The sequence below is a fragment of the Marinoscillum furvescens DSM 4134 genome, from assembly GCF_003386095.1.
GTDB classification, from domain to species: Bacteria; Bacteroidota; Bacteroidia; order Cytophagales; family Cyclobacteriaceae; genus Marinoscillum; species Marinoscillum furvescens.
Genome location: NZ_QREG01000004.1, coordinates 172,728 through 230,398 on the forward strand (window position 1 = coordinate 172,728; position 57,671 = coordinate 230,398).

A 57,671-nucleotide genomic window follows, 5' to 3' on the forward strand; every position below is an offset into this window, starting at 1 on the left:
CAAAAAAAGGAATTGACGATGGAGGTATATCCCAATCCGGCAGGTGATCGACTCATGCTATCTGGATGCTGCATCAGTAAGGACCAGATTAAACTATTTAGGACGGATGGGCGTCAGGTTCTGGATATACGTGTTTACCTGGAAAAAGACATGTCATTCATAGATATTGGCCATCTGAAAAACGGAGTATATTTGGTAGAGGTAAAACGAGCTAGTGGTTCTTCTGAGGTTTTAAAATTCATTAAATCTAGATAATCACTTAAGCCTATTCATTGATCCGATCAATGAATAGGCTTGTTTTTTCTCACCCTAAAACTCCACCCGATAGGCCATCACCCGGTTGTGGAAAAAGGTGGGCACCAGCAGCAGGTTTTGTTCTGATATGTAATCGATATCCGCAGCATTGATAGACTGCTCTCGAGTATCTAGAAGTAACGTGCTTTTGCCGGTTTTACCTTCTATATAAAAGAGCTGGCCACCCCACGCACTGGTGATGAAGTCATTGTTTGGTAGCTGTACGATACCGTCGCCCTGCGTGATGCCAGTGGCTACCGTAGAGGTAGTGCCAGCATCCAGGTCTAGCAGACCAAATGCCCCTCCCTTAAAATCCAGAAAATACATGCCGTTATCGGTAGCCAATAGTCCGTTTAGACGCTGTACGGAATCCAGACCATGAGTAGCTACAATCTCCCCATTCTGAAGTACGTGGATACTGTTGGAGTTAGATCCGGAGGCATACACCGTTCCATCTTTTCCTATAGTCAGGTCGTTGAGTTGAGGGTTGTCAGGGAGGGTGTAGGTGTTGGAGATAGAGCCCGTGGCCAGGTCTATCTCCACAATATCATCTATGTCGTTTACATAAAGTTTACCATCATGGATGCCCATGCCTTTCGGTGCATGGAGCCCTACAGCCCATTTGATCGACAGGATGTTTCCATTCGTGTCGAGTTTGGAAATGAAGCCATTTCCATCTTTCTCCCACGGGCCTTGATTGATATTGGCTACGTAGATGGTGGCGGATTCTCCGTGGTACAATGCCGACTCGCAGGTCGTGAGCAGTGTGTCACTCTCCCAAACTAGCGAGAGCTGAGGTGTCAGGGTTTCTTCTTCGGTGTTTTCGCTGGACTGTTGCTTGCTCTGGCAAGCCACCAAAACCAGCAGTGCGAGTGTTGTAATGTGGTTGATGTATTTCATGCATATGAAGGTAAAACGAATAGTTTGGACTTTCAATACCTCGCTTACTTAGCAGAGAATAATGCAATGAAAAGCGGGTGTAGAAATACGAAAGAAGTAGGGGAGCTGTTCTTGCACTGAAAACATTTTTTGGGCGATATTTTTCTTTTTTGATAATAAGCGTTTAATTTACGTTTATAAACATGACTAGTTTTAGGTTTACTGGTCTTTAAGAAGAATAGAAGATGAACGAAGAACTAATCAAGGCTGTAACCAGCGCATATGAAGCCAACTTCGGAGGGCAACCCTTGCTCGTACGTGCTCCCGGCCGTATCAACCTGATCGGCGAGCATACCGACTATAATAACGGCTTTGTGCTACCTGCGGCAGTGGCCCATGCGACCTATTTTGCTATCGGTAAGTCCGAAGATGCTGGCACCTGCAAGTTTATATCACTGGATATGGACCAGCAATATGAGGTAGCTCTTGCTGATATCAAGCCTTTAGAGCAGGGCGCCTGGCAAAACTACGTAATGGGGGTAGTCTCAGAGCTTCAAAAGCGAGACAAGACAGTTGAGGGATTTAATCTGGTCTTCAGTGGTGATGTGCCACGTGGGTCAGGAATGTCGTCATCAGCTGCACTAGAGTGTGGAGTGTGTTTCGGGCTCAATGAGCTCTTTGGGTTTGGGTTGGAGCGTGTAGCAATGGCTCAGATTTCTCAAAAGGCGGAACACAACTATGCCGGTGTGATGTGTGGCATCATGGATCAGTTTGCCAGTCTCATGGGCAAGCAGGATGAGGCACTACTGCTCGACTGTGAGAGCCTTGAATTCCGTCATTTTCCCATCGTTCTGGAGGACTATACATTGGTGCTCTGCAATTCCAATGTGAGCCATAGCCTGGCTAGCTCAGAGTATAATGTGCGCAGACAGCAATGTGAAGAAGGCGTATCTATTATCAATGAGAAACTCGCTAGAGTAGACAGTCTGAGGGATGTCACTTTGGAGCAGCTCGATGCCTGCAAAGAGGAGATGAGCGAAGTGGTTTTTCGTAGATGCAAGTACATATTAGAAGAAAATAAGCGCGTGGAAACCATGACCAAAGCCATGGAAAACGGCGACCTGGAAGCCATAGGTGGAATCCTGAAGCGTGCTCAGCAAGGAATGCGCGACGAGTACGAGATTTCGTGTCCAGAGATAGATTTTATGGCCGACTTTGCCAACAGCCGTGAAGACGTGCTGGGTGCCCGCATGATGGGAGGAGGATTTGGTGGCTGTACCATCAACCTGGTGAAAGCCGAGAGTGAAGAAGCATTCATTGCCGATCTCAATGCAGCATATCAGCAAAAATTTGATAAATCGATCACGCCAATCTCTGTAAAAATCTCAGATGGTGTGCAGCTCATAAACCAAGTACAACATGCCTAGTACCAACTTCGAAAAGCCGCATAAGCGATACAACATCCTTACAGATGAGTGGGTGCTGGTATCGCCTCACCGTACCAAGCGTCCGTGGCAGGGAAAAGTGGAAGATGTAGATGAAGAGCAGCGACCACAGTATGATCCCAAATGTTACTTGTGTCCGGGAAATGAACGCATGGGAGGAGCTGTGAATCCACAGTATAAGGATACGTTTGTCTTTCAAAATGACTTTGCCGCACTGATGGAAGACCAGGGTACTGCAGAGGTGTCCGAAGGACTCCTTAGAGTACAGGAAGAGCGCGGTACTGCACGAGTGATCTGTTTTTCGCCAGACCATTCGCTTACTATGCCAGAGATGAGTGTAGATGCACTTGCTCAGGTAGTGAAAGTGTGGAAGCGGGAGTTTGCAGACCTGGCCAAAGACCCACAGATCAGCAATGTCCAGATTTTTGAAAACAAAGGACCTATCATGGGGTGTAGCAACCCACACCCTCACGGGCAGATTTGGGCGCAGAGCAGCGTGCCCAATGAAATAGCCAAACGTACAGCTACGCAGGTGAAACATTTTGCCGAAACGGGCAAATCTCTTTTAGGAGAATACCTTTTCCAGGAATTGGAAGCGGGAGAGCGCATCGTGTGTGAAAATGACTACTTCGTTTGTCTGGTGCCATTTTGGGCTGTATGGCCTTACGAGACCATGATCGTTCCTCGCAGGCATTTTCAGGCCGTGACAGACATGACCGAGCAGGAAGAACTCGCTTTCGCAGAGATACTGTCAAAAATCACTATTCGCTACGACAATTTATTCAAGTGTTCCTTTCCGTATTCGGCAGGCATGCAGCAGCGCCCTACCGATGATCAAGATTACAGCGGATGGCACTTTCATTATTCCTTTTACCCTCCACTGTTGCGTTCGGCTACAGTGAAGAAATTCATGGTTGGCTATGAAATGTTTGCCAATCCTCAGCGAGACATTACCGCAGAAATGGCTGCCAAAACGCTTCGTGAGCTTCCTGAAGTGCATTACAAGCAAGCCATGCATGCAGGATAGACAAGAGTTAGTTTGTTAGTGGTAAAAAGGCAGTGTCCATTCGGGTGCTGCCTTTCTTTTTTTGGTGGAATCGCTCATTGGTGGGCTGTTGCTGATCTGGCAATACATGGCATGCAAAGCCTAAGCCAATAAGCTATTTCATTCGGTTCTCTTCGTGAATCAAATAATATATTGCGTCTATTTGCCTGTTTGCAAGAATTGTTCGGGAAGGCCTTTTTCTCCTTTAATGTTTAAAAAATCCACATTTTTGGATATTTTTTGTTTTAAAAGCGCAAAAAAGCGCAAGATTGTTCGTAGTTTAGTCTCGAAAACACGCATAAATAAGCAATACCGACTAAAACCATGCTCAAAGGAGAACGCCAGGCACTCATACTCAGTAAGCTACAAGAAGATAAAAAAGTACTTTCATCGGATTTGAGCATGCAGCTCAACGTATCGGAAGATACAATCAGGCGCGACCTCAAAGAGCTGGCGAGTGAGGGCAAGCTCCTCAAGGTGCATGGAGGTGCGATTATCACTTCGCAAAACCTGTATGCATACAAGGAAAACGAGATTTACGATCATGACAAAAAGCTGTAGGTAGCTAAAAAGGCACTGCAGCTTATCGAAGACAATGATGTGCTGATTATCGGAGGCGGTACTACCAACCTGGAGCTGGTTAGTCTGATGCCGCCAGATCTGGGCGTGACGGTCTTTACTTACAGTTTGCCAATAGCGATGCGTCTTTCTGAGCATCCAAAAATTGATGTCATTCTCTTTGGAGGTAAGCTCATGAAGCGAGCGCAGGTGACGATAGGTCTGGATATGATCCAGTACATCTCAAAAATTCGCGCTGATGCCTGTTTCCTGGGTTCAAGTGGCCTGGATATCGACGCTGGACTGATGGAGATAGACTGGGAAGTTTCTCAGTTGAAACGGGCGATTGTAGGGGTGTCAGATAAGGTGGTAATCATGTCTACTTCAGAAAAAATAGATACTAAACAGCGCTTTTTGGTGTGTCCACTGGAGAAAATCAATACGCTCGTTACGGAGGTAGATCCTGAAAGCAGTTTATTGGCTGCCTACCGCAAACGCGGATTACAAGTATTATAACTTTTTAGAAATGCAAGACATGCTGGTGCGGTTATATGATTTGCCTGACTACCCTGTAGGTAAATGGACAGACGGAGAAGTGTGCATCAAGCGCGCCATAGCTCCTGAGCTGGAAAATGTTTCTTCATGGGTAGGAGAGCATTTTGGTTCGCTATGGGAAAGCGAATGCCGAGCTGCATTTGGTAAAACGCCAGCGACAATTTTTGTAGCATATCATGGACAGCAGCTCGTAGGGTTTGCGTGCTATCATACTACAGCTGTCAATTTTTTTGGGCCTACTGGAGTGCTGGATACTTATCAGGGTAGAGGCATCGGTAAGGCGCTGCTATTAGAAGCACTCTATGCTATGAAAGCCGAAGGCTATTCTTATGCGATCATTGGTGGAGTGGGGCCGGTAGATTTTTACAAACGCGTAGTAGACGCAGTACTTATAGATAAATCCGATCCTGGTATATACCGGGATCTTTTGAAGTAAACAACAATAGAATGGGACCTTTTGCCACCAAAGCAAATCCGTGGCGATGGATACCGAGTCTGTATTTTTCACAGGGCTTGCCCTATGTGATCGTCATGACTGTATCTGTCATCATGTACAAAAACCTCGACATCTCCAATGCCGAAATCGCCTTCTATACCAGCTGGCTGTACCTTCCCTGGGTGATCAAGCCACTGTGGAGCCCGTTTGTGGAGATGTTTTCTACACGTCGCACCTGGGTATTGGTCATGCAGTTTTTGCTGGGTGCAGCGCTGGCGTGTGTGGCTTTGACCATTCCTATGGATAATTTCTTCCAACTTTCACTGGCATTTCTGTGGCTGATGGCCTTTAGTTCGGCTACCCACGATATTGCTTCTGATGGCTTTTACTTGCTGGCGCTTCCGTCTAAAGATCAGGCGTTTTTTATCGGTATACGCAGTACGTTTTATCGGGTGGCCATGATCACCGGGCAGGGAGCTGTAGTGGTAGTGGCTGGGTATCTTGAAGAACGATTGCCTACTATACAGGGTGCGTGGAGTGCCGTGTTTGGTGGAGTGGCGGTGTTATACCTGTTATTCTTTTTCTATCACCGATGGAGTCTTCCGAAGCCCTCGCAAGATGAAAAAGTTACCGTACAAGAGCCCGGGGAAGTCTTCAAACGCTTTTTTCAAACCCTGGCTGCATTCTTCAAAAAGCCACAAATAGGCATAGCCATTACTTTTTTGATGTGTTATAGGCTGGGAGAGTCGCAGCTGGTGAAGCTGGCGTCTCCTTTTTTACTCGACGAACGCTCCGTAGGAGGATTGGGACTCAGTACCCAGCAGGTAGGGGTGGTCTATGGCACTTTTGGTGTGATAGCACTTACCCTTGGTGGTATACTCGGTGGTATTGTGGCATCACGCGATGGGCTCAAGCGCTGGATTTGGTGGATGGTAGCCGCTATCAATTTGCCTAACATTGTGTATATCTACCTGTCTTTTGCGCAGCCTGAGTCATTCTTTTTGGTGACTGCTGCGGTAGTGGTGGAGCAGTTTGGGTATGGTTTTGGTTTTGCAGGATACCTGCTCTACATGATATACATCGCCCGTGGGCAGTTTAGTACGGCGCACTATGCATTGGCTACAGGCTTTATGGCGCTGGGCATGATGGTGCCCGGTATGATAAGTGGCTGGGTTCAGGAGCTTATCGGTTATCAGTACTTTTTTGTATGGGTGGTGATTGCTACCATTCCATCATTTGTGGTTACACGTTTTCTACAGATAGATGCGGATTTTGGTAAAAAAGAGGAGGCATGAAGGAAGTGATGGATATACCCGTAAAAATCGACAACAGCGCACATGACTGGGCTGCAAGTATGCTGTCTTCGCTTTCGCTAAAAGAAAAGATAGGTCAGCTGATACACATGGCTGCATGGTCAAATAGAGGTGCGGCTCATGACGAACAGCTGCTAAAAACAATCCAGGAATATGGAGTAGGAGGCGTGATTTTTTTTCAGGGTGACCCTGAGCGCCAGGCTGTGCTGACCAATGCCTGTCAGGAGGTGTCCAAAGTGCCAGTCATGATCTCGATAGATGGCGAGTGGGGGCTGGGCATGCGGCTCGATGGGGTGGAGGCTTTTCCCTATCAGATGACACTGGGAGCGGTAGCTGACCCTTCGTTGATAGAAGAAATGGGCAGGCTGGTAGGGCGGCAAATGCGTCGCCTGGGTGTAAACCTTAACCATGCCCCAGTGATAGATGTCAATACCAATCCGGCCAACCCGGTGATCAATTTTCGATCTTTTGGACAGCAAGTAGAAGCCGTGCAGGAGCGTGCTACGGCTTATATGAAGGGCATGCAGTCTGAGCAGGTGCTGGCTTGTGCCAAACATTTTCCAGGGCATGGAGACACAGCTGTGGATTCTCACCTGGCCCTACCCGTGCTTGATAAGTCCCTGGCCGAACTGAAAGCTACCGAGCTTCAGCCCTTCGCTCATCTGTTTAGAGAAGGTGTAGGGGCTGTGATGACGGGGCATTTGCAGGTTACAGTACTGCAAAATGATAAGCGTGCCTCATCATTGGCCAAAGAAATTGTGCATACACTGCTGCAGGAGCAGATGGGCTTTAAGGGACTGGTAGTGACTGATGCGCTGGATATGAAAGCGGTAGCTGATCATTTTCCGCCTGGTGGCGCTGAGGTGGAGGCATTCCTCGCGGGAAATGATGTGCTACTCTTTGTGCGTGATGTGGCTGTCACTGTAGAGGCGATGCTTCAGGCCGTAAAAGATGGTCGCATTGCTGAAGAATCAATCGACAAACGAGTCTACAAACAGCTTTTGTTTAAATACTGGATGGGGCTCTCCAGCTATGAGTCGGTGGACCTGGAAAATATCGTTGAGGAGGTAAATACAGGGATTTCGGAGTTGAATGAAAAGCTGTTTGCAGCATCCATTACCTGCCCTAAACGTGAACTGGCTGATGGGCAAGCTTTAGAGGCGCTTTTTTCCTTTTTTGGGGAAGGTGAGCAGGTAGAGCAGGGGGCGTTGGCTCACCATACCACTACCAAAGGCAGTGAGCGTAGCCAGAAGATGCCGGTTTTTGATGCTGGGTGGATGGCAGCCTATCCGCAGTGTCAGCGATTTGAGTGCCGGTTTGCGGGAAGTTCAGCGCCATTCACTATGCCTGAAATCAAGGAAGGTGCAGAGGTAATGCTGGCCATCCATGACGTGCGGCTTAAGGCTCCCGGCAACTTCGGACTCAATGACCAGTTGCTAAATGCAGTTCGTGCCCTGGTGTCAAAATACCGAGTGCATCTCGTGTTTTTCGGTAATGCCTACGCACTGGGAAGCTTGCCAGAGCTGGAGCAATGTGCCTCCATTATGCTGGCCTATCAGGAAAATCACTATACGCAAAAATATATGCTGGAAGCACTACAGGGGCATATTTCCATGCACGGCCGATTGCCGGTGGATGTAGCCTCGTGGAGTGCAGGTTCCGGACTTTCAATCAATCATTAATACGCTTTAATCATGAGACATTTTTTAATCTTTAGTTTACTATTGACGAGTCTGATAGGTGCTGCGCAAAATCCTAAGCGAGAGTTTAGGGCGGTGTGGGTAGCCACTGTTAAAAACATTGACTGGCCGACAAAGCCGGGGCTCACTACTCGCCAACAAAAAGAAGAGTACCGCCGCCTGCTGGATTTTCATCAGATGAACGGCATGAATGCCGTTATCATGCAAGTGCGCCCTTCTGCCGATGCATTTTATGCCGACGGAGTGGAGTCCTGGTCCAGATATTTGACAGGCGAAAGTGGTCTCGCACCTGATCCGTATTATGACCCACTTACCTTCATGGTGGATGAGGCGCATGATCGGGGGATGGAGTTTCATGCGTGGTTCAACCCATACCGTGCTATCGTGGATCTGGAGGAAATGCCAGAAGACAGCACGCATATTTTCTATGAAAAGCCCGAGTGGTTTGTGCAGTATGGCGATCGGATGTATTTCGATCCGGCCATTCCCGAGGTGCAGGATTATACCGTAGGTTTAATAGCTGATGTGGTAGATCGCTACGATATCGATGCGGTACATTTTGATGATTATTTCTACCCTTATCGCATTGCGGGAGTGGAGTTTCCAGACTCCTTGTCATTTGCGAGCTACGGTACTGATTATACCCAGGAGACCAAAGACGACTGGCGCAGAGAAAACGTCAATAAGATTATCAAAAGCCTCAATGACACCATTAAGGCCGTGAAGCCCTGGGTGAAGTTTGGAATCAGTCCTTTCGGGGTGTGGCGCAATATTGCCGATGATCCTCGTGGGTCGGACTCAGAAGCTGGTCAGACCAACTACGACGATTTGTTTGCCGACGTGCTCAAATGGATGGATGAAGGATGGATCGACTACATACTTCCTCAGCTTTATTTGCACCGGGAGCATCCCAAGCTTTCTTACACCAAAGTACTGAAATGGTGGAATGCTCTCGATTATATGGGGCACTTGTATGTAGGCCACGCAGTATATCGTGTGGGTAGCGAGCGCGAGGATGGTGCGTGGATGAACCCCGAAGAACTTCCAGAGCAGATAAAGATTTCCAGAGAGTTGCCCAATGTATTGGGGGGTGCTTACTTCAGTTCCAAGTCATTTTTTAATAACGAGCTGGGCATCACAGATCGGCTTAGGGGTGATTTTTACCGAACACCTGCGTTGGTGCCTACTATGCCGTGGCTGGATAGCAGTGCGCCTGCTACTCCCACGGAGCTGGTGATCAAAAATGATCCTTCGGGCGTATTGCTCAGCTGGAACACTGAAGACTCTACTACCCGAAACTACGTGATCTACCGGTTTGATGGCAAGCGCATCGGGGATTTCAACGATCCGGAGAATATACTGCGGGTAGTTCCTTCTAGTTCGCCGTTTTACCTCGATAAAACTGCACGAAAACGCAAGAGATATACCTATGCAATCACGGCTTTGGATCGTATGAGCAATGAAAGTGAGCCTACGTTCGTAAGATTTATAAAGGTGAAGCCACCGAAATAAATCATTCTTTAATTATAGTAGCAAAAAACGGCACTGTTTGATTTCAAATAGTGCCGTTTTTTTATGGTTTAATCAGTGTAACTGCTGATTCATTGAAAATGTTATCAGTTTCTCCCCCAGGTATTGCTTATTACTAAACAAATAATGGATTTACTTGCAGGTTTAATGCGTGTTTTAGAGATGATATTTCACAAAACCTGCATATAATTGCATGATATTGCTTAATTTACTGCCATTGTTTGACGGTTTATACATGTTAATTGAATGGTACGAATATTTTTTACATGTTGCCTGCTTGTAAATGCCTGGCAGGTGCTGGCACAGAGTGTCACGATCAAAGGGCAGGTTACGGATGGCGAGGCAAATGATGCTTTACCAGGAGTTACAGTTTTAATCAAAGGAACCAGCAACGGAACGGTCACCGACCTGGAAGGAAACTACTCACTTACCGTGGAGGATCCAAAATCCAAAACGTTGGTGTTTTCTTTTATAGGGTATGATGCCAAGGAGGTACCCATCGGGAATGCTACCAATGTAGATGTCACGCTGGAAATGAACCTCACCGAGCTACAAGAAGTAGTAGTGACGGGCCTCAATGGTAGTCAGAATAAACGTGCACTGAACTATGCGGTGCAAGACATCAAGGCCAAAGACGTTACCGCCACCCAGCAACAAAATGTGGTCAATTCCCTGCAAGGAAAAATCGCAGGAGTACAGGTAACATCTTCTAGTGGTTCTCCGGGTTCTTCTTCTTCCATTGTGATCAGGGGAGGGACTTCTATAGGTGAAAACCGCAGCAACGAACCACTTTTCATCATTGATGGGGTGATCGTAGACAATTCTACGTTTCAGGGCAGTGGCAACCGCCTGATGGACATCAACCCGGAAGATATTGCATCCATAAGCGTGCTAAAGGGCCCTACCGCTGCAGCCCTCTATGGAATCGGGGCCGGTAATGGTGCTATAATCATTACTACCAAGACAGGTGAAGAAGGGAAAATTCAAGTAAATGTGGGTTCTACTGTAGCCTTTGATCAGGTGTTTAAAACACACGGCGTGCAGAGCACCTATGGGCGCGGACTCAATGGAGTGGCTGATGACGAATACTCCCTGAGTTGGGGGCCGGCCTTTACCAGTTCGGATGATGTGTATGACAACATGGGCGAGTTTTTCCAGACAGGCGTACAGCAGAAATATGACCTCAGCATCAATGGAGGTAATAAGTCTTCTACTTTTTACCTGTCGGCTTCCAACAACAACCAGACGGGAATCGTACCCGGTGAATCGTACAATCGCTTCAATCTGATGCTCAAAGGCACGATGAAGGTGCATGAAAAACTGGAAGTGACCACTTCGGTAAACAATATTTTCTCCAAGAACACACGCGGAGGCAGTGGTAGTATGTACCAGGTATTTAACTGGCCTCGGGACAACAACATGGCGGACTACATCAAGCCAAATGGCGAGAAAAACTGGTTGATCCCCAGTCTGGATCCTATCTACAACAACCCGGAAAATCCGTATTGGCGTGTTAATAACAATCTGCCTACCTATGATATCAACCGCACTATCGGTCAGGTCTTTTTCGACTGGGACGTGCTGGAATCACTAAAGGTCAACTACCGAATAGGTATGGATAGGTCCAACCAGTACTACAAGCGTGTCACTGTGCCTGAGAGTTCTGGGTCTGAAACCAATTACAACGGACGTATTTATGAGTCTGAAAAGGATGTAAAGCGAATGACTTCTACGCTTACGGCCATTTATGAGAAAACATTTGTGCGGGATTGGGATGTGTTCTTGCTCGCTGGTCATAATGTGGATATGACCAGTGCGCGCTCCACCTCATTTTCAGGAGTAGATTTTTTGCTGCCCAACCTGCACAGTATTAACAATGTAAGTGCACCCTATCTGATTCCTGTCCAAAACACTACACAGCGACGCATCGTGGGGGTGTTTGGTGAGGCACGCTTGAGCTACAAGGGCATTGCCTCTATAGGGGTGACAGGTAGAAATGACTGGGCTTCTACACTACCCAGGCACAGCAGGAGCTTTTTCTATCCATCACTTTCTGCAGGTTTCACTTTCACCGAGCTGTTGACTGGTTCTCATACCAAAGTGCTTTCATTTGGAAAGCTAAGAGCGAGCTGGGCGGCTTCTGGGCAAGATGCCAACCCCGAAAGCCTGGGTGTGGTGCTGGAGCAGTACCCCGGACACGGAGGAGGTTACAAGCATGATTACTATGCGGGCAACCCTTTCTTAAAACCTGAACGAATTGAGTCTACGGAGTTTGGTATGAACCTCTCATTTTTTACCGGAAGGCTCAATCTGGATGTGGCCAAGTACACCATTCAGTCCAAGGATATGATCATTCAAAACCGAATCTCTACAGCTTCAGGTTGGGTGATCCAAACATTCAACACGGGTTCCATGACCAATAAGGGTTGGGAAGTGGTGTTGGATGCCAAAGTGCTCAAAAAAGGTGACCTCACCTGGAATACCTCACTCAACTTTTCTAGCAACAATTCGAAACTATCAGATCTGCCAGCCTACATCTCACGACTTCCTGTGACTTCTGGTCAGATTCTAAACGAAGCACGCCCCATTGCTCTACTAGATCAGCCACTCTATGCCATAGAAGGTGTGCCTTACCTGCGCAATGAAAATGGTGATGTGGTGATCGATGAATATGGTTTTCCACGATGGGGTACTTACAGTAAAGATGAGGAAGGCAACTACATCGTAGATGAGGAAGGCTATCGCAAGGTCTCTCAGGAAAAAGTGTTTCTCGGTGATCGGGAGCCCGATTGGCTGATGGGTATTACCAATACCATCAACTATAAAAACTTTAACCTGTCGTTTCTCTTCGATATCCGAAAAGGAGGCGATGTAATCAACGCGACCTCCAGTGCTATGATGAGTAGAGGCACCCATCAGATGCTCGATGAATGGCGAAACAAAGCCTATACATTCAACGGTGTGGTGGAGACCCCCGAAGGATTTGTGCAAAACGAGGAGCAAGTCATTCTGGACTATAACTACTTCCGATTCGATTACCGTTCGGTAGGTGAAAATTTCGTAGAGGATGGCTCCTGGGTAAAGCTGCGCTATATCGCACTGGGCTATGACTTCAATGATATGGCCGAACGTCTGGGCATGCAGCGCCTCAACTTTACCGTGACGGGCAGAAACCTCTTCATGCTTAGCAAATACTCAGGTGGAGATCCTGAAAACGACTACAACGGCTCGTCTATTGGCGGGGCAGGTACGGTCGGGCTCGACTACTTCAACGTGCCTACTACGCAGGGAATCACTTTCTCACTCAAGGCCACTTTTTAATCACCTATGAAAGCTCAGAAAATCATGATTTTAAAAGTAAAAAACATACTGATCGCAGCCTTGCTTCTGGTAGGCTTTGGTTGTGACGAGTTTTTGGATGTAAACGTAGATGAGGACAAGCCAAGTGCCAGTACACCCAATTACCTGCTCAATCCGGTAACCGGGCTGATGGCCATCAACTGCTACGAACAAGGCGAAACCACAGCTTATTTTGCACAGCAGATTGCGACGCTTTCGGGCTTTAGTGCGGTAAAGGATCGGTGGGATTACCGCTCGGTGACCCGTGTAGGCTTGTTTCGTAGACATTTTCACGATGTAGCAAGCAATGCCAACAACCTGATCTTAACTGCTAAAGCGGAAGAATCGGAAAACTATGAAGGTATTGGGCACACGATGATGGTGCTTACTACGCAGACGGCTACTGACCTGTTTGGCGACATGCCTTACACAGAGGCATTAAAAGGAAATCCTTCTCCTCCATATGATGAGCAGCAGCTTATCTATGAAGGTATGCTGGCCGAAATCGATGAAGCCATTGAGCTGCTAACGATCCGTGATGAGTCAGACCGCTCCATCAAACCGGAGGAAGATTACCTCTATGGAGGCGACCTGGATGCATGGCTGGGACTGGCATACGGCATCAAAGCGCGATTGCTTCTGCACCTCACGCCTAACATCAATCAAAACTTCCAGGCAGTAATCGACGCAGTAGAAGCTGCGCAGGCAACCTGGGTTGATCCGGAGTATCAATACATAGAGTCTCCCTCACCGTGGTTTATGAACCCCTGGGGACCTTCACGTGCTCGTCCTGATTGGGATTACGTGCCAAACATTCTTGGAACCAGCGCACCTACCCCTTATCTGGTGGATGTGGTAATGGGCTATGACCGTGAAAATGACAGCATTCGCGACCCTCGTCAGCCTTTGCTGATGACCCCCAATCCTGATCATGGATACCTGGTGGTGCGCACCAGTGAAGGCAAAGATGCATTGGCTGAAAACGAATTTTACCCGAACCTTTTCGGGAGCTACATGACGCGCGATGATTCTCCGCAGTACTTCATGACCGAGGAGGAGCTCCACTTCATCAAAGCGGAGGCAGCTTTTCAGTCCGGCGACAAGGCTACGGCGCTTGCTGCCTACCAGGCAGGTATCCGTCGGCATATGGCTCGTGTAGGTGTAGAGCAATCAGATATAGACACATTTATGGCGGGTGATATGGTGGCTCAGGACGCGGCTTCCCTGGAGTTGTCCCATATCATGATGCAAAAGTGGCTGGCCCTATACCTCCAGGCTGAGGCATGGGTAGACATGCGCCGCTACCAGTACGACCCTAAGGTGTATGTAGGCCTTACCCGTCCGGAAAATCTGGCGTCTTTCTGGTCAGACGATGATGATACCGAATGGATCCAGCGCCTGGCATACGACAATCAGACCGAAGAGATCTACAACAAGCCAGAGCTAGAGAGACTAGGAGCATATCAAAACCCCGATTGGCTCAAAGTACCACTCTGGTGGACCGGGCAGTGATAGCAATCATTATTTGAAAGAAAAGTACAACTGATGAATACATTACGAAACTTACTTTTTGCAGGCATACTGATGGTGGCAGCGGCATGCGAGACCAACAATATCTTCAATGAGCTGGGCACTACTGACGGCAGCATAGTGGCCAACGTATACCTGGAAACTTTTGCGCCGAGCCTGCAGGCTGGCATTACCAAAGACCTGGAGGTGCAGTACTGGTCGCTGGATGATCGATTTGATTACCTCGGGCTATGGGACTATGTGACTGTCACTCGAGAGTATATAGTGACCGTAGAAGGTGTGGAGTTCAGCACCAGCGAAAATGAGGATTTTCAGGACTGGACAGAAGTCTCCACCTACAACTTTGACTTTGCAGATTGGGACCCGGAGCTTTCTGCCTACAAACGCTCAATCTCTTACGACATCAAGGAAGCATATGACAATGCAACAGCTGGTAGTGACGAGCTCACTGCAGATCAGTATCTGGCAGCTGCGCCTGAAAATTACCTGGCAGATATGTACAGTCATTATACCTCCAACCTCAGCCGTGCTACCCTCAATGAGCTGATGCTCGAATATGAGGTCATGACTCAGGCCGAGTTTGATGGGCACTATGCAGAGAGTGGATTTCTTACTACAGACGGACGAGCAGCCATGGAGGCTGGTCTGGCTCAGATTGGAGCCAAAGAACTGGTAGGAGATAGCTACTCCATTACATCTGAATATGCAATTACCCTCGCTTTTAGGGCTACCAACTCCACTGGGGAGTACAATGAGTCCAGGCGATCATTTTTAGTCTTCTAATTTTCAACTAATCCTACATTTTTATGAAACGTGTTATTACTCATTTAAGAAAGCTGGGCACTCTTTGCCTCGCACTTTCGCTAGCACTAGTGATGTCATGTAAGGAAGATGGCGAGACCATTCCTGACATTCGTGTAGCTTTCTCATTTGCTCCTGAAAATCCCGAAGCAGGGCAGGAGGTGACCTTTACCAACGCTTCTACAGGCGGTACCGAATTTGCCTGGGAGTTTGGTGATGGTGGTACATCTACAGACAAAAATCCTACGTATACTTTTGAAGCAGCTGGACAGTACAGCATCACCCTGATGGTGGATGGGTACGAAGAGCTAATGGCTACCAAAACCATCACGGTAGGTGATCCTGTGCCTGTGATCAGTTACAGCCCGGAAACAGTGGAAGCTGGATCTGAAGTGACGTTTACAGCTGAGGTTTACAATCCAAACGGTGAGACCGTATCTCTCGCGTGGGATTTTGGTGCTGCGGCAGAAGGTGACGACCTCACCGATGGTAAAAGTACGGTGCAGAGCCCTGTGGTGACTTTCACTGCTGAGGGCAAAGTCACCGTGTCATTGACTGCTACGGTAGGTTCTACTGAGCTTACAAGTTCTACCGAGGTGGACGTAAAAGGGCAATTGGCTAAAACGCTGATCTTCTCAGTGGTAGATTTCAGCGGTGCCAAAGGTGCTTTGTATACCAAAAAGCTTTACTCTGGTTTTGATAAAGCTGAGGAAGAAATGAACGTGCCTACCGGCGCTCACCCATTGACCGTACGTGTAGCTAACGAGCGTGTTTATGTATTTGAAGCAGGATTAGGAATCAAATTCTCTAGTGATGAGGCAGCAAAAGCGGATGGTAAAATCTTCAGTGCTGGTTTGGACGATCCTACTGACTACAAAACACACCTCGACTTTGCAGGGGGCTCAGGAGATTACACCACAGATCCATTCTTTGGAGACGTAACTTCTTCTAAGATCTACTTCGGTGACAGACGAAACGGTGTGACAGCTATCGATGTAACCCTCGAAGACGCCGTTTACACTACTGCAGACTACCCATACTTTGTGAAAAACGCTGACCTTGGTTACTATTCTGCATGGAGAACTGACGGAGGTCCTACCTACGGATGGGGTGCGCTCAATGGTACGTTCCACGTACGGGACAACAACGGATCAGAAGAATTCTGGTGGGCCAAAAACTCTAACCACAAAGGTCTTTGGAGATTCCAGGCTGGTGACATAGGGCAAACTGAAACTGTGCCTGCGCTAGGTGGTGTACTTACTACTGAGGCAGTGAGAGCCTTCGCAATCGATGAGACTAATCAGAAAATATATTTCTCTATCAATAAAGTAAATTCTGAGCTGGCTATCGGTATGTACCGTTCTGATCTGGATGGCTCCAACATAGAGCTGATCGACGACTCTAAGCTGCACTCTGAAGGGGGAGACAATGAGCTTACAGGTATCACAGGTATCGCTGTAGATGCAGAGGGTGGTTATGTATACTGGGGCTACCGTGCACCTGATAATGCAGACCCTGAAACCAATCCACTAGAAGTTACTGGCGTGAAACGATGGAAAATCGATGGCTCTGGTGACGTAGAAATCTTCGTGAAAGATGTGTGGGTTTACGGACTAGCTATTGATCACCGAAAGCAATAGGTAGGTTCGAATAGGGCGGTCTTTGAAGAGTCTCTTCTAAGATCTCCCTTTTCATCGATTCAATGATTTTCCCTGACACCATGGGTGCATTTTTTGGGTACGGCAACACCTTTTTAGGGTACCTCATCCATGGTTGTCTTTTTTTCTATCAGCAGAACATTTTTTAAGACTTTCACCTTGATGACACTACAGAAAATGATGGGCGCCGCTTACTGTAAAATGCTTGTGCTAGTGGTAATTCTTGCTTTGGGATATCAGCTCCGGGCACAGCCACTCACCGAACTGCGCGCTGTATGGGTGGCATCTGTCAGCAACCTGGACTGGCCCTCTGGAAATGGCCGCTTTACCAAAGAACAACAGCAGCGCACTCTGCGCGAGTTGCTAGACTCTGCAGCTGCGCTCAACCTCAACGCTATTTTCTTGCAAATACGCCCATCGGCAGATGCTTTTTATCCTTCTGAGCTTGCGCCCTGGTCTGAATACCTTACCGGCCAGCGGGGCAAAGATCCCGGCTATGATCCTTTGCAGTTTGCCATAGATGAGGCTCACCAGCGAGGCCTGGAGCTCCATGGCTGGCTCAATCCCTATCGCTTCGAAAGCTACGTGGGCAAAAACTCTGGAAAACCCGGCGATTACAATGCGGATCATCCTGACTGGATGCTTACCTATAGCGACCACCGCATATTTGACCCGGGAGTGCCTGCCGTGATGCAGCACCTCAAAGAAATTGTGGGTGAGATCGTTAATAATTATGACATTGACGGCATCCACTTCGACGACTACTTTTACTCCTACAGCGGTACCAGCAGCCAGGACCAAAATACCTTTGATACCTACGGCACCGGCTATACCGACAAGGGCGACTGGCGCCGCGACAATATCAACAAGATGGTGGCCATGGTGTACGACACCATAGTGGCCGTAAAACCCCACGTACGCTTTGGTATCAGCCCCTTTGGCATCTATGGCAATGGCCAAAACCCGGACGGTGTGGTAGGGCTGGATGCTTACAACACCATTTATATAGATCCACTGCACTGGCTCAATTCTGGCACTATAGACTATGTAAACCCTCAGCTCTACTGGCCTACAGGCGGTTCACAAGATTTTGGCAAGCTGCTGCCCTGGTGGGCAGGCCATGCACATGATGCTGGCAGACATGTAGTGGCAGGCCACGGTATCTACCGGCTCAATGCCGACGCAGCTACCTCCCGGCAGGCAAACTCCCTGCACGAGCACAAAGCGTATTTTGACCAGCAGTCAGCCAATGCCCGTGTAATGGCTGATCCCTGGACTCTGGAGCAGATCACCCGGCAAGTGGGTATCACACGGAACTATGCACATCAAAACTCCGTGGGAGGTGTGTTTTTTCGCTACCAGGATTTCAACCGCGTGAATGGCTTGCGAGATTACCTGAGAGACAATGTATACCAGGCACCAGCTCTCATGCCACCCATGACGTGGCGACAAGATGTATTGCCTGAAGCACCACAAAATGTGCGCTGGGAACAAGATACAGAAGGTGCCTACTACCTTACCTGGGATGAGTCTGAGGCAGGCCTGCGCTATGTGATCTATGCCTCGGCCAGTGCCGATGTGCCAGACACTTATTTTGATGACCCTGCCAATATTCATAAAGTATTGTTCTCTAATAAGTTTACCGCAGAGGAAACGGAGGAAGGTAGCATGCCTTACCTGTTTATCAAAGCTTATGACCGATTCGGAAACCTGAGTTCTACTACTACTTCGTTTTCCGTGGAAGCTCCCACAGCCGTAGGCGCTTTGGCATTACCACAAGACGGTGCCGAAAATCAATCCTCGTTTTTTGATTTTCGATGGAGCAGTGTGGCCAATGCGCAGTATTATGAAATAGAAGTTTCTACAGATCAGACTTTTGCTACAATAGACTTCTCAGCTACCGTAAAGGACACCACGATCAATGCTACGTCGTTTGCGCTGGTGGGTGAGCAGACCTATTACTGGAGGGTGTTTGCTGGCAACTATGCCGGGCTCGGCAGTAGTAGTGCAGTGCATACTTTTACCACTGGTTTTCCGGGTACGGCTGTACTCACCCATCCTGACGATGGCGAGGAGTTGGTGGCACTGAAGCCGCTCATCTCGTGGGAGGCCAGTACTGTGGCTACAGGGACCCGCCTCAAAATCGCCAGAGGTGGTGCCGAGTTTCAGGAGTTTAATGTGGTGATCGATGAGACACTGGGAGCAGTAAGCTCCTATCAGGTGGCCAGCGAACTGCAGGAATGGACCACCTATCACCTAAAAATTCAGCTCTACAATGATTTGGGCGAAGGAGAGTGGCTGACCACCCGTTTTAAGACCCTGATGCGCCTGCCGGATGCCCCTTTGATCTATCTGCCTGCCACGGGCACTAGCTTGTTAGAAGAAGATGAGGTGAGTTTTGTGTGGGGAGAAACTGATCTGGCTACAGGCTACGAAGTGGTGCTTTCCACGGATGTGGCACGCCAGGATGTGGTTGGTGACATTCGTCAAAAGTTTAGCAAAGCAGATACTACTGAAAATTTTGGGATGCTGGCTCCTGGTGAGTACTACCTGAATGTGGCGGGTAAAAATGTAGGAGGAGTAGGTGAGTGGGCCCAGGTGAGCTTACTGGTAGAGGCCGTGTTATCGGCTGAAAACCAGACAATTTTGCCTGAAATTCGTTATGATAGTAAAGGCGTTGTGTGGTTTTTTCCGGTAGGAGAGACCGTAGAGCAGCTGGCCATTTATGACCTGATGGGCAAAAAGATGAAAGAGTTGACTGGGAAATTTGATGAGCCAGTACTACTTTCGAATAATTTGCCTGCTGGCATCTATGTAGCAGTAGCATCTCTGAAGGGGCAGGCTACACGACTAAAGTTTATAAAGCATTGAAATGAGTGTACTGATAGCAGAAAGTGGATCGAGCAAAACCGACTGGCGCTGGATACGGCCAGACGGTACACCTGTGGAGCTCTCTACGCGTGGGATCAACCCTTCGCTGGAAGATTTGCAGGCTTTGGGCCAGGACCCTATGCTGGAGCCACTACGCGACTGGACACCCGATCAGGTGCATTTTTACGGCGCAGGATGCGCCGATGAGCAGGTCAATAAGCAAATGACAGCCATGCTTCAAGGCCTTTTTCCTGAAGCTGCAGTGGGCGTATACAGTGACTTGCTGGCTGCGGCACGGGTACTGTTTGGTCATAAGCCAGGCATCGCTTGCATATTGGGTACCGGGTCCAACTCCTGCCTGTATGCAGAAGGTAAAGTACAGGCCAATGTGCTGAGCCTGGGCTATCTGCTGGGTGATGAGGGGGGCGGTGTGAGTATCGGCAAGCGCCTGCTGAAGGATTATCTCCGTGGTAATATGCCAGCTGATATCGCGGAGCATTTGCGGCAAACGCTCCAAATGGACCGGGCAGCTATCTATGAGCGCATCTACCGCATGCCGTATCCCAACCGATTTTTGGCCAGCATGGTGACACACGTGGCAGAATACCGCCACACCAGTTACCTGCAGCACCTGGTAGAGCGAGAGTTTCAGGCATTTTTTAAGCAGTGCATTCGGGCTTACCCCGATTATGCAGCATATAGCATTGGCTTTGTGGGGTCCATTGCTTTTCATTTTTCAGATGCGCTACGTGCGGTTGCTCATGCAGAAGGTATGACCTGCGAGCACATCATCCACAGACCGATAGATGCACTGGTGGATTTTCACCATAGCAGTCATAAAGATTTAACGACTTAGATAGACCAATAAAACAAGAGAGATATGATCATCACAGAGGCACCTTCGAAGTTTACAGACCTGGAAAAGATGAGCGTGCAGGAGATACTTTCCAATATCAATAAAGAAGATCAGACTGTGCCAGCGGCCGTGTCTAAAGCCATTCCTCAGATAGAGGAGTTGGTAGAGGGGGTAGTGGCCCGCATGCAGCAGGGAGGCAGGCTGTTTTACATTGGCGCAGGTACCAGTGGTCGCCTGGGTATACTGGATGCCTCGGAGTGTCCGCCTACTTATGGCGTACCGCATGGGCTGGTAGTAGGGCTCATAGCCGGGGGCGATACGGCCATTCGCAAAGCTGTAGAGCATGCAGAAGATGACGAAGCACTGGCCTGGAAAGACCTACAGGCACACAACATCACCGCAAAAGACAGTGTAGTGGGCATAGCGGCCTCTGGGCGCACGCCCTATGTGTTGGGGGGCATCCGCAAAGCATCCGAGAATGGCATTTTTACAGGAGGCATTTCCTGCAATAGCAACACCGAATTGTCGGCAGTGGCAGATGTAGGTATAGAGCTGATCGTAGGGCCAGAGTTTGTAACGGGGAGCACCCGCATGAAGTCAGGTACCGCTCAGAAGCTGGCGCTCAACATGATTTCTACCACCGTGATGATACGCCTGGGCAAAGTGCGTGGCAACAAGATGGTGGACATGCAGCTGAGCAACAAAAAACTGGTAAAGCGTGCAGTGAAGATGATCATGGAAGATACCGGAGTATCAGAGGCTAAGGCCAAAGAACTGTTGGAAGCTCATGGCTCCGTACGCAAGGCCGTAGATAGCTTCCGTGCAGTTTCCTCTTAGCAAGTTTTTTAGTTTGGTGTAATTAGTTGGTGAGAGTCCCTTTTGGAGGGACTCTTGTTGTTTGTCAGGGGAAGTATTTAAAGCGAAGAAATAGCTAATAGAAAAATGCCGGCCATCCAACGAGCCGAAAACTCCACTCACCGAGTACTGACAGAGTGCAGAAAAGCGCATTGCTACTTTAGCATCAAGAATCCGTGGTTGGGAAATAAAAAAGGATTCTTGGTTGGGAATTGAAAAAGCCTGTTTGGAACGCAAACAGGCTTTTTTTATGCACTGATAAATGGGCTTGAGCCCTCATAAACTTTCTCCGGTTCTAACCCTTAATGAGTTTCCAGAGCCGCTTCTTCTTCTACATCGGTGGCGTCAGGTTCATACTGTGGCAGTTGGTAAAAACGCGCTCCCGCTGGTGAATCCTCAAAAACGATTTGTGCTGCTCTGCTGAGCTTTACGCAGCGATCGTATAGGGAATTGAGCGCAATGATGCGTGCCTGTGTGGCTTGTACCCGTCCTCCTTTGCTGCTTTCCTGTATGGCATCTGCTTCTGCCAGTCGCTCTGCGATGATACTGGTGCTGTCCAGCAGTGCTTCTTGTGCTCCGGCTGCCATGAGTTCAGGTTTGTTGGCCTGTACCTGTGTAGCCAGGGCGTTCATAAACCGGATGAGCTCTGGCTGGCTATTGGCCACTTTCCAAAAGCGATGCAATTGAAACGAACGCGCTCTCGCTGGGTCGTTGGCAAAAGCTTCGTTTATCCAAAAACGCAGCTTTTTGACCTGACGCTTAGTGTCATCAATGGCCTCCAGTAGGTTTTGTGTGTGCTGGCCCAGTTCACCACTAGCTACATCGTCACCTCCTTCACGAAGGGCCGTTAGATAATCTTCACTCAGATGAGTTACAAATTGGCTGTTGATCACGGGGATCATCTCTTCGAGTGTTTCCAGGTCTTCTGGAATTTGCTGTACCACCTTGCCAACATGAGCCAGTAAGATGGCGTCTGACATGCGATACTTTCTACTTTCCAATGGGTTCATAATGATAGAGTTAGGTAAAACAATAACCTGAAAATACGGAGCCGGTATAAATAAAACAATACTAAACCGTCATTTAAGTAAAAAAGATTGAAAAAGTGGGAAAAAGCGGTGGCTATGCTAAGGCTCTCCATTCTAAGTAGCTCATGAAAGGGTGGAAGATGGCTGCCTGCCTCGCCGGCAGGCGGGCGTTGAGGCGGAAGATGTCTACGTTCATACGGACGAAAGTCGCGTTCGGGCGGAAGATGGCTGCGTTAAGGTGGAAGGTGGCTGCGTTAAGACGGAAGGTAGTCGCGTTCATACGGACGAAAGTCGCGTTGAGGCGGAAGATGGCTGCGTTGAGGTGGAAGATGGCTGCGTTGAGGCGGACAATAGTCGCGTTGAGGTGGAAGGTAGTTGCGTTCATGCGGACGATCGTCGCGTTGAGACGGAAGGTGGCTGCGCTCAGGCGCAAGGTGGCTGCGTTCATGCGGAAGGTAGTTGCGTTCATGCGGAAGGTAGTTGAGTTCATGCGGACGATAGTCGCGTTGAGGCGGAAGGTTGTTGCCTGCCTCGCCGGCAGGCGGGCGTTGACAAGGAAGGTAGTTGCCTGCGGCGTTCGTGCAGAAGAGTCCGGACCTTACACTGGCTGCTTTTCAATAATTGTGTTAGAAGCTTCTGAAAGGGGCTATTGGTCTACCTAAACACACTAAATTGCAAGCATAGAACAAGCGCATATATGTATTGGATAGTATTGATCATTGCCGGGTTGTTTGAGGTTGCTTTTGCTACCTGTCTTGGCAAAGCAAAAGTGGCCACTGGTGCAGCAGCCACCTATTGGTTTGTAGGCTTTTTGCTGTGCCTGGCTGTGAGCATGTTTTTGCTGGTAAAGGCAAGCCAGGTGTTGCCCATCGGTACGGCCTATGCCGTATGGACGGGAATAGGAGCTGTAGGTACCGTATTGGTGGGGATCTTCTTTTTTCGCGAACCAGCCACGTTTTGGCGCCTCTTTTTTCTTACTACGCTGATTGCTTCCATTGTTGGGCTTAAGTGGGTGTCAAATTAGAGTAGTATTCGTATTGATCAATAGTTTATATGCCTTATATCATCTCTCAACTTGAATGACATTCCAGTAGTAGAAATAGTGAATTCTGTAGTTTAAATATGCTTGCAAATACTGGCTGGTATATCCCTTGGATTCATTATATTCGAATTTTTTTCTAAAGCATGGGTTTCCTAAAGCCGAATTCTGGCTTTGATAAAGCACATAATTTCGACCATTCTTATATGAGTTGTAGAGTCTTATTTTTTTGTTTTTTCCTGGCTATTGTTCTTAAGGCAACGTCACAGAGTGTTTACAAGCCTGGGTATATTGTCACAATCGAACAGGACACAGTCTCAGGAAGTATTGTTGATCAGGCATTAGGTAAACGTTATGTTTCTTGTTCGTTTGTTGCTCAAGATTCGATAACAAAATTCCTTCCAGACGAGCTACTTGGGTATGGGTATCATGGAGGTAGAGTATACCGATCTTCGAAGATAGATAGTTCATTTGTTGAGGTTGTTTTTCAAGGGCCCTTGAGTGTTTACAGGCTGGAAAATCAGTTTTATGTAGAAAAAGATACCTCCTTCCTCCCTTTGGTCATTGAGAAAACGAAGGTCGTAAATGATGGTAGGGAGGTTTTAAAAACCTCTCACCACTGGAAAGGCGTACTAGCATATTTGATAAGTGATTGTTTAAAGGAAGGAAATATTGAGGTCAGTGAAATGCGACTGAACGAAAGGAATTTGATATCCATTTCTGAAAAGTATAGTCAATGCAGAGAAGAGGATTATCAAGTATTTAAAGAGTCAATTCCAATTGTCACGATTCAGCTTGGTGCGGCTGTTGGTTTTTCGAGGTATGGAGTAAATATTGATGGACGTAATATGGTGCCTACCATGGATGATAAATACTCAAGTTTTGACCCTTCAATCGGTTTAGTAGGTGCCTTTACTTTTAATCGGTTTAATGATCGATTTGGGTTTCAAGTAGAAACGCATTATCAAAAAGTAGAGTACACATCTTATATAAGATTCAAAGAAGGTCATGTCGAACACCACGATTCCTACATCATGCATCAGACGATTTCCCTACCTGTATCTATGAAATATACTGTTCCGAGAAAAAAGCATGCATTGTATCTTCAGGCCGGAGTAAATTTAGATTTTCATATTGCAACCCAGGCCAAGTCGTCTTCGGAATTTGAACTTAACAATATCATTAGTACGCAGCCAGAAATTGAGCCATTCGAAGTTAATAAAAATCAGATCGGGGTTTTTGGTGGAGCAGGAATCCAATTGCCTTTCAAAGGTCGGATTACAGATGTTTCTTTAAGGTACATGAATATGAGAGCCTTTAATGAAACGGACTTTATTTATGCTTCCAATAGTCGGATTTCGTTTAATTTTATTCTATTCTTGAAATGATATACACATTCAGGGTTTTGGTCGTAGTAACAGTACTTACGACAATATGTAGTTGTTCTGATGAATTTTACTCGGAAAGGGACTATCCCAGGCTTCTAACTTTGCCTATTGAGAATATCAGTGAAGAGGGGGTGGTTTTCAATGCTGAATTTGTAAGAAGGGGAAATGAGGAAATTTTAGAGTACGGGTTTGTATACGCTACAATAGAGAATCCCAGAGTAACTCACCATAATCGTGTGACAAAGACAGAGAATATTGAATCTGAAAGATTTTCAATGACAGGGCAGTCGGCATTGATTCCTGGGGAGAAATATTATGTAAGGGCATACGCCAAAACAGAAGGTTACCTCGTTTATGGGGTTAATGTTTCCTTTCAGAGTATAGGTGGTCCTGGTCCTAAAATTGAATCATTTACGCCGAAAATTGGTACATGGAAAGATACGCTTATTATTTCTGGAAGCAATTTTAGTTATAGGTATATAGAAAATGAATTGAGTCTTGGAGATGTAGAGTTGAGGCCTTTCATGGCTAATGATTCCATAATAATGGCGGTCATTCCTGCAGTGGCTAATGCTCCAGAAGTGAAAGTTAAACTCAGTGTAGTTGGTAATCCCACAGTGGCAAGTGAATCGTTTCAGTATTTAGTGCCTTCGGTTGATTCGATAGAGCCACTTCAATTTTCAAAAGGAGATATTGTTAAAATTTACGGTCAAAATTTTCATCATATAGAGGAGTATGTTGAAGTCATGCTCAACCAACAGAATTGCGAAGTAATTAGCACTACATCCAAGTCTGTTACTTTTAGAGCAGAGGAATCTTCAAAGGCAATTAATCAGTTAAAGGTTATTTCAGCGGGGATGACATCTTCATACGGGTTTTGATGTAGGGTGTGTCCTTCTTTTTTCGCGAACCAGCCACGTTTTGGCGCCTCTTTTTTCTTACTACACTGATTGCTTCCATAGTTGGGCTTAAGTTTGTTTCTAGTTGACGACAAACGGTTATTTTTGAGTATTCTGCCAAAGAATACATCATGGTTTCGCACATCAAAAACATCTTTCTGCTTGCCCTCCTGCTTCTGGTGCTCCCACTGGGAGCACAGCTAAACCTGGTGCCAGGCTATGTGGTTACCACCCAGTCTGATACGCTTACGGGTTTTATAGATTTTAGAGACTGGAAGCACAACCCGCAGAAGCTTGCTTTTAGTGCAACACTGGACGGATCTTTGACGCATTTTAGCCCTCATGATATCGTGTTGGCTGTTATGGCACAGGAGCGCTTTTACAGTGCAGAAGTTTCTGTAGTTACTGATTCACGTGCTACAAGTGCCCTGGACAACAACGATCAGCAGACTACCACACATCGTCGGGTGTTTTTGCAGCAGCTGGTAGGAGGGGACCGTAGCTTATACTACCTCAAACACACCGATACCCCCGAAAACTTCTATATCCGTCAAGAGGGGCGGTATGATTTGCTGGTGTATAACCGGTACCTGGCCACCGAAAACGGAAGGCAAGCGGTGGTGGAAAACAAACGCTACCTCGGCCAGCTCTCCCATTACCTGCAAGCGTGCCCAGACATCTCTACTTATCTGGAGCGTACCAGGTATACAGCCCTCAGCTTACAGGGCGCTATAGAGAAATACTATGCTTGTATGGGTGCTGAACCTTCCTTTGTGCGCCCACCAGATCGAAGCCCCCTGCATTGGGGACTGGTATTGGGCGGCTCATACACCTGGCTTACCTTTCAGGGATCAGAGTTTGACTACCTCATAGCTTCGGACTTTCCTCATGCTCAGCATCTGACCTTTGGGCTGTTGGCCGAGCTACGAATGCCCCGAAAAGCCGGTAAATGGTCTTTTGCCAACGAGCTGCTTTATACGGCATATGAGACCAGCACTACTTACCGTGAAGCAGAAAATGACCAGTACTATACAAACTACCATGCACACCTCAAGGGCATTTACCTAAAGCTCAACAGCCTGATTCGCTACCGTCAGCCAGTAGGGGCATGGGCGCTGGTTATGGATGTGGGGATGTCCAATGGGTTTAGAGTAGCCGGTACTAACACACTAAAGCGAGATCAGCACATATACGGCACCAACCGAACTAACGAGGGAGAAGCTGTGCCCGATGCCCGTGCCCATGAGCAGGGGCTTGTGCTGAGTGCAGGACTTAGCAGAGGGGATGTGCAGGTGCAAATGCGCTACGAGCTCGCAAATGGTATGTCGGTGCACAACCACCTCAAATCCAGAGTGCAGCGCATTTACCTGCTGGCTACCTATCGGTTTTCCGCTAACTAATACTTGTTTTTTAGAAATAGATGTAAAATGCTACCTTCATGACTATGACTACTGATATAGCTACTTATCTGGCCGAAGGCTGTGGCCGATGCTCACTGGGAGGCACTCCCCAATGTAAGGCTGTGCAGCAAGTGGATATCCTCAAAGCTTTGCGCGAGATCGTGCTGGGCACTGGTCTGGAAGAAACCGTAAAATGGGGCAGTCCATGCTATACCCTCAGCGGGAAAAATGTGGTGATGGTCAGCGCCATGAAAACTCACTGTGTAGTGAGCTTTATGAAAGGAGTGCTACTGGATGATCCTCATGGTCTGTTGGAAAAGCCAGGCCCTAACTCTACTGTAGGCAAGGTGATGCGTTTTGCCAGCGTGGAGGAAGTAGTCACTCATGGTGAAGCACTGCAGGACTACTTGCAGGCAGCTATAGCGGTGGAAAAGTCTGGTAAAAAAGTGCCCAAGAGCTCCCCACAGGAGAAGGTTCCGGAAGAGCTGCATGCCGCACTGGAAGCAGATCCCGCATTAAAAAGTGCCTTTGAAGCCCTCACTCCCGGCCGCCAGCGGGGCTATATTCTGCAAATCTCCGCAGCTAAGCAGTCCAAAACACGCCAAAGCCGCATTGCCAAATACACACCTATGATACTGGCAGGAAAAGGTCTACACGACCGGTAAGACTTCCTGGTTAATCGATTGTTGTTAGGTAAATAAATGTTTTAGTATTTCTTATTAAGAGAAATAATTATTAAATTAATCTTACTTTTTAAAATAATTACTTAACTAAAACATTTTTTACTTTATGAAAAAGCCAACCATTTACCTTGTATTCAGCGTAGTGCTGTTAGTCTTTAGCGCATGCGAGCAAGAGGAAGTAGGGCAGATGCCCAAATTTCAGGAGGTAGCAGGTGCTGTAAGTAGTACGATACCGGCTTCTAGCTGGCAGTCGGGCTCCATCTCCAGTATAGTGCCACCAGATGAGCTCGAAGACCTTGGTGGCCAGCTAGAGGGTACCAATATCTGGAAAAGTAACAACCCGGAAATTTTTAGGGGCACAGGCTGGCTCATGCAAAACTCCCGCACAGATGCTTCCAGAGGTGGTTCTGCCACACCCATGTCTGGTACTTTTCCCATTTACCTTTTCCATATCAACAAGACAGGTAGTCAAAAATACGTGCATGTACTGGTGACCAACCCCAACAGCTCTACCATCACCATCTCTGGTAAGGGGTCGATGTACAACAATGCTGAAAAACCACTGACTGGTTCGGGTACAGGCCAGAGCTTTCATGTAGCTAAAGATTGGATCAACAACAACCCGAGAACGTCCTTTTCTAACGTTTCGCTAGGTCAGTACCAGGCATATGAGGTAGCCAAACTGCCGGTTTCTAACAATGGCATGATCGATGGTCGCTTTGAAGTGACGGCTAGTCAGGGTGTGTATGTGTATACCGTAGTGACTTCAGGAGGAAGTTTTACCGACGCAGTAAATAAGTCGCAGGGCGGTCCTGCAGCTGGAGATATTTACTCTCCTGGTACCAATGCGTATGGTAGAGAAGCTGGCGTGTATGACGAAAGTGTATGGAAAGGTACCACCAACCTACCACTACCTGCTTCTACTTCTCACCTGGGACTTGCACTCAATACTTCCAGCAAGTTTGCTGTAAATGGCGTGTACCTGCAAAATCAGAATGCGGACGATGTGATGAGGCTGTCAGATTCTGCAGACAAAACCTATGGCAACTATGGGCATAAATATGACATCACTTTGGCGTTTACAAACCCGCACAGCACATCTAAAACGGTTTCCGTTTATTTCGGCTCCAACTATACCAATAGTGTAAATACGCCATCATTTACCTACAATGGTCCTGTGCTGATGAATGGCGTCACAAAGAACGTCTACACCACTCCGACCTCACCACGTCAGTGGCTAGCCACCTGGACTGTGCCTGCGGGCGGAGCCTTTAACGGAAATTTTGACTTCTATGTGCCTGGACTCATTACTACTGGCCAGCAGCTGGTGTTGGTAGTCAACTAGAAGTGTCATAAGCATAAGCCAACGAGTAACTCTAACCATCCACCGAGTGAAGCCCCGATAGTAGATTGGGGCTTTCTACTTTAGTACATAAGAATCCGTGGTTGGGAAATAAAAAGGATTCTTGGTTGGGAATTGAAAGGCCTGTTTGGAACGCAAACAGGTCTTTTTTTATGCATTTACTCGTAAACCTCTCCTTACCTGAGGTTAGTTGTCGAATTGGAAAGCTTGTTACTTTTAAGATGCACCAGATTATTGGCCAATCCTTTGCGCTAATTGGAGGCATTATATTTGTGGAGAAGACTCCTCATGGGAAATACAGGTCAGTCCGTTCTTCAAGTCAAAAACAAATTAACACAAGGTGCAATAAAGGTATCCCGGATGAAGCCGGTGATCAAACCTACCGTACCGCATAAGCACGGAGGGTATCACGAACTGATCTTTTTGAGCGAGGGTGCTGGATGGCACCAGATCGATGAGACTACTTACGAAGTGGGGCCCTTTCATGGCTATTACCTAAAACCCGGCCAGGTGCATTGCTGGGATTTTTCGCGCTTACCAGCGGGTTTTGTACTTCTTTTCGATGAAAAATTAATAGCTCCTTTTCCCAACCTGATGGTGGAGCTTTTTTCATTGCCTACCTCTTTTCAGCTAGAGCGTAACCCGGAATTTTTTGTGTTGCTTGATCAGCTATACGGCGAATTTAAAGCGGGTGCTTCAGAGGCATTGATGGCAGCATACCTCAACCTCATTGTGTTGAAAGCAAGAGAACTAGTGGATGCTGATATTTCAAGAGACCATCGTTACTTGCCCGCATTCTACCGATTTAAGCGCCTGCTAGATGAACATATCACAGACTTGCGCACAGTAGAAGAATATGCTGCCAGGCTGAATATGACGGCATACAAACTGAACACGATCACACAGGCTGTAGCCAGTACCAATGCGACTGACTTTATTAAGGATCGGCTTACGCTTGAAGCTAAAAACCTCTTGCGACACACGGATATGTCGGTGGCTGAGGTGGCCTATATGCTCAATTATACTGACCCAAGCAACTTTATTAAATTTTTCAAAACACGCACAAACCTCACCCCTAGGGAGTACGTCAGCCAGCTGGGTGACTAATAACCGTAAAAATTACTGTTTATTTTATGAATTTACCATAAATAAGAAGTGTAGCCCATTTTCTTTGCACATATGATTATAAAGTTTGATTTCCGACCGGTCATTACTGTGACCTTACTGCTAATGAATGCATCACTTCTGTACGCTCAAGCTTCCGTGCAGGGCATACTTAAAGATCAGGCGGAAGGTGCTCCTCTGGAGTACGCCACTGTAGCACTTTACCGCACCGATAGCGTGCTGGTAGGGGGTGCAGTTACTGATGAAAGTGGAGCGTTTGCTTTATCTGGGTTAAAACCTGGGGATTACTACCTGCTTGCGCAGTTTGTTGGCTTTCGTTCGCTTACTGTCCCTACCATATCTGTAGCCAAAAATGAGGAGGTAAGTCTTGGCGTGCTGAGTCTTTCGCCCGACGATCAGCTGCTGGCGGAAGTGGGGGTAACTGGAGAAAAAGTCACCAGTATTCATAAAATAGACCGGCAGGTATATGAAGCAGAAAAGTTTCGTGCAGCACAGGGTGGCACAGCTACGGATGTGCTGCGTGGCATGCCATCGGTAAGTATGGACGTGCAAGGCAATATTTCTGTGCGTGGATCCTCTGGTTTCGTAGTGTTGCTCAATGGCAAGCCATTGCAATCAGATCCTGCGCTGGTGCTAGGGCAGCTGCCTGCCAATGCCATAGAGCGTGTAGAGCTGATCACTGCCCCTTCGGCCAAATATGACCCTGAAGGTAAGGCAGGGCTCATCAATATCATAACCAAAAAAGGTGCGGCCGATGGAGCCTTTCTGCAAGCCAACGTAAAATATGGCCTGCCCAGTATTCAGGATTATGACAATGCCGAGGCGGCACTTCGCCATGGTGCTGATGTTACCGCGCATTTGCGCAAAGGCAAGTGGCAGTCGTCTGTTGGCTTGAGCTACCTGCGCAATGACATCTCTGGAAGAAGAGAAGGAGATGTGTATACCGTGTCGGGTGATACCATTACACAGTTTCCTTCGGATGGCGAGCGTAGCTTTGACGATCAGAGCTACTCAGGAAGACTTACGCTCACCTACAGTCCTACAGCCAGTGATGAGTTTTCGTTGGGAGTATATGGAGGTAAGCGCAGTAAAGACCGGACAGCAGACATCTTGTATGATGACAACCATGCCCGCCTACAGTTTACTGGCGAACGGCTCTATACTTTTCAGTATTTCAATGAAAACCTAAGGATACGAAAAGGAGATTTTGCTCTGGGAAGCATAGATTATGCACATACTTTTGGCGATGGAGCCAAGCTGAGCGCTTCGGTGCTCTATGAGTACACACTGCTAGGAGGACCTACTACCAACGTAAACCTCAACCCGCAAACTGGCGAGGTGTATCAGGAAGAATACAATACCAATGACAACCCGCTGGATGGCTTTCGTGCCCAGATCGACTATTCCTTGCCCATGACTGACGGCTTGCAGTGGGATATGGGCTATCAGTACCGCAGCCTGGTACATACAGGAGATTTTGTATACCAGCGCAAAAACAATGCTACTGGTGCTTTTGAGCTGGTGCCGGAATTTTCCAGTGAGGTAGATCTTTCTCGCCGTATTCATTCGGGATACGTGCAGCTGTCTGGTAGCCAGGGCAAATGGGAGTATGGGGCCGGCTTACGATTAGAGGTGATGGATCGGGAGCTTTCGCTAAAAGACAAAGCAGGGCAAATCGACACTTTATACCAATATGATTTTGTGCAGCCATACCCTTCTGCCAATGTGCAATATGCCGTTTCTGAATCGCTACGCCTCAAAGCTGCCTACAGCCGTAGAGTGGAGCGTACCACTACTTTTAAGATGAATCCCTTTCCGGAGCGAGAGCACTCCGAGACCCTCGAGCAGGGAGACCCTACACTCAAGCCCGAATTCATCGATCTGATAGAGTTAGGCGCGGTGAAGGATTTTGGTGCCAACTCTGTTTTTGCAACGGCCTACTACCGAAATGTTGACAACCTGGTCAATAGAGTGAACACAGTGTTTAACGATACCATCCTCAACCGGATCTACTCCAACGTGGGAGTTGGTACTACTTTTGGGTTGGAGCTGGGAGCAGAGCTGCAGCCCACCAGCTGGTGGAAAGTGTTTGCAGGGGGCAATGTCTATCACTACGGTATAGATGGTAGATTTGATGAGCGCCCGGTAAGTAGTAGTGCGTGGATCCACTCCATCAATGCAAACATGACTTTTGACATACGGGATGATTTATCTGTGCAGTGGGCTCTAAACTATCTATCCGATCGTGTGACAGCTCAGGGGGAGGACAGTAGGTATCTTTCTCCAAATTTGACAATCCGTAAAGATTTCGGAGAGCGATTTTCTGCTACCCTTCAGTGGCTCAATATGGACATGGGGCTGCTGCCCACCAATGAGCAGCGGATCACCACCTGGCGGGAGGGGTCATTTTATACCACTACCAACTATGTGTATGAGGTAGACATGATCATGATCAACTTAACTTATGCCATCAATAAATCGCTCAATAAGTCCCGCTTTATCAAAAGTGAATTTGGAGAAAAGGAGTTTTGAGGTTGAGCGGCTGTTGGTCAAACCTTTTTGCAGCTGGCTGGTAGTAGATTAAACGATCTTTCCAACCATGAAAAAGAAAGCATATCTATTTTTTATTGTGTTAGGCTGTCTCGCATTGATGGAGACTAGCGCTCAGGCATTCGAGACAATCACAGTTGATACGGAAGCTACTCCCAGGCATGAGTGTGGGTTTGTGGCCTGTAGAGACGAGCTCTTCCTTATCGGTGGGCGTGGTGTAAAGCCTGTAGAGCGCTTCGATCCTCAGGGAGGTAGCTGGCAGCAGCTCAACAAAACTCCGCTGGAAATACATCATTTTCAGCCAGTAAGCTATAATCAAAAGGTATACATAGCAGGAGCTTTTACAGGTAAATACCCACATGAGGTACCCGTAGGAGAGCTGCTGGTCTATGACCCGGGAACAGACCGGTGGAGTACGGGGCCAGATATGCCCAAAGGACGTGAGCGAGGAGCGGCTGCCTGTGTGGTAGTGGGTGATAAGCTCTTTTTGGTCGGTGGTATCTTGGATGGTCACAGTAGCGGTACCGTAGCGTGGGCTGATGTGTACGACTTTCGTTCTGGCGAATGGCAAACCCTGCCCGATGCTCCGAATGAGCGTGACCATGTAGTGGCCGCGAGTGATGGGGCTTATTTATATGTCCTCGGTGGCAGGGAAAGTGATTTTCATAAACCTGGAAATTTTGCTGCGTTTTTTAGCACAACTCAGCGCGCAGTAGGTCGGCTCAACCTGGAAACTTATGAGTGGGAAACTCTGCCGGATAGTTTGCCAGTACCCACAGCAGGTGGGGCTGCAGCCTTTGCAAAAGGAAAAATATACTACACGGCAGGAGAAAGCGGCCAAAAGTCAGCTCATGATCAGGTGCAGGTGTATGATATAGCCATGAGCAGCTGGAGCATTGTGGGCAGGCTGCAGCGTGGACGTCATGGGACGGGACTAGCCGTACTCGATGACGTGCTGTATACAGCCGCGGGCTCTGGCAATCAGGGCGGTGGACCTGAGCTGGGAAGTATTGAGCAGTGCCCTTTGACGGATTGAATGTGCTTGCTTTAAGGGATTAAAATGCTTATTTTCATGTGTTCAAAGTTGTGAAACGAACGGTTTGTTACCCAGGTTTGATCATTGCGGTTGGTGTTTCCGCTTCGGCGGTCCGATCAATATTTGGGTTGAGCAACATGCTCATTTCATGAAATTGTTCCTTTTTTTCCAAACTAATGAAATCTAAAAACTCACTCAACTGGTTTGAAATACCTGTCACCGATTTCGATCGGGCCAGATCGTTTTATGAAGCGGTCATGGCATGTGAAATGCATTTGATGGAAGCTGAGGATATAGGCTTTAAATGGGGGTTTTTCCCATTCGAAAAAGAAGGTGTAGGTGGAAGCATTGCTGCCGGCCCAGGCTATGAGCCCAGTCAGCAGGGCGTATTGGTTTACCTCAATGGAGGCGATGATTTGTCGATACCTCTGGCCAGAGTGGAGCCTGCTGGAGGAAAGGTTGTTTTACCCAAAACCGCAATAGGAGCGAATGGGTTTATGGCACAGTTTCTGGATACTGAAGGTAACAAAGTTGCTCTACACTCGTCTAAATAACTACAGCGCCAGTCAGTTGGCAGCTCCCAATTAAAAAACCCCGACCGCAAACACACCATTGGAGCATCGGGGTTTTTTAATGGATATCTACCCAGAATATGTTTAATGCATCTACGGGTACTTGACAACCTAATTCTTGCAAAAACGGATGCTTGTCCATCTGCCCCTTGCGTAGGCCGTTCCACTACCTTCAGGTACTTTGCCATTGGTATGTGCTATGCAGGCTACGCTCACAGTAGCACCCTTTTGCAAGCTTACCTCCTTAAAGACGTTTTCAAAAGGCTTATAATCTTCAGTAGATTCCGGGTTTTGATACTCCCCAACCAATTTCCCATCAATGAGTATCTGGTAGGTAGATTCTCCATCCGATTCTAAAAGTGATGTGAGGTATATGTCGTATACACCAGTAGCCTGATCAAAAGAAAAGGAAACAGCCGCATATTGATCGGGATATTTGATGGAGTTTACAGCGATCGCCTGCCTCCCCTTATCGAAGTATGTTGGCGCATAATCGGAGACCACAGCTGTATTGATAGCTTTGGCTGGAATCGTATAGCAGTCCTGAGACTGAGCCGAAAGCTTTAGACCACTCAGAAGCGTAATTCCTAAAACAGTGAGTGTGTATTGGAAGATTGTTGGGTAATTCATTTGATATAAGTCAGTATAATGAAATAATATTTTACCGTACTGGCAATTTACAATCTTATTGGTATATTTGAATATTGTATACAAAATACTGTGTAAAAAATGATTGAGCATTCCGGGCTGAGTACCCCCATATATCAGGAACTGAAGCGAATGATTCTAACTCAGGAATTGAAGCCTGGGGAGAAGATTCTGCAGGAGAAAATAGCGGAGAAGTTGGGAGTGAGTAGGACACCCATGATGAAAGCACTGCAACTACTCGAAAGCGAAATGCTGGTGGAGAGCATTCCGAGGAGGGGTTTCTACGTGAAAGTATTCAATGTGCAGGAGCTCATCGATGTATATGACTGCCGTGAAGTGTTGGAAGGAATGGCTGCCAGGCGTTTGGCGGAGCGGCAGGATCTATCAACCCTCAGCAAGCTTGAAAAGTGCTTTTCGGGTTTTGATGCATCGGAAGGAATCGATCAAAAGAAATACGCCAGGGCGGATGGAGACTTCCACAAGCTACTGATAGACCTGGTGGGCAATCAGGCACTTAATAAGATTTACTTTATCAGTAATATCTATAGCGAAGTAGTACGCAAAGGGCTGCTCCGTACACCGGAAGAAACCCTGGCTGAGCACTGGGCCATTATTGAGGCTATAAGGTCTGGTGATGGTTCGGCTGCTGAAGCCGCTGCGCGCGCTCATATAGCCCGGTCCAGAGATACTTTGATGACACAACTAAACAGCTCAGGTAATCATGATTAATACCGTACTGTTTTTTGCAATGCTTGCTCCATGGTTTTCTGATGCAAGCAATATTCCCGTAGTGAAAGCGGGGTATCTGGAAGTGGAGGCAGAAGCCTACACCCGGCAATATCAGAATGAGAAGCGGCATTGGTACACAATAGATGAATCTTCAGAATTTGAAATCCGTGAGGATTCTCACCTGGCTGATGCCAGTGGGGGTGCCTATCTGGAATTGCTGCCCGATACGCGCGTGACACACGGTGACAAGCTGATCCAGGGGCTCAACTTTTGTCCTGAGCCTGGCCGCATGGCGATATTAGACTATGAGGTGCAGGTGGAAGAGCCCGGAAGGTATTACATCTGGGTGCGTGCTTACAGCACCGGGAGTGAAGATAATGGGATTCATGTAGGGCTGGACGGTTCATGGCCCGCAAGCGGTCAGCGTATGCAGTGGTGTGCAGGTAAAAATAGTTGGAGGTGGGACAGCAAGCAGCGCACGAAAGAAGTGCATTGCGGCGAACCAGAGTTGATTTACCTGGATATTGACACGGCCGGCAAACATACCATTTCTTTTTCCATGCGCGAAGACGGCTTTGAGTTCGACCAGTGGAGCATGGGGCTAGCATATGAGCAACACAATAATTGAGTAATAAAAACTATCAATCATTTTGAAAACACACAATATAGCAGTCGTTAATGGCGATGGAGTAGGGAACGAAATCGTACCTGCAGGTTTGAGGGTAATGGAGGCTGCGGCCAAAAAGCACGGTTTTGAGTTGAAAACCACTTTTTACCCCTGGGGAGCAGGGTATTACAAAAAGCATGGCGCTTTCATGCCCGAAGATGGATTGGAAACACTCAAGGCTTTTGATGCCATCTATTTTGGAGCTGTAGGCGATCCTGAGGTAGATGATACCCTTCCGGCCATGTTGTACACCTTCAAGGTGCGCACCACTTTCAAGCAATATGTAAACTACCGACCGGTGAAGTTGCTACCGGGTATTCCGAGTCCACTACGCAACAAAGGAATGGAGGATATAGACTTTGTAGTGGTGAGAGAAAACAATGAAGGCGAATTTGTGCAAAACGGAAAAATTCTCAATCCTGACAGCCCTTCCGGGCTGGCTACAGACACCAGCGTGTTTACACGTGCAGGTATCGAGCGCATTGCGCACTATTCCTTCCAGTTGGCACAAAAGCGACGAAAAAAGGTCACAAACGTTACCAAATCCAATACGCTGATCAACAGTCTTGCTTATTGGGATTATGTTATAGCGGAAGTTGCTCAGCAGTACCCAGATGTGGAGTATAACACTATGTATGTAGACAATGCTTCTGCAAGCTTCGTTTTGCGTCCGGAGGTGTTTGATGTGATCGTAACTACCAACATGATTGGAGACATCCTCAGTGACCTTGGTGGCGCTATTATGGGGAGTTTAGGATTAGGACCGAGTGGTAATATCAACCCTGAAAAGGAGTTTCCGTCTATGTTTGAGCCCATCCATGGATCTGCACCTGATATAGCCGGAAAAGGCATAGCCAATCCTATAGGGGCGATCTGGTCTGGGGCGATTATGTTGGAGCATTTGGGAGAAAAAGCAGCCGCTGAGGATATCGTTGCGGGCATAGCTCAGACAACAGAATCCGGACTTCATACCATAGACCTTGGCGGACAGGCCAAGACCGACGAAATCGCTGACGCTATCGTTAATTACATTTCTAAATAACTGGCATGGGGCGCATTCATGACCTTACGATGACTTACACTGAAGACATGCGAGGTGTGAGCTTTGAGCAGGCCAAAGAGCTGTCCAGAGATGGGTGGAACGCTAAAACGTTGCATCTCTATTCGCATGCTGGTACGCACATGGATGCGCCCTGTCACTTTGGAGTAGCAGGGCCTACTATCGATGCTTTTGAGGTGAAGGATCTCATGGTCACTTGTCATGTAGTGGATCTGGTGGATATTGCGCCAAAAGCTGAAATTCGGCTGAAGGACCTTGGAGCTATAGTGGATGATTTTAAATCCGGTGAAGGCTTGTTGCTACATACGGGCTGGAGTAGCTACGCAGGTCAGGATCGGTACCGCTCAGAACTTCCACGGCTGAGTGAAGAGGTTGCTCAGTGGTGTGTGAGTCATGGTGTGAAAATGATAGGAGTAGAGCCCCTATCGGTAGCAGATGTTTTTAATCTGGAAGAAGTTACCCGAATACATCAGGTATTGCTGGGAGGAGGGGTCATCATCGTAGAAGGCCTTACGAATCTGGATCAAATAAGCTCACCCAAAGTGGACGTTATCGCACTGCCACTGAAAATAAAAGATGGCGATGGAGCTCCAGCCAGAGTGATAGCCATAGAAAATGAAACCCATGAATAAGGCACCTTCCATTCCTACAGCAGCCTTCGATCCGAATCTCCGTAACAAAATAGGGAGCTTGCATGCCGCCGATCCATCGGCCGTATATGTGATGCTCGATGATGATCCTACCGGCACGCAGACCGCTTATGATGTGCCAGTCATCACACGCTGGGATGTGCAGTCACTTACAGAGGTATTGACAGGTGGGTGTTCTCATTTTTTTATTCTTACCAATTCACGTAGCCTGTCTGAGCCGGAGGCCATAGCGCTGGGCAGGGAAATAGGTGGAAACCTAAAACTGGCAGGAGAGCGTGCCAATAAGAAAATCCATGCCATCAGTCGCGGAGATTCTACGCTAAGAGGACATTACCCTGCAGAAGTGGATGCTTTTTATGAAGGTTTCGGTTTGCAGCCTGACCTCAACGTCCTTATTCCGGCTTTCTTTGAAGGAGGCAGGTATACCATAGAGGATGTGCACTATTTGGAAGATGGTGGCAGTTTATTACCTGTAGGTGAGAGCCCTTTTGCTCAGGATAAGAGTTTTGGCTATCAGTCCTCCAACCTAAAAGACTGGGTGGAGGAAAAATCTGGTGGTAGGATAGCTCGGGAGGATGTCGTATCGGTACCTATAGGCCTTTTGGAGCACCAGCAAGGAGATCAGCTAGAACACCTTTTGCAGTCGGTATCACCTCATCAGGTCTTGATCGTCAATGCCACCAATTACCAGCAATTGGATTTTTTCACCTACTGCCTCATCAAGTCACGACGTAGCGTAAATGTACGTTCTGCGGCTTCATTTGTGGCATCCCTGCTGGGTGTGCCGCCAAAGCCATTGCTTGCTCGCGAAGAGCTCGTCAACCCGGAAGGCTGTGGAGGTTTGATCGTAGCAGGCTCCTACGTACCGAAGACTACAGCTCAGTTGGCCTATTTACAAAAGCATGGGTCAGCTACACAGCTCATGGTCAATGTGCAACAGGTTCTTCAGGATGATGGGAGTTATTTAAAGCACATTCAATCTCAGGTGAGTAAACACCTTGCTGCAGACGAAGACGTGGTGCTTTATACGTCACGTGAGCTACTCTCGGCGGAAACTGCTAAGCAAAACCTACAGATCGGTCAGCGCATTTCAGAATTTCTAGTAGCAGTGGTATCTGATGTTTCGCGGCTTCCTCGCTTTATCATAGCAAAGGGGGGCATTACATCGAGCGATGTGGCTACCAAAGCACTGGGGATAAAAGAGGCGAAAGTCCTGGGGCAGCTTCTGCCCGGCGTACCTGTATGGCAGATGTCTGCTAAATCCAGGTTTCCAGGTATGGCCTATGTTGTATTTCCGGGTAATGTGGGTGGAGAGCAAGCCTTGTATGAAGCCTATTCTAAACTAAAAAACACTAACCAATGATGCCATCAAGATATTTTATGGTTTTAGGCACCTTTTTGCTAGCCCTGCTCCTTTATATCGATCGTGTCTGCATATCGGTGGCCAAAGATGCCATAGGTAGTGATTTAGCCTTATCAGACACTGCCATGGGATGGGTGTTGTCAGCCTTTGCCCTTGGGTATGCTACATTTCAGACTCCCGGAGGGATTATGTCAGATCGGCTGGGGCCCCGTAGGGTACTTACAGCAATAGTGAGTTTTTGGTCAGTATGTACGGCGCTTACAGGTGCTGCATATAGCTTGGTGACTTTGTTGATTGTCAGGTTTCTGTTTGGGGCAGGCGAAGCAGGGGCATTTCCCGGAATCGCTCGTGCGGTTTATTCATGGATTCCTATGAAGGAGCGTGGGATTGTCAACGGAATCAATTTCTCGGGATCACGACTAGGTGCTGCTTTTGCGTTGCCACTGGTGGCCTGGATGATCGCAGGACTGGGGTGGCGAGTAAGCTTTTTTATATTGGGCGGCATAGGTATTGTTTGGGCCTTGGCGTGGTACCTGTTGTTTCGTGATCGACCTGAAGATCACCCGGCCATAAGCCCTGCTGAGAAAAAGCGAATATTAGATGGGCGGCAGGAAAAGGAACCGGTAGTTAAGCAGACCATCGCTATGTCGCGGTTGTTTGGAGCTAAAAACATGTGGTTGGCTATGGGGCAATACTTTGCTTCTAATTTCACTTTCTTCTTTGCGCTCACCTGGCTGTATCCACACCTCAAATCGACTTATTCTCTGGACTCCGTAGAGGCAGGAATGTTTGCCGCTGTTCCGCTTATTGGTGGTGCTGTGGGGAATTGGTTTTCTGGAGTGCTGGTAGATAGGATGTATCAAAAAGGAAACTGGGCACTGTCACGCAGTGTCCCGGCAATTGTAGGCTTTGTGCTGGCAGCGGGGGGGCTGCTGGCCAGCCTATATGCCGATGGAGTGTACGAAGCAGTAATTTATTTGACGGTAGCTATCTTGGGAGCAGACATGACATTGCCTCCGTCCTGGTCGTTTTGTGTAGATATAGGTAAAGAAAATGCAGGTGCTGTTTCTGGCACAATGAACATGGCCGGAAATGTAGGCTCTTTCCTTACGGCATTGGCCTTTCCATACCTGTTTGCATGGACAGGATCCATAGAGCCGTTTTTTTATGCCTGTGTAGTGTTCAATTTGCTAGCTATATTTTTGTGGATTGCAGCAAAACCAGAGGAGGCGATTTAAATGAAGAAAAAACTCAAAGGTGTGTGTGTTGGAGTGGGGTATTTTGCTCAGTTTCACTATGAAGCATGGGCTCGAATACCCGAAGTAGAAATACTGGCGCTGTGCGATTTGCGCTTGGAAGAGGCCACAGAGGTAGCGCGAAAGTGGGAGATTGGAGTAGTTTATACTGATTTTGAAAAAATGCTCGACGAGCAAAAGCCAGATTTTATAGATATCATTACACCTCCCCAAACGCACCTGGATATCGTAAAGGCAGCAGCTAAACGAGGGGTGAATATTATATGCCAAAAGCCACTGGCTCCTTCTCTGGAGGAAGCTCGTGGGCTGGTGGAGACGGCTGAGAAGCACAATGTGCGGTTGATGATCCATGAAAATTGGCGGTTTCAGCCCTGGTATCGACAGATCAAATCGTTGTTGGATACGAATGAAATCGGGGAGCAGCTATTTTATGCTTATTTCCGAATGCGCATGGGCGACGGTTGGCAGTCAGATGCATACATGGATCGTCAGCCATATTTTAGAGATATGCCTCGCTTGCTTATCTACGAAACTGGTATTCATTTTATAGATACTTTCCGTTACTTGTTTGGTGAGGTAGTGGAGGTTTACGCAAAACTTCGCCGGTACAATTCCGAAATAAAAGGAGAAGACGCTGCCCTGGTCCAGCTGACTTTTGAAAGTGGACAAATGGTGTGTCTGGATGCCAACCGCTACAATGAGAGCAATGTCACAAACAGCCGATATACATTTGGAGAGCTACTGATAGAGGGGAGTGAGGGCAGTATCCGATTGCAGGGTGATGGGGGGATCACCGTACAGCCACTTGGTCTACCGGAGCGTGCGGTTAGCTACGAGCCCAGTAAGCATAGCTTTGCCGGGGATTGTGTCTATCAGACCCAGTTGCACTTTGTGCGTTCTATGTTGCTAGACCAGCCTTTTGAGACAAACGGAGCGTGGTATTTGCGTAATATAGAAGTGCAGGAAGCCATCTATGAGTCCGGGGCCAGTGGTTTGCCAGTGTCAGTTTAGCTACTCTGTATAAAACTGAATCAGATCCCGCATGTAGACATTGTGCCAGCCATCTACTATGTCTTCATAAGCCTCTTCGGGAATGTTGGTATGCTGCACTTCCAAAGAGGTGCCTTTTTTATGAGGGTGCAGTTTTAGGGTCACGATCGAGTCTTCGCTGGCCTCACCGAAATACCACTGCTGGCGGATCATTTTCCCTTGTTCGAATTCCAGGTTTTTTCCCTCGATGCTTTCATCCCACAGAGAAAATTCTGTACCTGCTTCCGGTGTGAAAACTGCCGGACTACCCGTCCACAGTTCTATGGTTGGCTTAAAAGTCAGGCCCGCATAGACCTCTTCCGGCTCCGCAGGGATGATGAAATATTTCTTGAAATCAGGCATGCTTCTGAGAGTTATACTATGTCTATTTCCGCTCTAAATGGAAATTTCATCAGGTAGCGGTGGGCTTCATTTACAGTCATCTCTTTTTTGATCACCCGATGTAGTGTTTCGGTGATTGGGCATCTCACTCCATAGGTTTGGGCTAGCTCGTTGATGATTTCGATGGTTTTTACACCCTCGGCCACTTCTTCCATAGAGGCGATGATCTCGTCGATGGTTTCGCCTTTGGCGAGTCTGTTGCCTACAGTGAAGTTTCGGCTCAGGTTGCTATAGCTAGTAGCCATCAGGTCGCCTACGCCAGCCAGACTAAGGAATGCCTGAGCATTTCCTCCCAATGCCTTGCCGATGTGCACCATCTCTACCAGTCCGCGACTGATGAATAGCGCCTTGGCGTTTTCGCCGAGCTCTAGTCCAGCAATAGTACCGGCACCTACAGCGATGATGTTTTTGAGTATGCCGCAGAGTTCTATACCGATGAGGTCATTGCTACCATAGATCAGAAAGCGGTCATTGCGCAGTAGGTTTTGCCCTACACGGATCACCTCATCAAAGTGGCTGGCTACTACAGTAGCTGCGGGTTTTTTGTCACTAATCTCACGGGCCAGGTTGGGGCCTGCCAGGCAACCCACACGTACTACAGAGCTTTCTTCTTTGATCACCTCACTCATCGTGCGAACATGCTCGCGAGATAGCGGATTTTGCTCATCTATTTTTTTGCGATCTATATTTAAGTCAAAGCCTTTGGTGCCATGAATCAGTATGTGGTAAGGGCGCAGGTAGGGGGCTAGCTCCTTCATCATAGACCGAAAATTAGCTGAAGGCACTACCGGGAAGATGACATTACAGCTTTGTCCTACATACTCCAGATCATTGGTGACCTCTATATGGTCATGGATTTTATGACCTGCGCATTCGCGAGAAGCATTGATGGTAGCCACCTTTTCAGCACTGCGGGCATAGAGTAGTACACGCTTGTTTTTTTCCGCCAGTATGTTAGATACGGCTGTGCCAAAGCTACCGGCGCCTATTACTCCTACTGGAGTTTCAGATGTGTTTTTCGAGCCCATATCCTTCCATTCTGTTATGGTAATAATACAGTGTATTCATATCCTGAATGATGATCTGGTCACCTTTTTTTATCAGCGGCCTACGGGCATGGTACATGCCCACATTGTTTAGTCCCAGCTCTATTGCCGCATCGGCCTTTTCCAGCATATGATCGGCTACTCCTACTTTGCCTTTTTTATGAAGCTTAAGTACGCGTTTACGTAGTTTTTTCCAGGCTTTCTTAAACTCTTTATAGTCGATTACAGTGTCTTCGTCAGGTAGCCGCAGTACATTGTACAGGTCAAGTTTGGGGTTTTTGCGCTCCATCATCTTAAAGGCAGTATAAGCCACCAAATGACTGGCAAAAATCCGGTTGTACTTGTGGTACTCCTCTACGATTCGCTTGGCCAGTATGCGTACATACTCTTGCTCCCGCTGATGGTCCACAGTGATTTCTCCATTGGAGATAAAGTAGTCTTTGGGGTCTAGTGGCTTGCCCGCAGCATCTATGCTATTGCCTTCATCGTCCACGTAGTTGCCCAGGATGTCCATACCCTTGCCTATGCTTACAGAGATGTTGGAGCCTTTGGTGAAAAACTTAAATAGGAACGTAGCGATCTTATAAGAGGTGGTAAACTCATCTGCTTCCTTGTAATAACGCTCCTGACCTGTGCGTCGCAAGTGCTCGTTGATCAGGGCTGGGGCTTCAAGCGTAAAGTGATAGTTGATCACCACCGGAACGATGAAAACCTTCGTAGCAGGCTTTTCAGGTGTTTCCTCCTGATAGAGAATTCGTTGGCCTTCTATAGTTGTGCTGAGTAGGCCGAGTTTTAGTGCTTTCTCTATTTTGCCGGAGCGCGAGCGTGTACCTCCGGGGAAAAACAAGCTATGGCAGCCTCTGCGCAACGCCTTGCTAGAATAGGTTTTGAGCGTCTCGAGGTAAACGGGATTTTTCTTTCTTCGGTCCACCTTGTAGGCGCCCAGGCTGTTCATGAAGTATGCAAATATCTTCAGATTGAAGAGGTTGAGCCCTGCTCCATAGATAAAGGCAGGTAGCCCCAAAAACTGGATCACCCATCCGATGAGGATAGAGTCCAGGTTGCTAAAATGTGTGGGGACCATTACCACAGTGCCTTTTTTGGCTAGCTTACGAATGTGCTCTGGTTCTCCTACGATGTGGATTTTGTCGTCCAGATCTAGCTGACGGCTAAAAAGAGACAGGATTCCTTTGACACGTGCAGCATTGAGCAGTCTGGCAAAACCAAAAGTGATGAAGGCTTTTGCAAATCGATACGAATTGCGCTTGAAGTTGCCAGCTATCTCTTCAGAGTAACGAGATACGATCTCATAGAGTAATTTTTCCTCTATTTCTTTGGCTTCCTGTGGAGGGAGCGTGGCGCTATCGGCCAGCCGTTCTTGTATACTCCTCCAAAAGGGTTTTTCATCTTTTGGGTCCACCCGCCACGGATTCGCTTTGATTCGTAGCTTTTCACGGTAGACCGTCATCTCCAGTTCTTCGCGGAGTGATCGCCCACGAGTGATGCGCTTCAGATTGTCAAAAGACTCCTGAGAAACTTCCTCTATAAACGCTTTTCGGTTTTTACTCAGCTGTACTATCGGCCATTGCTGGGTACGGGGGATGATTTCAGAATATCTAACTTTCTGTTTTCTCATTCAGGGCTTATTCCAATGATTTCGGGCTGCAATTTAGGTGATAAATGTCAGACCGAGTCCAAAAAATGGACACCTTCACCTACAAACACACTTTTGCCCCCTACCTGTACAGAGGTGATGTTGCCTTTGTCATCGGTAGTGGTGTTGAGTTGTAGCTGGCTGGGGCGGCCCATTTCGTACCCTTGCAGACTCAGCGCTGGTAGCGGGATGATGTCATATTTGGTGAGATAGCATGCCAATGGTCCGTTTGCAGATCCTGTAGCCGGATCTTCTGTGATCCCAATGTCCGGAGAAAACATACGTCCCTGGATGTCACCACCCTGCACTTCATCGGTAGCAAAGACGTACATCATGGTCATGTCGATCACTTCCTTCAGTGCCGCCCACTGGTCCACTCTCAAACGGATATTGCTGAGCGTGCTCGCCGACCGGACAGGTACTATGAGCGCATTGTTGCCACAAGAAATGGCCTGTATGGGGCGGTCGGCCAGGTCATCTACTGATAGCGATAAAACAGCCGCCAACATGTCGCGTTTGTCGTCATGCCTCTGGCCAAACTTAGGGAGTGGTTGGTGCATCGTAGCGGTTTCTGCCTTCCCATCTTTCATTTTCACAAAAACATCCACAGTGCCCACCTTTTGGTCCAGGCTTATTTTTAGCTCACCATTTGGTGTAGTTTCTGCTTTTCCGGCCAGGTAATAAGCCGTGCCGATAGTAGGGTGACCCGCAGTAGGTAGCTCCTGCCCTGGAGTAAAGATCCGCATAGCGTAATTTTTCCCTGCTTCCTCAGGAGGGAAGAGAAACACCGTCTCGGAGAGGTTGAGCTCTCGGGCGATCAGCTGAAACTGTGATTCGGGGATGTTTCGTGCGTCAGTAAAGATGGCTAGCTGATTGCCACCATATTTTTTATCGGTAAACACGTCTAGTAAAACGTAGGGACTTTTATGCATGCTCAGTAGTGCTAGAGGGGGATTTTCTAATTTTTGATAAAACTACGAAACCTCTTACCATTCACAAAAGGTTGCATAGCCTTAAGAAACGGATTTGTAATGCGGGTTGGAGGTGTTAATATTGCATCTGGAAAATTCATGCCACTCAAATTAAAAGATATTCAGGCGCCGGTAGCCTCCGAAATGACGGAATTCGAACAGAAATTCCGCAAAAGCATGCGTAGTAACGTGATGCTACTGGACAAGATCACTAGCTACATTGTACGACGCAAGGGCAAGCAGATGCGTCCACTCTTTGTTTTTCTAAGTGCTGGGGCCTGTGGAGGGATCAAAGAACCTACCTATCGGGGTGCTTCGCTTATAGAACTGCTGCATACGGCCACTCTGGTGCATGACGATGTAGTGGATGATTCGCATTACCGACGTGGCTTTTTCTCTGTCAATGCGCTGTGGAAAAATAAAATAGCCGTGCTGGTAGGAGATTTTTTGCTCTCACGTGGGCTGCTGCTTTCATTGAATAATGATGATTTTGATCTTCTTAAAATCGTGTCCAATGCGGTGAAAGAAATGAGTGAAGGCGAGCTGCTCCAGATGGAAAAAGCCCGCAAACTGGACATCACCGAGGAGGTATATTACGAAATCATTCGTCAAAAGACAGCCAGCCTCATCACGGCATGTTGCAGAGTAGGAGCTTCCTCTGCAGACGCTGATGCGCAGACGGTGGATATGATGACGGAGTTTGGCGAAAATGTGGGTATGGCTTTTCAGATTAAAGACGACCTCTTTGACTATGGTACTTACGAGATAGGCAAACCTACGGGTATCGATATCAAGGAGAAAAAAATGACACTGCCACTTATATATGCACTCAATCAGGTAGGGCGCTCTGAGAAGAAGCGGATCAAGAAAATGATTAAGAAAAGTGCTGATGAGCCCAGGTATGTGAGTGAGGTGATTGATTTTGTAAAAGCCTCAGGAGGGATTCGGTACGCTACAGAAGTGATGGAGGACTACCATGCCAAAGCCAAAGCCATTTTGGATCAGTTGCCAGAGTCGGCTTACAACACCTCATTGCGGCAGCTGGTGCAGTTTACGATAGACCGCACAAAGTAGTCAAAGGCTAAGCTGCTGGATATCAATTTCATAAAACCAGTTATATCTTCGGCATTGGTAAGAGCATTTTGTACCTTTGCGCTATCATTTTGCCAACGATAGTTGGTGCACGTCAGTAAACTGTTACTATTGATCTGCTAGCCGGCAGAGTGTCTAGTGGCCATTCTGGCTAACGAAACGTAATAAAACCAATAATCAATTTCAATAATTATGAGTAAAGCAAAAGCGAATGATACCGTAAAGGTACATTACACAGGAAAGCTTACTAACGGTCAGGTATTTGACTCTTCTTTGGAGCGTGACCCATTACAATTTACCGTAGGTGGAGGTCAGATGATCAAAGGGTTTGACGAAGCAGTAAATGGTATGGAGCTGAACGAGAAGAAAACAGTGACAATCCCTAGTGCTGAGGCTTACGGTGATCGCAATGACGAGCTTATTCAGCAGGTGCCCCGCACGGATCTGCCAGCAGACATGAAGCCTGAGGCTGGGCAAACATTGGTAGCTACCAATGAGGCTGGTCAGCAAACACACGTACTGGTACGTGAGGTAGCTGAAGACAACATTACCATTGATGCCAATCACCCATTGGCAGGACAGGATTTGGTATTTGAAATCGAGCTTGTAGAGATCGCATAAGGTCATACAAGTTGAAAGCATAAAAAAAGGCTACTCCGAACAGGGGTGGCCTTTTTGCGTCTTATAGGCGGTAGATATTGTGCTAGTATAGCTGTAGGTATGTGGATCCGATTAGATTTTTTAACTTCATGCAGCAACACTATCACTATATGTCAGATCCTACTCCATACCAACGAAACATATCCATCACGGGAACCATAGGCTTTGAGGAGCTGCGACGAAAAGCACCAGCCAGCTATGCTGCGGGGCTCCCAGCTGTAAAAGTAGCGCTGGAGCATGCGGCGCGCGAGGCGGGCCTGATCCGCAGTGTCAAGACGCTTGCGCATATGAACCAAAAGGATGGTTTTGACTGCCCGGGATGTGCATGGCCCGATCCGGACGACCGCTCTAAGCTGGGCGAGTACTGCGAAAATGGCGCCAAGGCACTCGCCGAGGAAGCTACACTGGAGCGGGTAGATGAGCAGTTTTTTCGAAAGTATTCCGTGGAGGAGCTTTCACGGCTTACTGATTTTGAAATAGGGAAAAGTGGACGTATCACGCGTCCATTTGTGTTGAGGCCAGGCTCCGTACACTACGAGCCTATAGAATGGGAAGAGGCGTATGCGCTGGTGGGAGAGCATTTGCGCCAGCTGGCATCACCTGATGAGGCGGTGTTTTATACTTCAGGGCGCTCTAGTAATGAGGCAGCTTTTTTGTACGGGCTTTTTGCTCGGTCCTTTGGCACCAATAACATGCCCGACTGCTCCAATATGTGCCATGAGTCTAGTGGTGTGGCGCTTTCTGAGACGCTCGGAATAGGTAAAGGGTCGGTTACTCTCGATGATTTCAAAGATGCTGAAGTGGTCATGGTCATTGGGCAAAACCCTGGTACCAATCACCCCAGGATGCTCTCGGCTTTGCAGCAATGCAAAGAAAATGGAGGGAAGATAATCGCTGTAAATCCTTTGCGCGAAAGCGGGCTGGTGCGCTTTAAAAACCCTCAGCAAATCAAAGGCGTGCTGGGTGGAGGGGCAGCGCTGACAGATATATACTTGCAAGTAAAAATCAATCAGGATGTGGCCTTGCTCAAGCTGATCATGAAGCGGTTGCTAATGCTTCACCGTGAGGGATGTGAGGTTTTTGATGAGGCTTTTATCAACGAAAAAACGTCTGGCTACAAGCAGCTGGTGGCCAGTTTGGATGCGCATGATGAGGTACACTTGCAGCGACTGTGTGGGGTTCCTTTTGAGCAGGTGGATCAGGCGGTGGAGCTGCTGGCTGCTCGCAAGCGGATCATTATCTGCTGGGCAATGGGGCTCACTCAGCACAAAAACGGAGTAGACAATATCAAAGAATGTGTAAACCTGCTGCTTCTGAAAGGTAGTATAGGTAAAAAAGGTGCGGGTACGTGTGCGGTGAGAGGACATAGCAATGTGCAGGGAGACCGTACGGTGGGGATCGTGCACCATGTGTCGCCAGCATTTAATCAGGCCCTCAAAGATGCGTTTGGGTTTGACCCGCCAGCCAGAGAGGGGTTAGATACCGTGCATGCTATCCAGGCCATGCATGAAGGTAAGGCGAAGATTTTTGTGGCGCTGGGAGGCAATTTTGTGTCTGCCGCCTCAGATACGGCTTATACTGCGCGGGCGCTGCAAAACTGTGAACTTACCGTGTCAGTCAGTACCAAGCTAAACCGTACCCATCTGGTAGCAGGGAAAACGGCTCTTATACTACCTACTCTGGGCCGGTCAGAGGCCGATCTGGTGGATGGCAAGGCACGCTATGTCACGGTAGAAAACAGCATGGGCAAAGTGCATCGCTCGCAGGGGCGATTGCGGCCGGCTAGTGAGCTGCTGCGGAGTGAGCCGGAGATCGTGGCGGGTATAGCAGATGCTTGTTTTCAGGGTGCGGGTCCTGTGGACTGGTGCACGCTGGGGAGTGACTATGAGCGCATACGCGAAAAGATCTCAGAAGTGATAGCTGGTTTTGAGCAGTATTCCGAGCGGTCAGCGGGAGGGGGGTTTTACTTGCCTAACAACGCCCGAGAGGCGGATTTTTCGAAGCTGCCAGGCGGCAAAGCGCAGTTTAGCTTGTGTAAACTTGCCGAGCATACACTCGATGAAGAATCGTTTTTGCTAATGACCATTCGTTCTCATGATCAGTTTAATACCACTATTTATGGACTTGATGATCGCTATCGAGGGATTTTTAATGAACGACGTATAGTGATGATGAATGCCGAGGATATGAAGCGCAAAGGCCTGAAGGAAGAGCAGGTGGTGCATCTTACGAGTCATTATGATGGAGTGGAGCGTAGGGCGGAGTGTTTCAAAGTGGTGCCCTATGACATTCCGGAAGGAAACCTGGCGGCGTATTTTCCAGAAACCAACCTACTGGTGCCTATCAATCATTATGCAGACAAAAGCAATACGCCAATCAGTAAGTCTATAGTGGTGCGTGTAGAGGTGGGGTAAAAAAAAGTATACCCCGAAAGGTGACTTCCGGGGTATTTGCTTGGTACAGTGGCATTACTGTCACTGAGGGGCTGATTATCTATTGGCACAAAGAGCTATACTCCTGTGTGTGAAATTTGTGCCTGGCAATAAGTACGGCTGGTGGATTTGGGTAATGATGGTTATTCTGATCTGGTTCTAAAATCAGGGGGTTTGTCTTGGAGTATATTGTTTCATGAAGCTTTCGCAGAGTTCTTTGCTGCCCACATAGAGGATGCCTTCTTTTTGGTGCATCACTGCAAAGCTTTGCATGCTGTTGCTAAACTTAAGTTTCAATGGCGATTCATTTCTGAAGATTTTTGCTAGTAGATTCATGGTGCTTTCTTTTCTCGTTTTCCTTCTCTTGTGCTCTTGTAGCATTTAATTATGATTCAAAGAAAAGGGATGTTTACATGCCTTATGGTCTTCACTCGTTGAGCTTGCGAGTTTGCTCGTTTAGTTTGTGGGTGGGCGGGTCTGAGCAGGTTGGGGTGCTTTATGTTTTTATTTTAACTAATATTTTTAGTTAAATACTAATAATATTAGTTTTGTGAGACATCAATGCTTCACCCTTATCACGCTTTGTTTTTATGAACGCTATACTTCATTTGGATCTGGATACGTTTTTTGTGTCGGTAGAGCGGCTCAAAAACTCCAAGCTCATTGGTAAGCCTGTGCTGATCGGTGGGACGAGTGATCGGGGAGTGGTGGCTGCGTGTAGCTATGAGGCGCGCCAGTTTGGGATACACTCTGCTATGCCTATGAAGCTGGCCCGGTCGCTGTGCCCGGAGGCGGTCATTGTGCGGGGCAACTCCGCCGACTATAGCAAGCAGTCTCGGCTGGTGACGGAGATCATGCAGGAGTCTCTGCCTGTGGTGGAGAAGAGTTCTATCGATGAGTTTTATGCAGACCTTACCGGTATGGATCGGTTTTTTGGGGCATGGAAAATGGCTACTGAGCTACGAGCTCGTATTATGGATGAGACAGGGCTGCCTATTTCTTTTGGCTTGTCCGAAAACAAAACAGTCTCTAAGGTGGCCACCAATGAGGCAAAGCCCAATAACCACATGCGGATCGACTATGGGCGTGAAAAGCATTTTTTGGCTCCTCTATCCGTTAAAAAAATCCCCATGGTGGGCGATAAGACATTTGCAAAGCTGGTGAGCCTGGGGGTGCGCAAGATCCATACTGTGCAGGAGATGTCCGTAGACCTGATGGAGCGGGCCTTCGGGCCAAATGGGGTTACCATTTGGCGTAAAGCCAACGGGATAGACCACTCTAGGGTGATTCCCTATTCGGAGCGAAAGTCCATTAGTACGGAGCGCACTTTTGATAAGGATACCATAGATATGACTAAGCTGCGGGGGATTCTTACCGCCATGGTAGAAAACCTCGGCTTCCAGCTGCGCCGTGGAGAGAAGCTGACGGGCTGTATCACGGTAAAGCTGCGCTATTCGGATTTTAACACTTATACGCTGCAGGCGCGCATTCCATATACGGCAGCAGATCATGTGCTGATTCCCCGTGCGCTGGAGCTGTTTGAGCGGCTATACAATCGTCGCCTGCTGGTGCGGCTTATCGGTGTGCGCATGAGTGAGCTGGTCAATGGCTTTTATCAGATCGACTTGTTTGATGATACAGAAGAGCAGCTAGGGCTCTACAGTGCTATGGACAAGATTCGTGATAAGTATGGAGACCGGTCGGTGATGCGTGCTTCGGGTATGATGGCTCGCACGATTGGCCGCTGGAATCCTTTTACGGGCGAGCCGCCACCACTGCTAGCCAATCGTAGGCAGTAGGTTTGTGATGTCCACTTCTCAGGAGACCAGGTATTGGAGTGTCTTGTTTGGAAGGAAGGGATAGCTTCTTTGAGATTCTTTTTCACTATAAGAAAAACAGTACAGCATATCCTCCTAAAAATAAGAGGATGATCAGGAGGCTTTCCCATCCGATATGCGCAAAGCCTCTTTTTTCGCGATCTAGCAGACCCAGCGTGAGGATAGCGGTGAGTAGGATCGTGAGTGCGATCACAAAGAGCTGACTACTTTCAAAAGTATGGTAGATGGAGCCGTCTGAGTATGCCGCATCTGCCACCGCTACAAAGAGGATGTCGAAGGTGTTGCCTCCGATGATGTTGCTCACAGCCAGTGTGAGTGCACCCTGGCGTACTGCGGCTATGGATACGATAAGCTCAGGTAGCGATGAGGCTACAGAGGTAAACATGGCGCCCATGACTCCTTCGGAGATGGTGGTCTGATTGCTGATCACAATGGCACTTTGAGCTAGAAAGTACCCGCAGATGGTGATGACCAGTCCCAGGGCTGTAAACTTAAGGGCAGTTTTGGGGAGTGAGAGTTGGGTGATGTTTTTTTCGTCTGGGATGTCTGGGCGGGTTTCGTCGGTTTTTACGGCTTGCCACATGGGCATGTTTTTAGACTTGGAGACTAGTTTTTTCTGAGCCAATATGTAAACGCCCACGAGTATGAAGGAGGCAGGATGGATGCTGAAAAAGTGGATCTCTGGCAGTATGCTCACGGTCATCAGTAGTCCTAGTAAGAGGATAAGTAGTACTGCCTGTATGATATTGGCAAGTGAGGCTGCAGCATGTTCCAGATTGGTCTTGCGGTAGGTGATGTCTGCTATGGCCAGAAAGACGGTTTGTGCAGCTATGCCTCCTATGGCATTGCTGATGGCCAGCTGGGGGTGGCTTTCGTGGGCTGCCGTTACGGATGTGACCAGTCCTGATAGTGAGGTGATGGCACCCAAAAACAATGCTCCAAAAAGAGCCTCACCCATGCCTGTAAGGTCAGCGAGGCGGTCACCTTCTTTGGATAGTTGCCCGCCCCCTATGGCAATGAGCAGGGCGCAGCATCCGAAAATTACGGTTGCTTCAGTAAGACTGAGGTCGTTGAAAAAATCCATATCAAGCTGTCTGTGATGACAAAACCATTGGCACGTCATTGTGTTTGAAGAAATTTAAAAGCTAATAATATTAGTTAAAAACTAAAATAATTAGCTTTGTGTATGCTTAATGTGCACTCTTATTTTAGCTTTAAATACGGTCTGCTGTCTATAGAGCAGTTGCTGAAATGGGCGCAGCGTGAGCAGCTAAAGGCGCTGGCACTCACCGATATCAATAGTACGGCTGGGAGTCTGGATTTTGTGCGGCAGTCGGCCAAGTATGGAGTGCGTCCCATTTTGGGGATAGATTTTCGCAACAATGCCGTACAGCAGTTTTTGGCAATAGCCAAAAACAATGCGGGCTTTCAGTCAGCCAATGCTTTTCTTTCGGATCACTTGCATGAAGGAAAGAAAATGCCTGCAGAGCCGGAAGGTGTGGAGCAGTGCTACATTATCTATCCGCTGCATAATGTGCCTGCCCGCCCACTGCATGGCTGGGAGTATGTAGGCGTGCGCCCGGAGGAGGTCACGCGGGTGCGGTTTAGCGCTGAGGTGCCTCAGCATAAGCTGATCGCATGCCCCACATATACGCTACCGCAAAAAGATGATTTTGAGCTGCATAGTGTGCTGCGCGCCATTGATCTCAATACGCTGGTGAGTAAGCTGGAGGAGGATGACGTAGCCCGGGAGACGGATGTGTTTATGAGCAGGGCTCAGCTCCTGGCTGCCTATGAGTACCTGCCGGAGGCTATCGAAAATCTGAAGAAGGTGGTGTCTGGCAGTGAGATTTTTTTCGACTTTAGCGACGATGCTGCGCCCCAAAACCTCAAAACCTGGAGTGGGAGTGAGGAGAGTGACTATCAAAAGGTGCGTGAGCTGTGCCTAAAGGGCCTTGCATATCGCTATGGAGCGCAGCCTGCCTTTTCTATACGGCGCAGGGTGGTCACAGAACTTCGGGTAATTCGGCAGATGGGCTATTTGTCCTATTTTCTCATTAGCTGGGATATAGTGAAATATGCGCGTGATCAGGGCTACTTCTATGTAGGGCGGGGTAGTGGGGCCAATAGTGTGGTGGCTTACCTGATGCGCATTACGGATGTAGATCCTATCGAGCTGGACTTATACTTTGAGCGGTTTATTAATCTTTTCAGGAAAAGCCCTCCAGATTTTGATATGGATTTTTCGTCGTGGGATCGCGATGATGTCACGCGCTATATTTTTGAGCGGTATGAGCATGTGGTGCTGCTGGCTACCTACAGTACGTTTCAGCATCGGGCGGTAATTCGGGAGGTGGGTAAGGCCTTTGGGGTGCCGGCTTATGAGATCGAAAAGCTCCAAAAGCAGCAAACCAAAGACCTGGATCATCATGCACGTCTGATTCTCACTTATGGGCATCGGCTGGCTGGTTTTCCCAGTCACCTGAGCGTGCATGCAGGAGGGATTTTGATTTCCGAAAAACCCATTCATTATTTCACGGCTACATCACTGCCTCCCAAGGGCTTTCCCATCACGCACTTTGACATGCTGATCGCCGAAGATGTGGGGCTTTATAAGTTTGATGTACTGGGGCAGCGGGGGCTGGGCAAAATCAAAGATGCGCTGCAAATCATCAAGGAAAATCAACCTGACCGGGCGCCTATTGATATTCATGATATCAAGCTCTTCAAAGAGGATGAGTTGGTAAAAATCAATTTGCGTGAAGCAAAGGCCATCGGGTGTTTTTATGTGGAGTCTCCGGCCATGCGGATGCTGCTCACCAAGCTCCATGCTGAGGATTACCTTACGCTGGTGGCGGCCAGCTCGATCATTCGCCCGGGGGTGGCCAAGTCGGGAATGATGCGGGAGTATATTTTGCGTTTTAGGATACCAGAGCGGCGCAAGGATGCACATCCGGTACTTTGGAGCATTATGCCAGATACCTATGGTATCATGGTGTATCAGGAGGATGTGATCAAAGTGGCGCATTATTTTGCGGGCCTTTCGCTGGCGGAGGCCGATGTGCTGCGCAGGGGTATGTCGGGTAAGTACCGATCGCGAAAGGAGTTTCAGCAGGTGCGTGATAAATTTTTTGCTAACTGCAAAGCGAAGGGCTATGAAGATCAGCTGGCGGCAGATGTGTGGCGGCAGATCGAGAGCTTTGCAGGGTATGCGTTTGCTAAAGGGCACTCAGCTTCTTATGCAATAGAGAGCTATCAGAGCATGTTTTTGAAGTCACACTATCCGCTGGAGTTTATGGTGGCCGTGATCAACAATGGAGGTGGTTTTTACAGTCGGGAGTTTTACATTCATGAGGCACGCATGCATGGGGCCGACATACAGCTGCCCTGCGTTAATTGGAGCGAGGATATCACAACCATACGTGGCAAGACTATTTATTTGGGCCTCAATATGATCAAAGATCTGGAGCAGCAAACTGTGAGGGCATTGCTGGTGGAGCGTGAGCAAAATGGGGTGTTTATGTCGGTAGATGATTTTGTGCGAAGGGTGAGTGTGTCGCTAGAGCAGCTGAGTTTGCTGGTGCGTATCAATGCTTTTCGGTTTACGGGCAAGGACAAAAAAGCACTTCTGTGGCATGCGTATTTTTTGTTGGGCAATACAGGCAAAAGCCAAAACAAGCTTTCGCTATTTGAGCCTGTGGTGAAGCGCTATACACTGCCTGAAATTGAGCATGAGGAGATTGAGGATACCTATGATGAGATGGAGTTGTTGGGTTTTCCGCTGCGTAGCCCGTTTCACTTGCTGCGGGAGCGCCCAAAGCGGTATGCGCTGGCCAGACACCTGCCGCAGTGTGTGGGTAAGGTGGTGCCTATGCTGGGATATCTGGTGACCATCAAAAATACAGGGACAGCACGTGGTGAGCGCATGCATTTCGGGACTTTTCTAGACGAGGAGGGAGCCTTTATCGATACGGTTCATTTTCCTCCAGTTTCCACTAAGTACCCGTTTACCGGAAAGGGGATCTACCTGATCGTGGGAGAGGTAGTGGAGGAGTTTGATGCCATCAGTGTGGAGGTGCACCAGATGAAGCGCCTCAAGTATCAGGTGATGAATGTGTGAGTTTGATGGCTATTTGTTTTTTAAGATGTCAGGAGATTGTTTGGTGCTTATAATGTCCACAATTTGTATGGTGTTATTATGCTCTTTGTAGAGTATCTTATAATCTCGCACCACGATTCTGCGGTATTTTGGATTGATGTCATCGATTTGGTACTGCTTTGAAAAATAGATGGTCTTTGGAGCTTTTAGTAAGTCTGACTTTACATTTTTTGCTCCACTCAGTGATTTGTCTTTATAGTATTCATAAATTTTTCTTAGTGCTTCTTTGGCTTGATTCGACCAAATAATTTTGAGTTTTTCCATTACCAGTTTTCAGACTCTCTCTCTAAATCTTCCTGGCTGATCAATTCGCCTGATTTTAGTTGTTCTTCACCTTTTTCCAGTCGCTCATTGTACTTTTTTAGGGTAAGTGGCTCTCCATCCACTGTGTACCCTACCGTTAGCTCTTGATCTAGAAGGTCATTGATTTTATCTAAAAGAGCAGGCTTTGTCACTGTCATGATTTTTTGCAGTACGTTGAGTTTTGTGTTCTGTAAATCCATCTGGTATGCAGTTGTGTTATAAAGTTAACTATTTCTTCATTCGTATGATTCATTAGGTGGATTTCTAGCCGGATCAATGGTGTGAAATCTTGATGCGACTAGGTTTAGCTCGCGATTTTAAAATAAGTTTACCCACCTCAACATTAACACTAGAAAAATGAAAAGACTTTTTTGCCTTGTGGCTATGGTGCTGGCAGCTGCGCATGTGCATGCCCAGCAAGATTCGATACAGAGTGCACTTCGACTTTTTGGCTTGCAGATGACCACTTCTGAAATCGATTCTTTGCGAGGATCTCTCGCTGATAATCTGGAGAGCTACGAGCAGATCCGATCGCTAGATATCTCTAATTCCACGCCTTTTTCATTGGTTTTTACTCCACCGGTAAACGAAGCTAAAGTGCCTCAGGAGCAAATGCCGGTTGATTTTGCGCTCCCCAAAAAGGTGAAACGTCCCAAAGACCTCAACGACCTGGCTTTCTATACGGTGGCGGATTTGTCTGTGCTCATTCGAGAGCGAAAGGTCACTTCCGTGGAGCTGACAGAGCTCTATATCAGCCGTCTAAAAAAATACGACGAGCAGCTGGAGTGTGTGGTGACGCTTACAGAAGAGCTGGCACTGGGGCAGGCACGAAGGGCTGACGTGGAGCTGGCAGCAGGAAAGTATCGGGGCCCACTACATGGCATACCGTATGGTGCAAAAGATCTGCTGGCGGTGGAGGGTTATCCTACCACCTGGGGTGGGGCGCCTTATCAGGATCAGGTGA

The 57,671-nt window shown here is 47.8% G+C and carries 50 protein-coding genes and 1 pseudogene (2 of these 51 cut by a window edge); 39 read left to right on the forward strand and 12 right to left on the reverse strand.

The window, feature by feature from the left end:
* Positions 1 to 255 carry the 3' end of a T9SS type A sorting domain-containing protein gene (locus C7460_RS06280; RefSeq protein WP_115867238.1) on the forward strand. It extends 1,170 nt beyond the left edge of the window, so only the last 255 of its 1,425 coding nucleotides appear in the window; the start codon falls outside the window, past its left edge; its stop codon occupies positions 253 to 255.
* 54 nt (positions 256 to 309) lie between these two features.
* Here C7460_RS06280 and C7460_RS06285 read toward each other — a convergent pair whose 3' ends face one another.
* Entirely contained in the window at positions 310 to 1,194 is an 885-nt protein-coding gene (locus C7460_RS06285) for an NHL repeat-containing protein (protein WP_115867239.1), read from the reverse strand.
* A gap of 224 nt (positions 1,195 to 1,418) precedes the next feature.
* Here C7460_RS06285 and galK point away from each other — a divergent pair, with 224 nt between their 5' ends.
* From galK to murQ, 15 genes and pseudogenes are all read left to right on the forward strand, one after another.
* Positions 1,419 to 2,600 (forward strand): galactokinase, encoded by a 1,182-nt coding sequence (gene galK, locus C7460_RS06290; RefSeq protein ID WP_115867240.1) that lies wholly within the window; start codon positions 1,419 to 1,421, stop codon positions 2,598 to 2,600.
* Positions 2,593 to 3,645 (forward strand): UDP-glucose--hexose-1-phosphate uridylyltransferase, encoded by a 1,053-nt coding sequence (locus C7460_RS06295; protein ID WP_115867241.1) that lies wholly within the window; start codon positions 2,593 to 2,595, stop codon positions 3,643 to 3,645. The genes galK and C7460_RS06295 overlap by 8 nt, the downstream gene beginning before the upstream one ends.
* 342 nt (positions 3,646 to 3,987) lie before the next feature.
* Positions 3,988 to 4,224: a DeoR family transcriptional regulator gene (locus C7460_RS24015; protein ID WP_221409461.1), complete on the forward strand. Its 237-nt coding sequence runs from the start codon at positions 3,988 to 3,990 to the stop codon at positions 4,222 to 4,224.
* 12 nt (positions 4,225 to 4,236) lie between these two features.
* Positions 4,237 to 4,737 (forward strand): annotated as a pseudogene (locus C7460_RS24020) (DeoR/GlpR family DNA-binding transcription regulator); the annotation flags it as partial.
* A 10-nt stretch (positions 4,738 to 4,747) separates the two neighbouring features.
* Positions 4,748 to 5,212 carry a GNAT family N-acetyltransferase gene (locus C7460_RS06305; protein WP_115867242.1) on the forward strand — a complete coding sequence of 155 codons (465 nt, stop codon included), beginning with the start codon at positions 4,748 to 4,750 and terminating at the stop codon, positions 5,210 to 5,212.
* A gap of 11 nt (positions 5,213 to 5,223) precedes the next feature.
* Entirely contained in the window at positions 5,224 to 6,507 is a 1,284-nt protein-coding gene (locus C7460_RS06310) for an MFS transporter (RefSeq protein WP_115867243.1), read from the forward strand.
* Positions 6,504 to 8,207: a glycoside hydrolase family 3 protein gene (locus C7460_RS06315; RefSeq protein ID WP_115867244.1), complete on the forward strand. Its 1,704-nt coding sequence runs from the start codon at positions 6,504 to 6,506 to the stop codon at positions 8,205 to 8,207. The genes C7460_RS06310 and C7460_RS06315 overlap by 4 nt, the downstream gene beginning before the upstream one ends.
* 12 nt (positions 8,208 to 8,219) lie before the next feature.
* Entirely contained in the window at positions 8,220 to 9,737 is a 1,518-nt protein-coding gene (locus C7460_RS06320) for a glycoside hydrolase family 10 protein (RefSeq protein WP_221409463.1), read from the forward strand.
* A 264-nt stretch (positions 9,738 to 10,001) separates the two neighbouring features.
* Positions 10,002 to 13,076, forward strand: a complete 3,075-nt coding sequence (locus C7460_RS06325) for a SusC/RagA family TonB-linked outer membrane protein (protein WP_115867246.1) — start codon at positions 10,002 to 10,004, stop codon at positions 13,074 to 13,076.
* Positions 13,077 to 13,082: 6 nt separating this feature from the next.
* Entirely contained in the window at positions 13,083 to 14,606 is a 1,524-nt protein-coding gene (locus C7460_RS06330) for a SusD/RagB family nutrient-binding outer membrane lipoprotein (RefSeq protein WP_115867247.1), read from the forward strand.
* Between the two features lie 33 nt (positions 14,607 to 14,639).
* Positions 14,640 to 15,407, forward strand: coding sequence for a hypothetical protein (locus C7460_RS06335; protein WP_115867248.1), 768 nt, complete (start codon positions 14,640 to 14,642; stop codon positions 15,405 to 15,407).
* 23 nt (positions 15,408 to 15,430) lie between these two features.
* A complete protein-coding gene (locus tag C7460_RS06340; protein ID WP_115867249.1) occupies positions 15,431 to 17,065 on the forward strand; it encodes a PKD domain-containing protein in 1,635 nt (544 codons plus the stop codon).
* A 180-nt stretch (positions 17,066 to 17,245) separates the two neighbouring features.
* The gene (locus C7460_RS06345) at positions 17,246 to 19,954 is read left to right on the forward strand and encodes a family 10 glycosylhydrolase (protein WP_170147910.1); all 2,709 of its coding nucleotides are present in this window, start codon (positions 17,246 to 17,248) and stop codon (positions 19,952 to 19,954) included.
* A gap of 1 nt (position 19,955) precedes the next feature.
* Positions 19,956 to 20,810 carry an N-acetylglucosamine kinase gene (locus tag C7460_RS06350; protein WP_115867251.1) on the forward strand — a complete coding sequence of 285 codons (855 nt, stop codon included), beginning with the start codon at positions 19,956 to 19,958 and terminating at the stop codon, positions 20,808 to 20,810.
* A 24-nt stretch (positions 20,811 to 20,834) separates the two neighbouring features.
* The gene (murQ, locus tag C7460_RS06355; RefSeq protein ID WP_115867252.1) at positions 20,835 to 21,647 is read left to right on the forward strand and encodes an N-acetylmuramic acid 6-phosphate etherase; all 813 of its coding nucleotides are present in this window, start codon (positions 20,835 to 20,837) and stop codon (positions 21,645 to 21,647) included.
* A gap of 320 nt (positions 21,648 to 21,967) precedes the next feature.
* Here murQ and C7460_RS06360 read toward each other — a convergent pair whose 3' ends face one another.
* Positions 21,968 to 22,675 (reverse strand): hypothetical protein, encoded by a 708-nt coding sequence (locus C7460_RS06360; protein WP_115867253.1) that lies wholly within the window; start codon positions 22,673 to 22,675, stop codon positions 21,968 to 21,970.
* A gap of 112 nt (positions 22,676 to 22,787) precedes the next feature.
* Positions 22,788 to 23,162, reverse strand: coding sequence for a hypothetical protein (locus tag C7460_RS23485; RefSeq protein ID WP_147302872.1), 375 nt, complete (start codon positions 23,160 to 23,162; stop codon positions 22,788 to 22,790).
* A 228-nt stretch (positions 23,163 to 23,390) separates the two neighbouring features.
* Here C7460_RS23485 and C7460_RS06370 point away from each other — a divergent pair, with 228 nt between their 5' ends.
* From C7460_RS06370 to C7460_RS06415, 10 genes are all read left to right on the forward strand, one after another.
* On the forward strand, positions 23,391 to 23,717 hold the full coding sequence (locus C7460_RS06370; protein ID WP_115867255.1) for a DMT family transporter: 327 nt from the start codon (positions 23,391 to 23,393) through the stop codon (positions 23,715 to 23,717).
* Between the two features lie 161 nt (positions 23,718 to 23,878).
* Positions 23,879 to 25,120 carry an outer membrane beta-barrel protein gene (locus tag C7460_RS06375; RefSeq protein WP_115867256.1) on the forward strand — a complete coding sequence of 414 codons (1,242 nt, stop codon included), beginning with the start codon at positions 23,879 to 23,881 and terminating at the stop codon, positions 25,118 to 25,120.
* A complete protein-coding gene (locus C7460_RS06380) occupies positions 25,117 to 26,001 on the forward strand; it encodes an IPT/TIG domain-containing protein (protein WP_115867257.1) in 885 nt (294 codons plus the stop codon). Before C7460_RS06375 ends, C7460_RS06380 begins: the two co-directional genes overlap by 4 nt.
* Before the next feature lie 149 nt (positions 26,002 to 26,150).
* Positions 26,151 to 27,419 (forward strand): hypothetical protein, encoded by a 1,269-nt coding sequence (locus C7460_RS06385; RefSeq protein WP_115867258.1) that lies wholly within the window; start codon positions 26,151 to 26,153, stop codon positions 27,417 to 27,419.
* Positions 27,420 to 27,463: 44 nt separating this feature from the next.
* The gene (locus C7460_RS06390; RefSeq protein ID WP_115867259.1) at positions 27,464 to 28,084 is read left to right on the forward strand and encodes a YdeI/OmpD-associated family protein; all 621 of its coding nucleotides are present in this window, start codon (positions 27,464 to 27,466) and stop codon (positions 28,082 to 28,084) included.
* 124 nt (positions 28,085 to 28,208) lie between these two features.
* Complete coding sequence (locus tag C7460_RS06395) at positions 28,209 to 29,447, forward strand: DUF3370 family protein (RefSeq protein ID WP_115867260.1); 1,239 nt, start codon at positions 28,209 to 28,211, stop codon at positions 29,445 to 29,447.
* Between the two features lie 378 nt (positions 29,448 to 29,825).
* Entirely contained in the window at positions 29,826 to 30,572 is a 747-nt protein-coding gene (locus C7460_RS06400; protein WP_245986203.1) for a helix-turn-helix domain-containing protein, read from the forward strand.
* 123 nt (positions 30,573 to 30,695) lie between these two features.
* Positions 30,696 to 33,122, forward strand: coding sequence for a TonB-dependent receptor domain-containing protein (locus tag C7460_RS06405; RefSeq protein ID WP_221409464.1), 2,427 nt, complete (start codon positions 30,696 to 30,698; stop codon positions 33,120 to 33,122).
* Positions 33,123 to 33,189: 67 nt separating this feature from the next.
* A complete protein-coding gene (locus tag C7460_RS06410) occupies positions 33,190 to 34,176 on the forward strand; it encodes a Kelch repeat-containing protein (RefSeq protein WP_115867263.1) in 987 nt (328 codons plus the stop codon).
* Positions 34,177 to 34,352: 176 nt separating this feature from the next.
* Entirely contained in the window at positions 34,353 to 34,730 is a 378-nt protein-coding gene (locus C7460_RS06415) for a VOC family protein (protein ID WP_115867264.1), read from the forward strand.
* Between the two features lie 129 nt (positions 34,731 to 34,859).
* On the opposite strand, the gene C7460_RS06420 is transcribed toward C7460_RS06415, so the two are convergent.
* The gene (locus tag C7460_RS06420) at positions 34,860 to 35,378 is read right to left on the reverse strand and encodes a hypothetical protein (RefSeq protein WP_115867265.1); all 519 of its coding nucleotides are present in this window, start codon (positions 35,376 to 35,378) and stop codon (positions 34,860 to 34,862) included.
* A 99-nt stretch (positions 35,379 to 35,477) separates the two neighbouring features.
* On the opposite strand from C7460_RS06420, the gene C7460_RS06425 reads away from it, so the two are divergent.
* The 7 genes from C7460_RS06425 to C7460_RS06455 are packed head-to-tail and all read left to right on the forward strand — an operon-like array spanning position 35,478 to position 42,132.
* Positions 35,478 to 36,125, forward strand: a complete 648-nt coding sequence (locus C7460_RS06425) for a GntR family transcriptional regulator (RefSeq protein WP_115867266.1) — start codon at positions 35,478 to 35,480, stop codon at positions 36,123 to 36,125.
* Positions 36,118 to 36,753: a carbohydrate-binding protein gene (locus C7460_RS06430; RefSeq protein WP_221409465.1), complete on the forward strand. Its 636-nt coding sequence runs from the start codon at positions 36,118 to 36,120 to the stop codon at positions 36,751 to 36,753. Before C7460_RS06425 ends, C7460_RS06430 begins: the two co-directional genes overlap by 8 nt.
* A gap of 22 nt (positions 36,754 to 36,775) precedes the next feature.
* The gene (locus C7460_RS06435; protein ID WP_115867267.1) at positions 36,776 to 37,834 is read left to right on the forward strand and encodes a tartrate dehydrogenase; all 1,059 of its coding nucleotides are present in this window, start codon (positions 36,776 to 36,778) and stop codon (positions 37,832 to 37,834) included.
* Between the two features lie 5 nt (positions 37,835 to 37,839).
* Entirely contained in the window at positions 37,840 to 38,484 is a 645-nt protein-coding gene (locus tag C7460_RS06440; RefSeq protein WP_115867268.1) for a cyclase family protein, read from the forward strand.
* A complete protein-coding gene (locus tag C7460_RS06445; RefSeq protein WP_170147911.1) occupies positions 38,477 to 39,865 on the forward strand; it encodes a four-carbon acid sugar kinase family protein in 1,389 nt (462 codons plus the stop codon). The genes C7460_RS06440 and C7460_RS06445 overlap by 8 nt, the downstream gene beginning before the upstream one ends.
* Entirely contained in the window at positions 39,862 to 41,103 is a 1,242-nt protein-coding gene (locus C7460_RS06450; RefSeq protein ID WP_221409466.1) for an MFS transporter, read from the forward strand. Before C7460_RS06445 ends, C7460_RS06450 begins: the two co-directional genes overlap by 4 nt.
* Positions 41,104 to 42,132, forward strand: coding sequence for a Gfo/Idh/MocA family protein (locus C7460_RS06455; RefSeq protein ID WP_115867270.1), 1,029 nt, complete (start codon positions 41,104 to 41,106; stop codon positions 42,130 to 42,132).
* On the opposite strand, the gene C7460_RS06460 is transcribed toward C7460_RS06455, so the two are convergent.
* Genes C7460_RS06460 through C7460_RS06475 form a run of 4 tightly spaced genes read right to left on the reverse strand, consistent with a single transcriptional unit; the run spans position 42,133 to position 46,184 of the window.
* Positions 42,133 to 42,513 carry an SRPBCC domain-containing protein gene (locus tag C7460_RS06460; protein ID WP_115867271.1) on the reverse strand — a complete coding sequence of 127 codons (381 nt, stop codon included), beginning with the start codon at positions 42,511 to 42,513 and terminating at the stop codon, positions 42,133 to 42,135. It abuts the gene before it with no gap.
* Positions 42,514 to 42,524: 11 nt separating this feature from the next.
* Positions 42,525 to 43,580 carry an NAD(P)H-dependent glycerol-3-phosphate dehydrogenase gene (locus C7460_RS06465; RefSeq protein WP_115867272.1) on the reverse strand — a complete coding sequence of 352 codons (1,056 nt, stop codon included), beginning with the start codon at positions 43,578 to 43,580 and terminating at the stop codon, positions 42,525 to 42,527.
* Positions 43,558 to 45,234 carry a 1-acyl-sn-glycerol-3-phosphate acyltransferase gene (locus C7460_RS06470; protein ID WP_115867273.1) on the reverse strand — a complete coding sequence of 559 codons (1,677 nt, stop codon included), beginning with the start codon at positions 45,232 to 45,234 and terminating at the stop codon, positions 43,558 to 43,560. The genes C7460_RS06465 and C7460_RS06470 overlap by 23 nt, the downstream gene beginning before the upstream one ends.
* Positions 45,235 to 45,281: 47 nt before the next feature.
* Positions 45,282 to 46,184, reverse strand: coding sequence for a PhzF family phenazine biosynthesis protein (locus C7460_RS06475; protein WP_115867274.1), 903 nt, complete (start codon positions 46,182 to 46,184; stop codon positions 45,282 to 45,284).
* Between the two features lie 138 nt (positions 46,185 to 46,322).
* On the opposite strand from C7460_RS06475, the gene C7460_RS06480 reads away from it, so the two are divergent.
* The 3 genes from C7460_RS06480 (at position 46,323) to C7460_RS06490 (ending at position 50,389) form a co-directional block, all read left to right on the forward strand.
* The gene (locus C7460_RS06480) at positions 46,323 to 47,297 is read left to right on the forward strand and encodes a polyprenyl synthetase family protein (protein WP_115867385.1); all 975 of its coding nucleotides are present in this window, start codon (positions 46,323 to 46,325) and stop codon (positions 47,295 to 47,297) included.
* Between the two features lie 210 nt (positions 47,298 to 47,507).
* Positions 47,508 to 47,936, forward strand: coding sequence for an FKBP-type peptidyl-prolyl cis-trans isomerase (locus tag C7460_RS06485; protein WP_115867275.1), 429 nt, complete (start codon positions 47,508 to 47,510; stop codon positions 47,934 to 47,936).
* 128 nt (positions 47,937 to 48,064) lie between these two features.
* Positions 48,065 to 50,389, forward strand: coding sequence for an FdhF/YdeP family oxidoreductase (locus tag C7460_RS06490; protein WP_245986205.1), 2,325 nt, complete (start codon positions 48,065 to 48,067; stop codon positions 50,387 to 50,389).
* Positions 50,390 to 50,572: 183 nt separating this feature from the next.
* Here the strand turns inward: C7460_RS06490 and C7460_RS23655 are convergent, their stop codons facing one another.
* Positions 50,573 to 50,743, reverse strand: a complete 171-nt coding sequence (locus tag C7460_RS23655) for a hypothetical protein (protein ID WP_170147912.1) — start codon at positions 50,741 to 50,743, stop codon at positions 50,573 to 50,575.
* 254 nt (positions 50,744 to 50,997) lie between these two features.
* On the opposite strand from C7460_RS23655, the gene dinB reads away from it, so the two are divergent.
* Positions 50,998 to 52,206 carry a DNA polymerase IV gene (gene dinB, locus C7460_RS06500; RefSeq protein ID WP_115867278.1) on the forward strand — a complete coding sequence of 403 codons (1,209 nt, stop codon included), beginning with the start codon at positions 50,998 to 51,000 and terminating at the stop codon, positions 52,204 to 52,206.
* Positions 52,207 to 52,291: 85 nt separating this feature from the next.
* Here dinB and C7460_RS06505 read toward each other — a convergent pair whose 3' ends face one another.
* Positions 52,292 to 53,329: a sodium:calcium antiporter gene (locus tag C7460_RS06505; protein ID WP_115867279.1), complete on the reverse strand. Its 1,038-nt coding sequence runs from the start codon at positions 53,327 to 53,329 to the stop codon at positions 52,292 to 52,294.
* A gap of 102 nt (positions 53,330 to 53,431) precedes the next feature.
* Between C7460_RS06505 and C7460_RS06510 the strand changes: the two genes are divergently transcribed.
* Positions 53,432 to 56,365, forward strand: a complete 2,934-nt coding sequence (locus tag C7460_RS06510) for a DNA polymerase III subunit alpha (protein WP_115867280.1) — start codon at positions 53,432 to 53,434, stop codon at positions 56,363 to 56,365.
* 9 nt (positions 56,366 to 56,374) lie between these two features.
* Here the strand turns inward: C7460_RS06510 and C7460_RS06515 are convergent, their stop codons facing one another.
* A complete protein-coding gene (locus C7460_RS06515) occupies positions 56,375 to 56,668 on the reverse strand; it encodes a type II toxin-antitoxin system RelE/ParE family toxin (RefSeq protein ID WP_115867281.1) in 294 nt (97 codons plus the stop codon).
* Positions 56,668 to 56,907, reverse strand: a complete 240-nt coding sequence (locus tag C7460_RS06520) for a hypothetical protein (RefSeq protein WP_115867282.1) — start codon at positions 56,905 to 56,907, stop codon at positions 56,668 to 56,670. Before C7460_RS06520 ends, C7460_RS06515 begins: the two co-directional genes overlap by 1 nt.
* A gap of 157 nt (positions 56,908 to 57,064) precedes the next feature.
* Between C7460_RS06520 and C7460_RS06525 the strand changes: the two genes are divergently transcribed.
* A protein-coding gene (locus C7460_RS06525) for an amidase (RefSeq protein ID WP_221409467.1) crosses the window boundary here: on the forward strand, positions 57,065 to 57,671 show its 5' end (the start). 1,028 nt of this gene lie beyond the right edge of the window; only the first 607 of its 1,635 coding nucleotides appear in the window; it begins with the start codon at positions 57,065 to 57,067; the stop codon falls past the right edge of the window.

Coding starts and splice junctions, on each gene's coding strand:
- C7460_RS06285 (WP_115867239.1), bottom strand. CDS start 1,194: ATGAAATACATCAACCACATTACAACACTCGCACTGCTGGTTTTGGTG.
- galK (WP_115867240.1), top strand. CDS start 1,419: ATGAACGAAGAACTAATCAAGGCTGTAACCAGCGCATATGAAGCCAAC.
- C7460_RS06295 (WP_115867241.1), top strand. CDS start 2,593: ATGCCTAGTACCAACTTCGAAAAGCCGCATAAGCGATACAACATCCTT.
- C7460_RS24015 (WP_221409461.1), top strand. CDS start 3,988: ATGCTCAAAGGAGAACGCCAGGCACTCATACTCAGTAAGCTACAAGAA.
- C7460_RS06305 (WP_115867242.1), top strand. CDS start 4,748: ATGCAAGACATGCTGGTGCGGTTATATGATTTGCCTGACTACCCTGTA.
- C7460_RS06310 (WP_115867243.1), top strand. CDS start 5,224: ATGGGACCTTTTGCCACCAAAGCAAATCCGTGGCGATGGATACCGAGT.
- C7460_RS06315 (WP_115867244.1), top strand. CDS start 6,504: ATGAAGGAAGTGATGGATATACCCGTAAAAATCGACAACAGCGCACAT.
- C7460_RS06320 (WP_221409463.1), top strand. CDS start 8,220: ATGAGACATTTTTTAATCTTTAGTTTACTATTGACGAGTCTGATAGGT.
- C7460_RS06325 (WP_115867246.1), top strand. CDS start 10,002: ATGGTACGAATATTTTTTACATGTTGCCTGCTTGTAAATGCCTGGCAG.
- C7460_RS06330 (WP_115867247.1), top strand. CDS start 13,083: ATGAAAGCTCAGAAAATCATGATTTTAAAAGTAAAAAACATACTGATC.
- C7460_RS06335 (WP_115867248.1), top strand. CDS start 14,640: ATGAATACATTACGAAACTTACTTTTTGCAGGCATACTGATGGTGGCA.
- C7460_RS06340 (WP_115867249.1), top strand. CDS start 15,431: ATGAAACGTGTTATTACTCATTTAAGAAAGCTGGGCACTCTTTGCCTC.
- C7460_RS06345 (WP_170147910.1), top strand. CDS start 17,246: ATGACACTACAGAAAATGATGGGCGCCGCTTACTGTAAAATGCTTGTG.
- C7460_RS06350 (WP_115867251.1), top strand. CDS start 19,956: ATGAGTGTACTGATAGCAGAAAGTGGATCGAGCAAAACCGACTGGCGC.
- murQ (WP_115867252.1), top strand. CDS start 20,835: ATGATCATCACAGAGGCACCTTCGAAGTTTACAGACCTGGAAAAGATG.
- C7460_RS06360 (WP_115867253.1), bottom strand. CDS start 22,675: ATGAACCCATTGGAAAGTAGAAAGTATCGCATGTCAGACGCCATCTTA.
- C7460_RS23485 (WP_147302872.1), bottom strand. CDS start 23,162: ATGAACGCAACTACCTTCCGCATGAACGCAGCCACCTTGCGCCTGAGC.
- C7460_RS06370 (WP_115867255.1), top strand. CDS start 23,391: ATGTATTGGATAGTATTGATCATTGCCGGGTTGTTTGAGGTTGCTTTT.
- C7460_RS06375 (WP_115867256.1), top strand. CDS start 23,879: ATGGGTTTCCTAAAGCCGAATTCTGGCTTTGATAAAGCACATAATTTC.
- C7460_RS06380 (WP_115867257.1), top strand. CDS start 25,117: ATGATATACACATTCAGGGTTTTGGTCGTAGTAACAGTACTTACGACA.
- C7460_RS06385 (WP_115867258.1), top strand. CDS start 26,151: ATGGTTTCGCACATCAAAAACATCTTTCTGCTTGCCCTCCTGCTTCTG.
- C7460_RS06390 (WP_115867259.1), top strand. CDS start 27,464: ATGACTACTGATATAGCTACTTATCTGGCCGAAGGCTGTGGCCGATGC.
- C7460_RS06395 (WP_115867260.1), top strand. CDS start 28,209: ATGAAAAAGCCAACCATTTACCTTGTATTCAGCGTAGTGCTGTTAGTC.
- C7460_RS06400 (WP_245986203.1), top strand. CDS start 29,826: ATGAAGCCGGTGATCAAACCTACCGTACCGCATAAGCACGGAGGGTAT.
- C7460_RS06405 (WP_221409464.1), top strand. CDS start 30,696: ATGAATGCATCACTTCTGTACGCTCAAGCTTCCGTGCAGGGCATACTT.
- C7460_RS06410 (WP_115867263.1), top strand. CDS start 33,190: ATGAAAAAGAAAGCATATCTATTTTTTATTGTGTTAGGCTGTCTCGCA.
- C7460_RS06415 (WP_115867264.1), top strand. CDS start 34,353: ATGAAATCTAAAAACTCACTCAACTGGTTTGAAATACCTGTCACCGAT.
- C7460_RS06420 (WP_115867265.1), bottom strand. CDS start 35,378: ATGAATTACCCAACAATCTTCCAATACACACTCACTGTTTTAGGAATT.
- C7460_RS06425 (WP_115867266.1), top strand. CDS start 35,478: ATGATTGAGCATTCCGGGCTGAGTACCCCCATATATCAGGAACTGAAG.
- C7460_RS06430 (WP_221409465.1), top strand. CDS start 36,118: ATGATTAATACCGTACTGTTTTTTGCAATGCTTGCTCCATGGTTTTCT.
- C7460_RS06440 (WP_115867268.1), top strand. CDS start 37,840: ATGGGGCGCATTCATGACCTTACGATGACTTACACTGAAGACATGCGA.
- C7460_RS06445 (WP_170147911.1), top strand. CDS start 38,477: ATGAATAAGGCACCTTCCATTCCTACAGCAGCCTTCGATCCGAATCTC.
- C7460_RS06450 (WP_221409466.1), top strand. CDS start 39,862: ATGATGCCATCAAGATATTTTATGGTTTTAGGCACCTTTTTGCTAGCC.
- C7460_RS06455 (WP_115867270.1), top strand. CDS start 41,104: ATGAAGAAAAAACTCAAAGGTGTGTGTGTTGGAGTGGGGTATTTTGCT.
- C7460_RS06460 (WP_115867271.1), bottom strand. CDS start 42,513: ATGCCTGATTTCAAGAAATATTTCATCATCCCTGCGGAGCCGGAAGAG.
- C7460_RS06465 (WP_115867272.1), bottom strand. CDS start 43,580: ATGGGCTCGAAAAACACATCTGAAACTCCAGTAGGAGTAATAGGCGCC.
- C7460_RS06470 (WP_115867273.1), bottom strand. CDS start 45,234: ATGAGAAAACAGAAAGTTAGATATTCTGAAATCATCCCCCGTACCCAG.
- C7460_RS06475 (WP_115867274.1), bottom strand. CDS start 46,184: ATGCATAAAAGTCCCTACGTTTTACTAGACGTGTTTACCGATAAAAAA.
- C7460_RS06480 (WP_115867385.1), top strand. CDS start 46,323: ATGCCACTCAAATTAAAAGATATTCAGGCGCCGGTAGCCTCCGAAATG.
- C7460_RS06485 (WP_115867275.1), top strand. CDS start 47,508: ATGAGTAAAGCAAAAGCGAATGATACCGTAAAGGTACATTACACAGGA.
- C7460_RS06490 (WP_245986205.1), top strand. CDS start 48,065: ATGCAGCAACACTATCACTATATGTCAGATCCTACTCCATACCAACGA.
- C7460_RS23655 (WP_170147912.1), bottom strand. CDS start 50,743: ATGAATCTACTAGCAAAAATCTTCAGAAATGAATCGCCATTGAAACTT.
- dinB (WP_115867278.1), top strand. CDS start 50,998: ATGAACGCTATACTTCATTTGGATCTGGATACGTTTTTTGTGTCGGTA.
- C7460_RS06505 (WP_115867279.1), bottom strand. CDS start 53,329: ATGGATTTTTTCAACGACCTCAGTCTTACTGAAGCAACCGTAATTTTC.
- C7460_RS06510 (WP_115867280.1), top strand. CDS start 53,432: ATGCTTAATGTGCACTCTTATTTTAGCTTTAAATACGGTCTGCTGTCT.
- C7460_RS06515 (WP_115867281.1), bottom strand. CDS start 56,668: ATGGAAAAACTCAAAATTATTTGGTCGAATCAAGCCAAAGAAGCACTA.
- C7460_RS06520 (WP_115867282.1), bottom strand. CDS start 56,907: ATGGATTTACAGAACACAAAACTCAACGTACTGCAAAAAATCATGACA.